Below are 55,931 nucleotides of genomic sequence, written 5' to 3' on the forward strand. Positions count from 1 at the left end.
CTCGTCGGCCCGCACCGCTTCCTCGCCCCCTTCACTCATCAGCCGTCTCCACCGGAAGACCAGGCTCGGGGAGAGCCCATGGCGACGAGCAACATAGCTAGCTGATCGACATGCCCGGTTGCAGCGTCTCGTTGACGACCAAGAGCTTCTGCTCCGTCGTAAACCGCCGCCGCCGGTGATGACTTCGACCGTCGAAAACGTGTCGGACATAGGCGTATGCCTAGGACTAGGCCTAGCTCCTCCGGCTAACGCCGGTGTCCGGGGGGCAGTTCAACATGCTACTTGAGGAGTTGCAGAAGTTGGGCGTGATCTTCATGCAGATGGTGAGCATCAAGAGTGCGGCAGCTGGGGATATATCGGCGTCAGGTGTTAGGAAGTCCATTGGAAGAGGAGCCAAAGATCATCGCGGCATGCGATGTTTGGCTAGAAGATAAAGGAAGTTCTGGAGGACAACTTGCCGGCACTGTTCAAGAGCGGAGTAAATCATTTGAAAGCTGCTTTTTCGGCACTGAAGCAGGCGGAATTGCAAGCTCACTTCCTACTCAGAGCGATAAACAAATGCGTGGTCCAGAATTAAGGCGGCTCGGTAGGAGCCTGCGGACGAAGTCATATGCAAAACTTCAAATTCGAAAGTATCTGTCTTCTCTCTCAAAACCAGCATTGAGCCAGAAAGGTGACGTTCCTCCTTTCGCGCGGGTTCGTGGGTTGGGCCGCTGGGACACTATTAGGACACTCAAACAGCAAGGCATTGAAGTAAATGGGAAGAATCTGCAACTGCCTTCTCCCCAGGGGGAGAAGCCGCCCGTCGACGTTAACAGAGCGGGGCGGGTCTTAGCGCTGCTCCACCCTTGCGCGCCAAAGGGCATCGAAAGTGTTTCGGTCAGCCGGCGCCCAGGCTTCTGCGTCCATCGGATCCCTAGACTTTTCGGTAAGGTCAAGTTCTCTATCGGATTGCGACTGGGTGGAAGCTAGAGCGGGCCACTCCAAGAATGACTTCGAAAGCATGGGTCTGCCTTCGTACCAGCATCTTCGTCCGTCGATGATGATGCGCCAAGACCAATACTCCCGCGCATTTGGCGGCACCTCGGCGCTGCATTGTTGTTTCGCCTGCACAGTCGGCAGTCGAATCAACAGGAGCGCGGCGATGCAAGTGGCAAAACGAATTGATGGAAGGTGTTTTGCCATCTGAGCGCTATTTGCTGCAGCCGAGCTATGGCGACCACCAGATCGGGGCGCTCAAGAACCTCCACCAGCTTGTCGAGGATCATGCGCTCATTGTCGCGGGGGCGAGGCTGAAGGTGTTCGTCCAGTATGCATTGGGCTTCGCTGATGGCGTGAATAGCCAATTGCTGATCTGTCATTGCGTCTTACCTATTTAGATCGCATTCAAATCGCAGGAGCGCCGGGAGAGCAAGATGGAAGATCAAGTCTTGATTTTGGCTTATCCCATCAAGTTTTATTTCACTGCGTGTTAAGGCGTTGTGGTTCCTCGGAGCAAGCGCTGACAGGCCACGCCGAAACAACCGTGGAGGACGATTAGGGGCGGGACGTAGGTGGTCCCGGCTCCCTGGGGTTAATGGGAAAACCGGCAGAACTGAGCGGAGACCAAAAACTCGGGTAAATGCTGTCGGGGGAACGTAGGTAGCGCTCCCCCGACAGCATTTACTAGCCGTCTTACAGCAGGTTAGCTGGGTTGAAGGCCGCAGCTCAATGCGCGAAGCCTCCACCGTAGCCAAACGGTAGCAACGCAGCTCTTGTTTTCACCGGAAAGCCTAAGCTTCGGCTTCGGGCAGCGGCCCTTGCAATGCTGCAGAATGATCCGGCGTTGCCTGAGCGCGATGTAGTTGTAAAGGTTAAACGTCTTTATGAGGCTCGATCGGCCGTTCACGCCGCTCTGGTGCGAAACCGGTGCAGTGCGCAATTTGGCACGGGTCTAGGCCCGATCTGATCCGCTCGTCCGGGTGCCGGACAACCGCGCGCGCTTAATGAGCGCTTAATGCTTTTGCGCAACATATGGATCACCAGCGCGGAATTAGTCCTAGTTGCGAGTGCGAGCCGAGCTCCCGAGGAGGGGAATCGGATGGGACTGCTTTTTGTTGGAGTGCTGGCAGGAATCCTGATCGGCTTTGGCGTGTTTGCGCCTTCCCGAGGGTATTTCCTTGGGTGTGAGGCAAGACCCTGTTTCGACAGGGTTGCAGTCCCCCGGCCCGCGGAGGCAACGCCGGCGGCAATGGCGCCAGCTCCTGCGATCGCCAAATCGAATTCTGCAGCCTCGGTAAAGTCCGGCAAGCGATCGTCCCCGAAGAAAGGCGGATCGGCCGACCTCGCCAAAGCAGCGTCCCCGCGGACGAGGATCAGCGTCCCGGCCTCCGAACGCCCTGCGGAAATATCAGATCCTGTCCTGGACAAGGCGAAGGTCACGATCTCGGCGACGATGGAGACTCCAGGATCGGCCGAATTCACCGATATGAAGCGCGCAGTTCGAAAGAACACGCTCGGACGCCCCGTGGATACGATTTGCGGGCGTGTAAAAAGAAAAAGCGTTTCAGGCGATGAGACCGCAGAGAGACAGTTTCTTTATCTCGTGAAGGAGGATGAGGCATATGTCGTCGACGGTAAGTCAGGGTCGGCGGCGTCAACGGCGTATCGAAATATCTGCAATTAGCGGATGCGTCGACTGCGCCGCCGCGCCGTACGCGCCCAGATGATTGAGCGGAAAGAATTTCCGTCCAGGCGCCAAGTGACCCCGCAGTGGATACGGCACTAACGGCGGAACTGCGACGCGCCCGTGATGATGCATTCAGGAAGAATGCATCATCACGGGAGACGCAATACGGAATAGGAATATCGCGGAAGTTCTTTTCATCTCGAGGAAATCATGCACGACATAACCAACACCACCGCAAAACGCCTCAATGAATCGCTTCACTTGCCCGTTCTGGTGATCATCGAGCCGCTACTATTACCTCGCACATGCATTCTGAGCGTCCTCAGGAGGGAATTGGATGAGCTTGAGATCCTTGACATGGCAACGGTCCAAAGCCTGGGCTGCGCGTCAGCCCGCGATGTTCGTCTGGTGGTGCTGAGTATCGCGGGCAAGTCCATCGGCGATCCCTCGGTTGAGGACGATCTCGCCTTCGTTGCGGAGTGTTGTCCCAACGCCGCCGTTGCAGTCCTGTCAAACCATGACGACGAGCCGACCGTGCAGGCCGCGATGCAGCGGGGCGTGCGCGGCTTTCTTTCCACCTCGCTACCGATCGAGATCGCCATAGCGGGGCTGCGCCTTGTTCTTGTCGGCGGCGTCTACAGGCCGCTGCCCGTGGCCGGGATGACCAGGGTACCGGATTTCGAGCCGCCGGATGCGCGAGGACTTGCGCCCGCATATCTGATGAGCGACGGAACCGGAAGGGCTATCGACAAGAGCGTGGCCGATTTCACGCCTCGTGAGCGGCAGATTCTGGCGGAACTGGAGCTCGGACTGCCCAACAAGCTGATCGCCGCCAAATTGAGCCTCTCGGAAAGCACAGTCAAAATGCACATCCAGCATATCATGAGGAAATGTGCTGCGCACAATCGCACGGAAGCCGTCCTCCGCTGGCGCGGCCGGTTACCCGCGCAGGGGCGCGATCACGACCCCGGCACAGCGCCAATGTCGGAGACCTAGTCCTCTCTGAATGCACCACGGAAGCTGTCGAGCAAAGGCCTGAGCGCGTAAAGAGCCACTGTACCGCGTCCTGTCGTGATGAATACTTGAACCGGCATGCCGGGGACGATCTGGATGTCGTTTGCAAGGATCTGCGCGTCGTCGATCCGGATTTTGGTCGCGTAGTATGGCTGGTCGGTACGCTTGTCGAGGAGCCGGTCTGCCGATACCTGGACGACGGTTCCCTTCAGGCGAGGCACGCGGCGTTGATTGTACGGTATGAGGTGAACCTCGGCATTGAGGCCGGGATGAACCACATCGATGTCGTCGGGCCGCAGGCGCGCGGTCACGATGAGGCGGTCTTGCCGGGGTACCAGGTCCATGAGCGGAGCACCCGCTCCGATGACGCCGCCGGCTGTATGAATCCGCAAATCGGTTATCACGCCGTCCTCGGGCGCCTTGACCTCCGTTCGCGATAGCTGATCCCTGGCCGCAAGCAACCGCTCGCGGAGCTGAAATGTCTGGCTCTGTGCTTCACGAAGCGACTGTGCGATCTCGCTCTGTCTCTCGCTTTCGAGCTTGAATAATGTGGCCTGCTGTTCGTTGATGACTTGCCCGGCGCGGGCAATCTGCCCGGCGATCTCGCCGCGGCGGCCCTCAACGTCGGCCAGTTCCCGCTGCAGGTTCAGAAGCCTCGGCCGCCGTTCCAGCCCCTTGTTGACGAGGGTCGTGACCATATCCAGTTCCTCCCGGACGATGTCGATCCGTTGCCCCGTGGCGCTCTCCTGAGCCTTGAGACCTTCGATCTCCTTCTCGACTTGACGCCTTCGTTCGCGAATGACCGCAAGCTGCGACTCGTGAACCTGAAGGCGCGCCTGAAAAATGAACAGCTGCGCGGACACCGCAGCGGCGGCCACCCCGTTCTGCTTGCTGTCCTGTTCCAGCTCGTCCGGGACTGCGATCCTGTCGGATCTCTGCTGCTCGGCTTGAAGCCGCGCGGCACGAGCAACTGCATCCCACAATTGGCCTTGAAGGCTTTGCATCTCCGAGCTGGCCCGGGTGTCATCCAGCGCGATCAGCGTTTGGCCGCTTCGCACGATATCGCCATCCGAAACCAGGATCTTTTTGACGATACCGCCTTCGAGATGCTGAATTGTCTTGCGGCTCGATTCCGATTCCACGACGCCGGACGCGATCGCGGCGCTCTCGAGAGGCGCGAGGCTCGCCCATGTACCAAGCCCCAGCATGAAGCAGAGCACCAGGAGATTGCCTGCGACGATGATTCCGCGAAGCCTTCCGCGCGGAGAGGTCGGCGTGGGCGTCGAGCACCATGGAAATTCCAGAGGCTCGAAATCGTCGATGGCGGTCACCACGGCGCCAAGTCGCTGGGGGGGCGGGGGGGACGCCGCTGCTCGCATGAGCTGGCCCCAGACCATGGGGAGTCTCGAGACAGCGGGAAGCTTCCAGATGGTGAGAGAACTCCAGATCATGGCGAACGCTGCGAAGTTACCTCGGGTCGGCTCAGGTGCCGCTCAAAGATGTCCTCGCTGTCGCCGACCGCGGCGACTGCACCGTCTTCCATGATGGCAATCTTGTCCGTGGCGGCGAGGAGACCCATCCGGTGAGTGACAACGACGAGAATGACGCCTGCGAGCTTCATGCGCTCGATGGCATCCAGGAGCATTCGCTCGCCCCCGTAGTCAAGGCTGGCGTTGGGTTCGTCGAGAACGATGAGGCGTGGCCTGCCGAAAAAGGCGCGGGCAAGGCCGAGGCGCTGCCGATACCCGCGCGACAAGGTTGTCTCACTCTGCACCACCGTGTCGTAACCCTGCGGCAGGCGCATGATGGCCCCATGGATTCCGACGAGCTTGGCCGCTTCGACGACCTCCCGGCGGTCGGCATCTTCAAGACGTGCGATGATGTCGCTGATCGTGTCGCCGAGCAGGTTGATGTCCTGGGGAAGATATCCGAGGTGGTCACCGTTTCGGCCGTCGCGAAGCAGCGAGACGTCGGTATTGTCGAGGAGGACACGGCCATGCGTTGGCATAGACAGGCCTGCGATCACCTGGCCGAGCAAGGACTTGCCTGATCCGGACGGACCGATAATGCCAAGGCATTCTCCGGGCATGAGGCTGAACGAGACGCCGTTCAGCAGAAGATGGTTGGTCCCCGCAAGCCTTACGCCAACGTTGTCGACGAGGAGGCCGCTTCGCGCCCGCAGCGGAGAAACCTCCGCGTTTTGCTGCGCCGGGACGGGGAATGCGGCGAGAAGTGCGCCGAGCCGCTGACAAGCACTCACGGCAGTCACCAGTGATTTCCAGCCTGCGACTGCACTTTCGACCGGCGCGAGCGCCCGGCTGAACATCAGCGTAGAAGCAAAGATGATTGCCGGGCTCTTCCCGTTATCGAGGACGAGCCACGCGGCAGCTCCCATGATCAAGACCTGCGACAGCGCGCGAACCGGTTTGGTGATCAGCATGACGACCTCGCCTCGCCGGAGTGCCGCATCGTGCTCACTGCGCGCACGCTGCGCGTCACGGTGGATCATGCGCGCAGCGCTATCGAACATTCCCATGGCCCGGATCATGTGGATGTTGGCCGCGGCAGTCTGGAGGCGGCCATAGCTCCCGGACAGCGCGGCGCCGGATCTGAGCAAAATCTCTTCCGTGACCAACTCTCCGGCAACCGTGAGCGCGAACAGCACGGTGACGCAGCAGGCGCCCACCACGCCAAGCAGGGGATGGATCAGAAAGAGAACGAGGAGGAACAACGGCGTCCAGAGCGCGTCGAACAGCATGGGACATGCGCCGGACTCGACGAACTGGCGCAGCACGGTGAGATCCCGATATGCACCCGACGCCTGCATCCAATCGGTGCGAAACGCCGATTCGAGGCTGGCCGAGAGCACGCAAGGACGAAGGCGATCGTCGAGCCAGGCGCCGAGGCGTCCCAGGACTGCGCGCCGCAATGCATCGAACACGCCGCCGACGACCACTGTGATTGCGACGATGAGCGTGAGCAGGAGCAACGTATCGCCGCTTCGGCTCGACAACACCCGGTCGTAGATTTGAAGAAGATAGATGGAGGGCGCAAACAGGAGCAGGTTGTAGCTGCAGCTATACGTGAATACGAGACCGAGCGGTCCTGCGCAGGACCAGAGGGCCGTGTGCAGTGGCGTCCGGGTCTGCGGCAGGATGCGCAACCGAATGGGCGGCATCAGCATGATCGTCACCGCCTGAAATCGAGGTCCGGCGCACTTGACCGATGGCCAAAGTCATCTGCCAACGGTATTGGCGGGGTATTGGCTCGAACTTCGGGACCGATGGCCGGTGGCCACCGGTCCTGCCAGTCGGATGAGCCGGTGATCAGAACATATTATCGAGATGGAAGCTCACTTCTCCACCCAGCGCGGCGTTGCCGTCTCCGCCATTGCCGCCGATGCCGGCCAGGACCTCCTGGTGCTGGTCGACCGCGAGCTTGTTGATCTGGGTGGCATCCGTATTGGCATATACCTTGGAGGTATCGTGGCCGCTGTAGGATTCCTGGCTTCCGTTCGACTCGGCGCTTCCGCCATGGGCCTTCGAAAACCACGAGGCTGTCCCGTTTGCACCGCCGGCATCCCAGTCTGCCTTCTGAGTGACGTGATCGCCGGTGTTCACGTGCACGTCGGCACCTTCTGCCTTGTTGGTTGGGTCGAAGCTGAGCGTCGGCTTGTTGATGATAGCTCCCTTGAAGGTGCCGTCGCCGCCATTCCCGACACTTTGACCGCCGGTGTTGATCGATTTGAATTCGATCGAATCCGAGATGTGAATCGCCTTGGGCAACATTTGAGCCTCCGTATCTCTGTTGGCTGTCGTGCATCATCCATCCCGATCAGGCGGACGCGCGCGGCAAGTCTGATCTGCTCACGAGCGATGACGATAGATGTCAAATCGGACACCATCCGGCTTGGTCGACCTACGCACGAAAGTATGACATTCGTCGCGCAACATCGGACTCGAAATGTCGGGAGAGGGCGCCGCTGCGCGAGCTTGTATGCGCAGGGCTTCGACGGGGCCCGCCGCCTCGCGATCGATCGTGCGAGCGGTGTGATGTTTCGCTAACCCAGCAGGTGAAGATCCGAGAGAAGATGGGCCGAAAGATCGCCACCCAGTGCGAGATTGCCCTGGCCGCCGTCCCCGCCAACTCCGGCGATCTGGACCGCACTCTGGTCGATGTGCACGTTGTTGACCTGATCGGCCATGGCCGTCGAATGAGGACCTGCGATTGCGACATTGATGGGTGCATAGATCGCGACGCTGACATCGATCATGCTGCCGGCAAAATAGCCGTTGCCGCCATTGCCCGCGCCGTTCGAACCGGTCGCGATCGTGTCGGAGCCGCCCCACAAGCCGTGGGAGAGAAGGCTTGCATGGCCGCCCGCCGCGGCGTTGTCGCTCCCGCCGTGCCCGCCAATGCCGGCGATCTGAACTATCGATTGATCCACGGAGGCGCCATTTGTCTGCACCGCGTGAACGTTGGAACCATAGCCCGCGACTGCGATGTTGATCGGGTCGTACAGCACGAAGGAAGTATGGACGAGTCCGCCGTAGAACGCGCCGTCACCGCCATTGCCGGCCTGGCTCCCGCCGGCCGGAACGTCCCAGGCGCTCCCTCCGTTGCTTGATCCCCAACTGGGGTCGAGCGTGATGACGCTGCCGCCGGCGGCCACATTGGCATTTCCGCCACTCCCGCCGACGCCCGCGATCTGAGTGGCCGATTGATCGATGTCGACCGTGTTCGATTGATTTGCATGCGCGGTGCCGCCCGCGCCGACTACCGCAATATTGATCGGATGATAGATCACCACGGGAGCGTCCACTATCGAGCCGGAGAAATAGCCGCTGCCGCCGTTTCCGGCGCTGTTGTCGCCGCTCGCGATCAGGCCGGAGCCTGAAGGCGTACTGATACTCCCTCCCGATGCAATGTTGCCATTGCCGCCATGGCCGCCGACGCCGGCCATCTGAAAAGCGGATTGATCGACATTCAGGGTGTTGAACTGGTTGGCCAAGGCGACCGAGCCGTATCCCAAGCTCACCGAGATGTTGATCGGCTCATACATCAGCAGGGCCGAGTGAATGATCCCTCCGTAAAAATAGCCATCTCCGCCGTTCCCGGCCGTGTTCGCTCCGCTCTCGACCGTAGCAATGTCCATCCGGGGATGTGATGCGCCGGAAGCGGGCGTTGTGGACGAAACATCGAGGCCCGCCGCAGCGTGGTTGCCGGCGTGGCCGTCCGTGTCGCCCCCCGATATGGGATGTTTGGATTGAACCGGGTCCGAGTCATTGCGTTGGGTATTCGCGCTCTCGGGGTACGCTCCAAGACCTGCAAACGGGCCGGGACCAGGGACCAGGGTGCCACTGCCGACCACGTGCGCCGCGAACGGGGTACTCGGCGTAGGGCCCGATTCGTCGTCCCCATCGTACCCAGGGTGGTGATGAGAGGCGTGATGCAGCCGGATTCCATCCGACATCCGCGAAAAATCCATCGTAAGCCTCCCTCATCGCAATCGCTCTGCGCAATCGGATGCACTCCGGACAGAATGTCATCCCAGGAAGGTCGAATGCCCAGTCGTCAGTTCGGATATAGCGCTTCGTGTGGCAGCCGCAACATCGGCTACATCCCTTCGGGTGTGGCGACAAGCGCCGACGCAGCACACACCTGTATTGGTGACTGTCCGCGGAAGCGATCTTGAATGTATTCTCCCAATTGCAGTTTTGCGCTCAGCCAGTTGCAGAACCGAGTCCGTTGTTTCGGTCAAAAATAAGCGCAACTTCCATTCGTCTGGTCATTGGAGGATGTCTAGCGGGCGCAGCCGCGCCTCACATTGTCTGGCGAATTGCGAGCGCTCACGAGTGCAGTTGTTGAGGGATCATTAATTTGTCGAATTGAAACTATCGCTACAGCGCGGGACTTTTGCCATTTTGGGAGTTCCATGAATTGCCAAGCATTCACAGATCTAATGCATCATGCCGCTCTAGGTGCACTGGCCGTCGACGACGAGCTAAGTAGACTGCATCAAGAACGAAGATTTAGAGTGCGCGAGACACCCGACTGGATCAAGCGGATTGCCGAGTTGGAGGCAGAAATGTGCAAGCGCGGCATAGGCTTTCATGCGAAACGGACCCCGGATCGGTTATCTCCGATGTTGCTCAACTTGCCGGCCGAGATGGCGCGCCAAAGGACCCGACGGCTTTGACCGGAGGCGAGCGAGTCGAGAGCGCAGCGGTGCTGCGGAATGCGATTGCCTGTATGCTCAGGAAGAGATTCAGGATCGTTAGCGACGACAATGTCTCGAACTGATCAAAAAGAGCTTCTTGTACAAACGAAAAGCCGAGCGCAGTCGTATTTTGGGGCGGTGATCCCGCTTCGCTGGAATAACTCCTGATAAGTTGTTGCAGCTGTCGGCTCAATCAAAAACGAGCCGGCAAACGCATTGATTTGTCTTGCGTCGCAAAAATCCCGAGTTGAAACAAAAGAATCCCGAGTCGATTTTCCCGCAAACAAAGAGCCGCCAGTCGATGGGACAAAAGCACGCTATCTTGGGTTCTACGCGTACTGTTTTCTCCTAAATGTCGTAGGTCGCTGTCTCGTCTATTCAGCGTTCGGAAGCTCGCCATGCACTGGCTTACGAAGAGTAGGACTTCGGAGCGGTGGATTGTTAAGCAGCGAAGAGTCCAACTGTGCTGCGCCCACCCTCCGAGGACGCAGCGGCAACTGCCGCTTGAGACGGGCGGTCCAAGCGAGGCTGCGGCTCAATCCGAAGCTCCATCAGTGTGGCTGTGCAGCCTTCCAAGCTGAATACGAGGATTCGATTCCCTTCACCCGCTCCAGAGCGTTTTCGTCATTACAACCAGGCATTTACCGGCTCGCGGTGCGCGGATTGAGCCGCTCCTTCCCGATTTTCATACAACTCCGGTACAACCGCGCTCCAAGCGGACCATCGGTCGTTATCGAATCCTTGGTGCAGCGATGGCGATTCATCCGCAGTCGAATCCCTGGCGAGCCGGGATATACGGGCGGCTTTGGATGGCCGCCACGCGCACGAATCCAGACCGGCTCTGTCTCGATCGAGTCGGTACGTTTTCCGACACAGGGACGTTCGATCATGGCGACGGTGAGAGCAGACGCCCGGTTATGATGCGAGGCTTGTCGGACGGCGTGTACGGTCAATCCACGCAGTAGAAGCGAGGAACTGCACTGGGCTAAACCGAAGATGTCTTTTCCGCTTACTACGTTCGGGGCGAGGCCGTCATTCGGAATCCTGCAGTCATTGCGGCACGGACACTTCTCGTTTTGGCGCAAAAGCAGACCTTCAGCGTGCATCATCTGAGGCCGGCTGCGGCCCTTAGAGGCCTTCGGATGCCGCCACCGAATACACGGCGCGCGTTCCGCAGGAGGCGGACAGACATCCGTAACCCGTTACACAAACGGACCAATCCAGCTTGAGCCTCCCTCAACACCGCAGCTACCCGCGTGCCCGCGTACCTTCTCGGCTACCCACTGTTTGACGAGAGCTATTTGGTCGCGACTCCCGTCGATCCGACGAGTTAGGGTCAGCTCCTCAAGCCAGAGCCCTTCAGCGTATTCCAAGTCGACTGATTGGCTTGATCGAAAGCCTTGCGGGATTCGGCAAGCGCGGCGCTCAGTACGGTCCATGACTCGCTGCCGGCCTGCTTCAGCTTCTGCAGACGCGCTTCCGCTTCTGACGCATCGGATTTCAGCTGCTTGAGTGCGGCATCGAAATCCCCGGTATGCGTTGCTGCAACCTTGCCCGCGGCCTCACGGAACTTGTCGGCGGCCTCGCGCCACGCCTTTGCCTGCGCGGCGGCGATGTCCTTGAAGGTCGCTTGCTGCTGCTCGACCTGCTTGCCGGCGCTTTCGAAATAGGTCTTCATCTGCGCTTCGAAGCCGTTCCATTGCTTCTCGAGTTCAGTCCTGCTGCGGGCCCAAGCCGCTTCGCCGGCTTCGGCTTGCGCCTTGAGCTGCACCTGGAATTCGTCGCGGCGCTTCTTCAGATCGGCGATGATCTGCTCGGCTTTGACCTTGGACTCGGCTTTCGCCTCGCCGGCCCTGACCTCGAACGAGGCGAGCACGGCGTCCATCTCGTCGATGCGCTCCTTGGCCCAATTCAGGTAGAAATGCATGCTGCTCTGCTCTGACATGACCGTCTCCATTGACTGTTCCTGTTGAATGATCCCCGAGTTCGGCTTTGCTGGCGTTGACTTGGGTCAACGGCCTCGCCGTCTGGTCGAGGTCCCTCAGGCCCGCGAGATAGGGAAAAAGCCCTGCCCTTTCGGCCCCGGGTTCTTGGCCGAGTGCGCGATGCTCCGAAAAACATCGCCGCATAGAAGTCGCTCGGAGCCATCAGCTCGGTATCGCGCGGCAACACATCCGCATTGTAGGTGGGTAGGTGGCCTTCGCAGAGGCGCAGGCCATCGCGCAGGCCGTTGTCCTCCGCAAGTTTGAGCGGGAAGCACCTGGTCTGGCGGAAGGTGCCGGATTCCTTGAGGGAAGACATGATCGAATGCTCCGTGAGTTGAACGGGCTAGGCTGCCGTCCAGCCCCCATCCATTGAGAGGTTGGCGCCTGTGATCTGGGCGGCGTCGTCGCTGCACAGGAACAGCGCGAGCGAGGCGACCTGCTCGACGGTGACGAACTCCTTGGTGGGCTGCGCGGCGAGCAGAACGTCGCTGATAACCTCGTCTCTGTGCATGCGCCGGGCCGCCATCGTGTTCGGAATTTGCTTCTCGACAAGCGGCGTCCAGACGTAGCCGGGGCTGATGCAGTTGCAGGTGATCTTCGAGCGGGCGAGTTCCAATGCCACCGTCTTCGTGAGGCCCGCGATGCCGTGCTTGGCCGCGACGTAGGCGGACTTGAAGGGGGAGGCGACCAGCGAATGGGCCGAAGCCGTGGTGATGATGCGGCCCCAGCCGCGCTTCTTCATGCCGGGTACCGCCGCGCGGATGGCATGGAATGCGGCGGACAGGTTGATGGCGATGATCGCATCCCACTTCTCGGGGGCGAACTCCTCGATTGGCGCAACGTGCTGGATGCCGGCGTTGTTGACGAGGATGTCGACGCTGCCGAAGGTGTCTTCGGTGTATGCGACGAGCCAGGTAATCTCGCGCGGCTTGGTCATGTCCGCAGGCGAGTAGATCGCCTTGATGGCGAATTCCCGCTCGATCGCAGCGCGCTCTCTTTCGATATCGTCGGGTGCGCCCATGCCGTTGATCACGACGTTGGCGCCGGCGCTGGCAAAGGCCCTTGCACAGGCCAGGCCAATGCCGCTGGTCGAGCCGGTGACGACCGCGGTCTTGCCGTTCAGAATTCCCATCGAAGACTTCCTCGTAACACATAGAACCGGCGCGTCGCATCGGATGCGACGCGCAATGAAGTTAGAAGACCAGAGCTTTGTCACGCGCTTGAATGGAGCCGCGCGCCGGCTGCTGCAGATAGTCGTGCACCACCGTCCCGAGGCCGAGGGTGAGGTCGGCGCGGATGTGGACGGCGGAGACGATCTCCAGCACCGGCAGTTCGGCAACCGGCGCCAGGGCGTGCGGCGTCAGGGCCAGCGCCGCAGGCCCGGTCCAGGCGCCCTTCAGCACGATGTCCTCGAGCCGGTATTGAACCAGCTCGCAGATCCGCGGGCTGCCGTCGACGTGCGGGATGATCTTGAGAAGGAAGGTCGGCTCGTTGAGAGCAGCCTTGACCTTCACCAGATCGGCCTCGCGGTGCTTGTAGCCCATCGTCCCCGTCGCGACGCGCAGCGGGCCGTAATCCAGCGTGCCGATCAAGGTATCGATCTCGGTTCTCAGCGTCGGCTGCGCAAGCTTCTTCGGAAAGCCCCAGAGCTCGCGGCCGCCTGCAATGGGGCCTTCGTCATTGAGGAACATGCAATGCGTGTAGCCGCCCTTGCGGCCGCGGAAGGACACGGGAATCACTTGTCCGCTTTCCGTATAGTCGCCAAAGCCATTGGAATCGGGCATGCGGATGAACTCGTACTTGACGAGAGCCTCTCGCTCGTCGACCTCCAGCGGCTCCGGAACAACTGCACGCAGCTTGGCCGGATCGGTGCGGTAGGTGATGATCAGGTATTCGCGATCGACGAACCGATAGGGCCCGGGCGGATAGGCCGGGTTGGTCAGCGGCATGGCAAAGGCGCGTCGTTTCACATCAGTCTCACGCATAAGCGTTCTCCGTGTCGTCAGGGGACCGCTACTCGCGGCCGTCATGTTCCAGGTCGAAGGTGAAGACGCCGTCGGGGCTCGTAGGCCGTGCGAGCACCTCCGGATGGCGCAGCGTGCGCAGCGCATCGTGATAGCCGGCGCGCCAATGGTCTTGCATGGAAAGCCGCGAGAACTCGTAGTCCTTCGAGTGTCCCTCGTGATTGCGCGCGCGATAGATCAGATGCACGATGTTGTAGACGTTCCGGGAGACTGCGGTGCTGAGCAGCTTCACGTCCTCATGCTGGGTGAGATCGTCGGGCAACCGGCCGAGCAGATGCGTGAGCGCGCGACGCAGCCGCTGCACGCGCTTGAATTGATCGGTGCTGGCGCGCGTGCGGCTCGAATACTGGATCTCCTTGTGCCGCGTGACCACCTCAGCCATGTTACGGGGAAGTTGACCGCGTGCGCTCCAGAGGTCGACCTGGAATGCGAGCATGTCCTGCGGCGCGTCCGACTCGATCACCCATTGTAACGGCGTGTTGGAGACGAGGCCGCCGTCCCAGTAATGCTCGCCCTCGATTTCGACGGCCGGAAAGCCGGGTGGCAGCGCGCCGCTGGCCATGATGTGCTCCGGCTGGATGGTATGGGTCGTGTTGTCGAAGTAGACGAAATTTCCGGTTCGAACGTTGACTGCGCCGGCACTGAAGCGCGTCAGCCCGGCGTTGAGACGATCGAAGTCGAGCAAGCGCTCCAGCGTGGTCCTGAGCGCGCGCGTGTCATAGATGCTGGTCGCATCGCTGGCTCCGCCGGGCTGCATCCAGGGCAGGACGGGACGGGCGGAGAAAAAACCGGTTGCGCCACACGTGGCCGCCAGACCGGCGCTCATCTGATTGATGAGGTTACGCGTGCTGTCGGTCTTCGCCCAATCGCTGAAAGCGGACCATTCCCACGGCGCTGTCGAGGTGACCTGCGTCCAGAAATCGCGCAAACGGTCGACGCGGGACTCCGGTGGATTGCCGGCGATGATGGCGGCATTGATCGCGCCGATCGAAATGCCGGCGACCCAATCGGGATGAATGCCGGCTTCGGCCAGGGCTTCATAGACGCCGGCTTGATAGGCACCGAGCGCACCCCCGCCCTGCAACAGCAGAGCGATGCAATCGAAGGGCAGGCGCCGTGAGGCGGACGAGATCTGTGATCGAGGCTGGAAGTTCATCGTGAGTGCTTTCTTTCATTCTTGCGGGCGTAGTTCGCCGGCCTAGCGATGGATCGGGCCTTGCTTTGCGACCTTGGGCGGCTCGAGCATGACTTCCTTCAAATCGTCACCGGCGGCGACGACCACGACGAAGTTGAGCCTGCCGTCCTGCCTGACCAGCCCACCGGCAAGCGCGCTGCCGGCCGCGGCTCGCTCTGCGACCTGCACGGCGTCAGACAACTCCTGCTTGATCCATTTGAGTGCGATCATGTTGGCGAGGTCTTCGCGGCCGAGCTCCCGCAGCGAAGACGCCACTTCCTTTCCCGCGATGCCGCCGGAGTTCGCGTCGACGGTGTTCTCCCATACCTGTTCATTCCGGATCGTACGGACGCGGTAGACCGGGGCGCCGGCAGACTCGAAGCTGATGTCGGCCGTCTTCGAGCCCTCATGCAGACGTTCGGCGATCGCCATGGCGCGGCTGAGTGGGACGCGGACCGTGCGGAACTCCGTGAGTACGCGGCGGATTGTGGCGTCCTCGGCGCCGCCTGGCGCGGTCGTGCTTCTGGTATCGGTATCCGCACGACTCTGGACATCCGCGACGGCGCCGCTCGCTGTCAGCATGGCGGTCCAAACGATCAGGGCTAACAGATGTAGCTTCGGCATCGGATCAATCTCGGTCAGGTCGGTCGATGGCCTGCGCGGCCGCGTGGGCGAGGACGATCTCCTTGGCGGAGGGCGCGGGCAGCGACTGGTTGGTGTCGATCACCACGAGCTCCGGTCCCTTCATGGCAGAGTGGATGCGGATCGGAGGCCGCGCGGGATCCGGCTCGGTCAAGCGGCCGGGCGATGGCGCCGGCAGTATCGCGCCCGCCGCCCAAAGCAAGCAGAGAAGCGCGCCGCCGACCGACAGAAAGTAGCCGCGCAGGGGGAGGGAGGCTTCAGTTTCTCGGCACGCGCGCATGGCCAGGATGGAATGTCGGCTCACGGCATGCGGCTCCCGGCAATGACATCATTCCGTCGCATCATCAGATGCTCCACGGGCGCGGATGCTTGCGCGCAAGCTCGGCGTCGAGATAGCCGCGCTCGTCGAGCCAATCGGTCGGACAATAGGCCGCGATGTGCGGATCAATAGTGAATCCGTCACGCCTGAGCGCCCTCCGCGTACCGGTGACGCCCGTCCACACGGTTTTTCCGCTGTCGGGATCGACTTCCATCACGTCGAAGACTTCGATGAAGTTCAGCATGTCAGTTCCAGTCTTTCCCTTACGCCGTGTGCGTGAGGCGGTCGATTTCGTCAGGCGCGACGCCTCTGCGTTCGAGCTCGGAATCGATCATGTCGAACACGTATTCGACCGGCGCGATCCAGGCGTTGACCCAGTGGATGATGCAGCCGCGCGCGATGAGCAGGGCCGGCGTCATGCGATCGTCCTCCGCTTCAGCCGGACAGGGCTCGGCCGGCGTTCACTGAGCGAATGAGCCCAGGCCATCATCGCGATCGTGATCCCCAGCAACAGGCTCAACGCCACAAGGCACAGGGCGACGACGACATTGAGCGATGCGACGGCGAGCCCCGGTATCGGGTTTTCGCGCATCAAGGCGAACAACAGGCTTGACACTCCGCGTCTCCTTAATAAAATACACCGTATAGTTCATATAAATCACGCGCTGCGACCGAAGTCAAGGCAAAGGCCTCACAAGCGCGTGTGCAGATCGGGCGGGCAACGTCCGCTCACAAACCAGAGTCTCACGCAGAGAAGGGAAATGACATGACGAGATTGATGACGGCGCTGTTCGCAGCTGTCGCGGTTGCGCTCAGCAGCGCAGCCGCATCCGCGCAGGAAAACCAGGGCACGGCAGAGCAGAGGGCTGCGTGTACGCCCGACGCCTTCCGCCTGTGCAGTGCCTACATTCCCGACCCGTCGGGAGTCGAAGCCTGTTTGCGCCAGCGCAAATCGGACCTGAGCGAAGGGTGCAAGGCGGTGTTCGAGCATGCCGCCGCCGTCTCGGTCAGGGGCAGATAAGGATTGATGTTGCGACCGATGTGACGGGGTTCTTGCCCTGAATTGCATCCGCACCGCGACAAGACAGGAGCGATCTTATGAGCACGGTGTACATCCCGGCCCTGGCTGCCTTCGGCGGCTCTGCGTTCGGCGCACTCTCGACCATCGTCAGTGGATGGTTCAGCGGACGTCGAAGGCGGCGCGACCTTCATCATGCCCGCTCGTTCTCGAAGCGCGAACAATTGTACCACTGCTTCATCGAGGAGGCATCACGGCTCTATGCCGAGGCCCTGGTCAATGATCAGGCCGAAATTCCGCAGCTGGTCAGCCTCTATACGCTCATCGGACGCATGCGGATCTTGTCGAGCAACGAGGTCGTTCAGGCCGCCGAGAGAGCCGGGCACCTGATCATCGAGACGTATCTCTCGCCCAATCGCACATTCGTCGATCTCCCCAAATTCATCGAGGAGATGGATCCCTTGCGCGATTTCGGAGAGGCCTGTCGCCGTGAGCTGATGAACTTTCCGGCGGAGTGAGCGACGTTATGCGCGAGCAGATAGACGACCGAGCGAGGAGGGCGCGCCGCACGATCATCCAGGCCGCGGCCGACCTCTATCGCGAGATCGGTCACAACAAGACCACCGTCGCGGACATTGCACGGCGCCTGTCGATGTCCTCGGCCAATATCTACCGCTTCTTTCCTTCGAAGCGCGCGATCGAGGAAGCCGTGGTTGAGCGCATGCTCGACGAAATAATCGGCGCGGTATCCGAAGCGGCGGCCGGCACCGGGCCGGTGTTGCGGCGGTCGCGGCAGCCGGTCGAGATGACATCGCAGCTGCATTTCAAGGCCGCCGGCTGACGCTGACGTCTCCAGCCGTCCGTCCAAAGCGGACAGGCCCATGCTCCTACGACCAGTCCGTCTCGCAGGCTGCCAGGAAAAAACCGACGCGCTCGCGAACGAAGCCGGGAAGCTCCTTTTTCAAATCCCTCGGTGTCTCGCCGACGAGCGAGCGGAACAGCATCGGGAGCAGGATCAGGTCGAGGAAGATCTGGGCAGTGGCGCGGCTTCGCTTGGCACTGAAAGGTCCCTTTGCGCTGCGCGCGAGCTTCTGCGTGGCTTCGTCCAGCAGCTGCGATACCGCGTTCAGGGATCGATCACGCGCAGCGTCATGAACGTTGCGGCTCAATTCGGGAAACCGCTGCGATTCCGCGATCGTCGCGCGCACCATGCCTAGTGATTCTTCGATGACCCTGTCGACGATAGCTGTGCCGAGACTCATCAACTTGTCCTCGATGGTGCGGCCTTCAGGCGAAAACCCCTCGAAGTCAGTCAGGCCGTCGATGGTGCGGGCCACCACCGCCGCGAACAGCGCTTCCTTGCCGGGGAAGTGGGCATAGATCGTCGGCTTGCTCGCAGGCGCGAGCTCGGAAATGTCGTCGATGCTGGCGCTGCGGAAGCCCTTCTCGAGAAACAGCTGCTGTGCCGCATCGAGAATGCGCGCCTGCGCGTCGCCGGCCAGATCCTTGGGCGGTCTGCCTCGCTTCGTCTTCTTCATTCTTGCGCCTCCGAGTTCACGAGTCTGTGCGTTTCGCTTTCCCGCTTGACACGGCTCGCGAAGAAAGGCAAGGAAAAGAAAATATACGGTATAGTTTATTAATGGTTCAGGCCCTCGCGTTTCGCGAGCCTGGCGGGCGCCCCCAACGATCGGGGTCGCAAAGGTGAACGCTCGACGCCGATCGTCCGAGCCGAATGAGGAGAACCGTCGTGACTGTTTTGAGCCCAGCCCCGTCCGGCTTGCAGGAAGGCGTGCTGCTGCACGAGCTGAATCGCCGAGTCAGCAATGGTGTCGCTTTCGCCATCGACTTGGTCTCCGCCGCGGCCATCCGGGTCGAGGCGACGGAAGCCAAACGCGCGCTGAGCGATGTCGTCGAGCTGCTGCATGGCTACGCCGATGTGCATCGCGCGCTGGCCATGCCCGCGGGCGACACGCTGATCCACGCCGCCACCTCCATTCGCAAGCTCGGCGGCGGGATGCGCCGGGCCGTCCTGGACCGGATGAACATTCAACTGGCCTTCGCGACGCAGTCCATCGCGCTTCAGCCGGAGCGCTGCTGGCATCTGGCGCTGATCGTCCATGAGCTCGTGATGCATGCGGCAAGGCACGCTTGCTTTGATGCGCGGCCCGGGCAGATCAAGATCAAGCTGACGCGCAACGGGGCGCTGGTGAACTGCGTGATCCTGGACAACGGCTCGCGTCCTGCGCGGGACGTTTCCGATCGTGAGCTGCGGATTGCCAGGGATATTGCCCGGGCGCTCGGCGGCCGGATCGAGCAGGGTTTTGGCACCGAATTCACCTCGATCGTCCTGTCATTCCCGCTGACCAAGCGCGAGCGGGACGCAAACTGGACCATCGCAACGCGCCGAATCAAGGCGCCGCGCCGCACGAGAGCCATCGCACCAAATGCCGCAGCGCTGGTGTCCCGCCAAACCGCCGATGCGCTTGGCGGGCTGTTGACGCTTTCCCATCCGACGGACGCCCCATGATCAACCGATCTTCCTATCCGAGCAGGCCGCCGCGTGCGGCGAAGGTTCTCGCGGCAGCCGCCGCGCTCGTCAGCACGGTCCTGAGCGGCTGCAACGATCGAGCGGCGCAGATAGCCACGCGGGCGCCGCTGGTCCGGACCACGATCGTGCAGCCGCGCGACCGGCAAGGCGCCATCACCTTGACGGGAGAGGTCCAGGCGCGCTTCGTTGCCGATCTTTCCTTCCGCGTCAGTGGACGCGTAGTCGCCCGCAATGTCGAGGTCGGCGCTCACGTCAACAAGGGCGAGGTCCTGGCCCGCCTGGATCCGGCCGAGCAGGCGGCCGACGTGGATGCTGCCACCGCGGCAGTGGCCTCCGCCGAAGCTCAGCTGCGCGTGGCGAAGGCAACGTTCGAGCGCCAGAGAGCGCTGATCGCAAGCGGCTTCACCACCCGCACCGTTTACGATCAGGCCCAGGAGGGCCTGCGAACGGCGGAGGGCGCGCTGCAAGCAGCCCGGGCGCAGCTCGGCACCTCGCAGGATGCGCTGGGTTATACTGTCCTTCGCGCCGAAGCCGATGGCGTCGTGACCGCGCGAAACCTCGAGGTCGGCCAGGTCGTGCCGGCCGCGCAACCCGTCTTCTCGCTCGCGCAGGACGGCGAGCGTGATGCCGCCTTCGAGGTCTATGAATCCGTCTTCCTTGGCCAGACCGACAGCCGCCGCGTCACGCTGGCGCTCATCTCCGATCCCGGCGTGACCGCAACGGGCGAGGTGAGAGAAATTTCACCTGTTGTCGACGCGAAGAGCTCCACGGTCCGCGTCAAGGTGTCCATCGAAAATCCACCCGCCGCGATGACGCTGGGTAGTGCCCTCGCCGGAACGGTCAAGGCGAAGTCTCAGAACGAGATCGCGTTGCCCTGGAGCGCATTGATGGCTGCGGGCAGGAAAGCCGCCGTCTGGACAGTGGATCCGAAAACGCAGACGGCCTCGCTGAAGCCGGTCACGGTCGGCGCATACGAGGCCGGACAGGTGCTGATCAAGGCCGGACTCGAGCCCGGCGAGCGCGTCGTCATTGACGGCGGCAAGCTGCTGAGTGTCGGGCAGTCAGTCACTGAAGTGGGAAGCCAGTCATGAAGCGACCGATCATGATGATCGCCGGCACGTTCGCTGCAGCGTCGATGCTCGTCGGCTGCCAACAGGAAACGAAAGTGCCAGAGCCGGTTCGCCCTGTGCTCTCGATACTGGCCAAGCCGAACAGCGCAGACAACGCGGTTGCGGTCGGCTTCGTCGAGCCGCGCTACAAAACTAACCTTGGCTTTCGCGTGCTCGGACGGCTGACTTCGCGTCCGGTCTACGTTGGCGACATCGTCAGCGAAGGACAAATCATCGGCACGATCGATCCGGTCGCGCTGGATCTCGCCGTTCGCGCGGCCAAAGCCCAACTTGCGAAGGCCGAGGCGCAGCTTGCAACGGCCAGGGCGACGGAGGACCGGCAACGCACCCTGATCACCAGCGATGCGACGACGAAGCAAACGGTCGATAATGCCGAACAGGCGCGCGCCGGTGCCGAAGCGACCGTCGCGCAAGATCAGGCGAGCCTGACCAAGGCGGTCGAGCAGCTCGGCTATGCCCAGATCAAGGCCGATTTCGGCGGCATCGTCACCGCCGTTGGCGCGGAAGTGGGCCAAGTGGTCTCGCCCGGCCAGACCGTGGTGACGGTCGCGCGGCCAGACATTCGCGAGGCGGTCGTCGATATCGGGGAAGACTTTCCCGTGCCGCTCGAGGTCGGTCTTGCCTTCACCGTGAGCCTGCAGCTTCTTCCCGATGTTCAGGTCGAGGGCCGGATCCGCGAAATCGCGCCGCAAGCAGATCCGATGACACGGCTGCGACGCATCCGGATTGCGCTCGACGACCCGCCCGAAAGCTTCCGTCTCGGCGCGACCGTCACGGTCAAGCTCGGCAAGGACCAAGGGAAGGACCAGCGCAAGAACCTGCGCCTGCCCACATCAGCGGTGCTCGCCAAAGACGGCACCGATTTCGTCTGGGTGGTCGATCAATCCACCGGCACCGTCTCGCTGCAGAAGATCGATGGTGTTGTCGAACCGGCGGGCATCCGCGTCACCGGCGGACTTGCCGAGGGCACCCGCATCGTCACCGCCGGAATTCACAGCCTCAAGCCGGGACAGCACGTCCGCATCCAAGAGGATCAAGAACCATGAAGTCGTTCAACCTTTCCGATTGGGCGCTCGGCCACCGTTCGCTCGTCTGGTATTTCATGATCGCCTTCATGGCGGCCGGGCTGTTTGCCTATCTTCAGCTTGGGCGACAGGAGGATCCCGACTTCACCATCAAGACCATGGTGATTCAAGCGCAGTGGCCGGGCGCCTCGCCCGAGGAGATGACGCGTCAGGTCACCGACCGGATTGAGAAGAAGCTGGAGGAGCTCGAATCGCTCGACTACACCAAGAGCGTGACGGTCGCGGGCCAGACCACCGTCTTCGTCTACTTGCGCGATTCGACCAAGGCGGCCGACGTCAAGCCGACCTGGGTGCGCGTCCGCAACATGATCGCTGACATCAGGGGCGACTTTCCGCAAGGCGTGATCGGCCCCGGCTTCAACGACCGCTTCGGTGACGTCTTCGGCAATGTCTATGCGTTTACCAGCGATGGCCTCAGCCAGCGGCAGCTCCGCGACGAGGTCGAGGACATCCGCGCCAAGGTACTCACCGTACCAAATGTCGGCAAGGTCGACATTCTTGGCGCGCAGGACGAGGTGATCTACCTCGAATTCTCCACCCGCAAGATCGCGGCGCTCGGCCTCGATGTCCACGCCATCATGAGTTCGCTCCAGGGCCAGAACGCCGTGGCCCCCTCAGGCGTATTCCAGGAAGGGCCTGAGCGGATCAGCGTTCGCGTCAACGGTCAGTTCACATCAGAAGCGAGCTTGAAGGCGGTCAATCTGCGCATCAACGATCGCTTCTTTCCGCTGATCGACGTTGCGACCATCACGCGCGGCTACGCCGATCCGCCCTCGACTCTGTTCCGATACAACGGTCAGCCCGCCATCGCGCTCGCGATCGGCATGAAGTCCGGGGCCAATTTGCTCCAGTTCGGCGAAGCGCTGAAGGAGCAGATGACGAAGATCATCGCCGACCTGCCGATCGGCGTCGGGGTGCACCTCGTCGCCGACCAGCCCGTGGTAGTCGAACACGCCGTTTCGGGCTTCACCGAAGCACTGTTCGAGGCCGTGATCATCGTGCTCGGCATCAGCTTCCTGAGCCTGGGTGTGCGGGCGGGGCTCGTGGTCGCCATCGCCATTCCGCTGGTGCTTGCGATCACTTTCGTCGTAATGGCCTATTGCGGTATTTCGCTGCAACGCATTTCGCTGGGCGCCCTGATCATCGCGCTTGGCCTGTTGGTGGATGATGCCATGATCGCGGTCGAAATGATGGTGGCGCGGCTAGAGATCGGCGATCCCCTGGAGAAGGCGGCGACCCACGTTTATACCTCGACCGCGTTTCCGATGCTGACTGGAACGCTCGTCACGGTGGCTGGCTTCATCCCGATCGGGCTCAACAGCAGCAACGCCGGCGAGTTCACCTTCACTCTGTTCGTGGTGATTGCGGTCTCGCTGATCGTCTCGTGGATCGTCGCCGTCTTGTTTACCCCGCTGCTCGGCGTCACCATCCTGCCCGCGAAGATGAAGGGACACCACGAGGAGAAGGGGCGGGTCGCGCAGATGTTCGAGCGCCTGCTGCTGTTCTGCATGCATCACCGCTGGAGCACCGTCGCGGTAACGGCCGGCGCCTTCCTGCTCGCCCTGATCGGCTTGCAGTTCGTGCAGCAGCAGTTCTTTCCGTCCTCGGACCGAGCCGAACTCGTGATCGACTGGAACTTGCCGCAGAACGCTTCGATCACCGACACCAACACGCAGATGGTGCGCTTCGAGCGCGAGCAGCTGCAAGGCAACGGTTCAGTTGACCACTGGTCCACCTATGTCGGCACGGGTGCGCCGCGCTTCGTGCTGTCGTTCGATCTTCAGACCGCCAATACCTGGTTCGGCCAGCAGGTGATCGTGACCAAAGGGGGCATCGCTGAGCGTGACAAGCTCAAATCGCAGTTTGAGGACTATTTGAGGCAAACATTCCCGGGCACGGACACCTACGTCAAGCTGCTCGAGGTCGGCCCTCCCGTAGGACGGCCGGTGCAATATCGCCTGAGTGGCCCCGATATCGCAGAGGTTCGCGAGCTCTCACAGAAACTTGCCGGCATCATTCGCAACAATCCTGACCTCGGCAATGTAGTGTTCGACTGGATGGAGCCCGCACGCGTCGTCAAGGTCGACGTGCTCCAGGACAAGGCGCGCCAGCTCGGCGTCAGCTCAGAAGACATCGCCACTACGCTGAACTCCGTGCTCCAGGGCTCGCCGATCACGCAGGTGCGCGACAGCATCTATCTCGTCAATGTCACGGGGCGTGCGACCGCGCCGGAGCGCGCCTCGATCGACACGCTGCGCGATCTGCAACTAACGGGGCTCGGCGGCCAATCCGTGCCGCTCGGCGCCGTCGCCAATCTGCGCTATGAGCTGGAGCAGCCCACGATCTGGCGCCGCGCGCGAATTCCGACCATCACGCTGAAGGCCGCCGTCGTCAGCAACGTTCAGCCGAAGACGGTCGTCGACCAGCTCGCGCCGAAAGTGGCGGAGTTCACCAAGCAGCTGCCCGCGGGTTACTCGATCACGATCGGCGGCTCGGTGGAGGAGAGTGCGAAGAGCCAGGGCCCGATTATCGCGGTCGTGCCGCTGATGCTGTTCGTCATGGCGACAGTGCTGATGGTGCAGCTACAGAGCTTTTCGCGCCTGTTCCTGGTGTTCGCGGTCGCGCCGCTCGCGTTGATCGGCGTTGTCATGGCTCTGCTGCCGAGCGGCGCGCCGCTGGGCTTTGTGGCGATCCTCGGCGTGCTCGCCCTCATCGGGATCCTGGTCCGAAACTCCGTGATCCTGATCGTGCAGATCGAGGATCTGAAGAAGGAGGGTAGGCCGGCCTGGGATGCCGTGGTGGAAGCAACCGAGCACCGCATGCGCCCGATCCTGCTTACGGCTGCCGCGGCAAGTCTCGCGCTGATTCCCATCGCGCGCGAGATTTTCTGGGGCCCGATGGCCTACGCCATGATGGGCGGCATTATCGTCGGCACGCTGCTAACGCTGCTGTTCCTGCCGGCGCTGTATGTGGCCTGGTTCCGCATCGATCCGGATCATGCGGATGAATCACCTTCACACGATTCCGAAGTCGCTGCGAACGACGCGCCGGCCGAAGAGAGGCCCGCTCATGACGCCCCGGAGCCTGTGCTCGAAGCCCAAGTCTAGAATGGAGACGACGATGCTCTCGAGGAAGCTATCAATCCTTGCTGTCACTGTGACGGTCGCGGCAAGTTCGCTTGCCCCCTCCATTGCGTTTGCGCAGTTTCCGCCGCCACCGATGGCGCCCGTCGCTCCTTCGTCGATCGCGCCAGCAGGGCCCCCACCACTCGCAGCTCTCGGTTCTGCCGCTACTCTCTCTGGTCCCGGCCTTCGCCTGGGTCCAGCAGCCGGGCCGCGCGTTGATCTCGCCGCGCGAGGTGCTGGCGCCGGGCCGGCTTTCGTCGGCGCCGCGCGGACGTCGGTCAAAATTGGTGGTGCCGGCTATCGCTACGGCGGCGAGCACGGCTACGGCTATGGCGCGCGCGCCGCGACTTATGTCGGCGCATACGCAGCCGGCGCCTACGCTGGGTACGCCTATGGGGGGACGCGCTCGAGCGACACCTCCAGTAGCGAATGCCGTTACGTTTACAGCCGCCATCGCAGGTATCTTGTCTGCGATTAGCCTTTGAGCACGGCCCATCTGAATAGATGCGGCCTCGCCGATGGCATAGTGAGTCTCAGCATCAACCAGATTGCGGAAGCAAATATGAACTGATGTTTGTCATGCTCCGAAGCTGCGTGCTCGTCACCGCCATTGACCTGCCGGCCGACGGTGCTCGGCCGATAGCGATGTCAACCTGGCGTCAGCGTCATTCAACGCAAGGCGACCAACTAGCATGCTGCTGGACAACATTCCCAACTTTGATCACTTTGCAGCATTTTGAGAGCAAGAATGTTGGACCTCTTGAAGAGAGGCACCGAAGAAAGCTTCGGCCTGATCGAGCGTGAACTGCGATGCGGACTGTGGAGCTGGAATCTGCGTACCAATGAAATGCACTGGTCGCGCGGGTATTATGATCTTCTGGGCATCGAGCCGGGAAGGGTAACGCCATCCTTTGCGGCCATCCTCCAGGTCACCCATCCCGACGATCGCAGCGCGCAGGCGGAGGTTGAGCGGGTCATCCAAAAGGCCTCAACCATCAGGCGGAAATTCCGCGTCATTCGCCCGGGCGGCAGCATCGCCTGGATCTACTGTCAGCTCATCGTCTTCGTGGACTCGGAGGGGGCGGCAGAGAAGGCAATCGGCGTCTGCACGGATATCACGGCTCGCGAGGATCAGCTGAACCGGCTGCGGATTGCCGACGAGCGGTATCGTGCCCTCATCAAGGCTGCCGGAGCCGTGGTATGGATCGCCAAATTGGACGGTCGAATCCACGAACTCGTAAATTGCGATCATGGCAGCCAGCTCGTTGCGTCCGAATCTGGTTGGCTCCAGCTCGTCCATCCAGACGACCAGGAGAAGATGCTCAGAGTATGTGCGGCGGCAAGCCGGGAGAAACGCGGCTATGACGTGGTGCACCGCTTTCTCCAAGCCGACGGCACTTTCAGGTGGATGCGTTCCACTGGTCAACCGATGCTGGATGACGCTGGGAATATCAAGGAGTGGCTCGGCATCAGCGTTGATCTCGACCGCAATACGGCGCGTTCCGGCGCCCACCGCATCACCGGGGCGCAAATTAGGGCTGCGCGCGGCCTGCTGCGATGGTCGGTGTTGGATCTGGCGCAGGCTGCGGGCAGCACGCGTGCGACCATCCGTCGCCTCGAGGAGCTGGACGGCGCTCCATCGCACAACGACCCGGCGCTTCCTTTGATCGAAGCGGCTCTTGCAAGAGCGGGTGTCGAATTCCTGTTTCCAGAAGCAGGCAAGCCTGGCGTGCGTCCCCGCTAAATTGGCGTCTGACCTGCACCGATCATGCAAAATTGGTCGAGTTGTCGATCGCCAACGCGCCATCTCGCAAATCTGGCGTTCGGTTGCCCAGAATCGTGCATCGCCAATCCTGGATTGCCGCATAAGCCGAACCGCACGCGCCAATTTTGCCTAACAGAAGGTTAGCAGGGCCGGTATTATTGTTCGGCACGTTGGGCTCCGGCAAGGCGTGCGGGCATGATGACACAGATCATTCGGTACCTCAGAATCGACACGCGCACTCAGCTCCTTGCGGAGCAGCTGTGGAATTTGGCCGAGGGCCCAAGTAGCCAAATCATCGCTGAGTTCTACAGGCGAACGCGGCAGTCGCATCCCGGCGTTCTTCTGGATGAGCACACCGTCAGCCGGCTCATGATCAAGCAGAGGGAACACTGGCATTCGCTGTTCAACAGCAGAGTCGATCAGGCCTATCTGCGCAGGGCGACCAAGGTGGGGATCATGCACCATGAAGTCGGGCTCGATCCCAAGTGGTATGTCGCCGGTTACGCCCTGATGAAGGCGGGCCTCGCCGAACAATTGCTGTTCGACGCCTCGATTCCGCTGCGCTCAAACCAGCTCTCGTCGTCACGTCCGAACAATATATGGCCGTCGACATGGCGCTTACTCTCTCAAGCTATTCCGACTGGCTCGTCGACTAGCTGTTTCGGTGCCGAACTCCCAGCCATTTTTCGCAATCAGATTTGAAAGGACTTAACGATGACCAACCTAGCTGTGTGCCTCGCATCCGGCGAGGATCGCCAGGCCAGAATGCGGTTCATGGGAATCACATCTCGCAGCGGCGAGCTGTTGCGGGAATTCTGGGTTATCGCCGAACCTGCTGTGCCGTGCATTCTTGACGGCTTCTACCGGCACGTCACGAGCGAACCCCAGCTTGCCGCACTGATTGGGAGCGATATTCCCAGACTGAAGACGGCCCAGGGCACGCACTGGGCGCGGCTGTTCAATGGTCGGTTCGACGACGAATACTTGAAAGGGGTTCGTGCCATCGGCATGGTCCACAACAAGATCGGCCTTGAGCCGCGCTGGTACATTGGCGGATACAACTTTGTCCTGAACCAACTCGTCTCGCTTGCGGTCCGGCGATATCGCTGGCGTCCGGCGCACCTGTCCGAGTTGTTGAATGCTGTTAATTGCGCCGTGATGCTCGACATGGAGATCGCCATCTCCGTCTATCAGGAGGCCATGCTTGCCGAGCGGGAAAGTCGTCAAGAGGCGATCCGCGCCGCCATCAGAAGCTTCGATGCCCGGATGAAAACGGTCGTGGGTACGATCGGCGGCGCGGCCGGCAATCTTCAGAGCGCCGCCAATGCCCTCGCTGCGAGCGCTTCGCGGTCGACCCAGCAGTCCAGCGTGGTAGCCGCCGCCTCGGAAGAAGCATCGACGAATGTGCAGGCCGTTGCCGCATCGACCGAGCAACTGACCTCGTCAATTCAGGAGATTGGGCGTCAGGTGTCTGAATCGACGAAGATCGTCCAGACCGCGGTGGAGCAGTCGGCCCGCTCCGGCGACACGGTCCAGAACCTTGCGAGAGCGGCCCAGCGAATTGGCGACGTGGTGGAACTGATCAGCACCATCGCGGGGCAGACCAATCTGCTCGCCCTCAATGCCACGATCGAAGCAGCGCGCGCCGGCGAGGCCGGCCGCGGCTTCGCCGTCGTTGCTTCCGAGGTCAAAGCCCTGGCGGAGCAGACGGCAAAGGCCACAGGCGAGATTGGTGAGCAGATCCTCTCGATTCAAGGCGCAACGAAGGACTCGGTGGGGGCTATCCAGGACATCGGCCGCACGATCGGGTCCGTCAGCGAGATCGCTACCGTCATAGCGGCAGCCGTGGAAGAGCAGGGCGTGGCTACCGCGGAGATCGCGCGTAACGTGCAGCAGGCGGCCCTGGGCACGCACGAGGTGTCAAGCAACATCACCGGCGTGAGCCAGGCGGCCGCTCAAACCCGGCAGACCGCGGAAAAGCTTCTGGGCGCGTCTGAAGAGCTGTCCATTCAAGCTGCGGCCCTTCGCTCGGAAGTGGAGACATTCTTTGCCGAGATCCGGGCGGCCTAGCGTGTCATCAGAGCTTGACGACACAATGATTGGACCGACTATGGATGTGGAGATCGCGACAGTTGACATGGACAATGCGCTTTCAGCGTCGTGCGATCCACGTCGATTTGGTCAGCTTGCGAGGCGGAGCGTGCCTAAGGCAGAAGTAAACTGGGAGCAACTGCTCCACACCGCCATCGAAAGCAGCTCTCATGGCCTGTGTGTCTTCGACGGCCAATCCAGGCTGGTGATAGGTAATGAACAGCACCGCAGCCTCTATTCGCTGACATCTTCCGAGGTCTCGCCGGGCCGCTCAGTGGAGGATGTTCTGAAGGGCCGTCATGCCCGCGTTCTCGCAGCGATGAAAAATGTCCAGTTAGCCGACTACCTGGCGGCGATTCAGCGGGGCGAAGACTTCCAGACGACGTATGAATTGCAGATGGGTCGTTCATCGAGCTCGATATGCATCCCATGTCTGACGGTGGCTTCGTCGAAAGGCACCGAGATGTCACCGAGCTTCGTCTCGCAGAGCTCCGAGCCGAGGCGGCAAGGCAGGAGCTGATCGAGAAGCAATATGCGATCGATCAGGCCGTCATCGTCGCGATCACTGACGTCCGGGGTACGATCACTTACGCCAACGATCGATTTTGCGAGGTCAGTGGATACAACCGGGAGGAGCTGGTTGGAAACAACCACCGCCTCCTGAAATCGGGGCTTCATGCCCCAGAAATTTTTCGGCAGATGTACCGTCGCCTCGCCAAAGGGGGCGTCTGGCGGGGCGAGCTTTGCAACAGGGCGAAAAGCGGGGAGCTCTACTGGGTCGACACCGTGATCACACCCCAGCTTGGTTCAAACGGCAAGCCGGTCGCGTACATGGCGATCCGGGTCGACATTACTGCTCGAAAGAAGGCCGAAGCCCAAGTGTACTATGCGGCCCGTCACGATGCGTTAACTGACCTGTTGAACAGAGCCGCCTTGCTCGAAGATCTGTTGAACCGGCTCGCACACGCAAAGGCAAGCGAACAGGAGCTGATCGTCTACTTGCTGGATCTCGACGGCTTCAAGTCGGTGAATGATACGCTGGGGCATGCTGCCGGCGACGCCTTGCTCAAGCAACTGAGCAGGCGCCTGAAATCGGCTTCCTCCGATGGTGATCTGATTGCCCGCCTGGGAGGCGACGAGTTCGCAATCGTACAGTTCAGCTCTGGAGAGTGTCGCGAACAGGCGGAAAGACTTGCGATCACCCTCCTCGAAACCGTGGCGATACCGTTCTCGATCGAGGCACAGGACGTGTCGATCGGGGTGAGTATCGGATTGGCGTTCGCTCCGCTGCACGGCTCTACGGCTTCAGAACTGCTCTATAAGGCGGATCTGGCCCTCTACCGCGTTAAGGCCGAGGGACGAAACGGATATCGGTTCTTCGAAGAAGAGATGCACAGGAACGCTCAATCCCGCAATCGGCTCGTCAACGAACTTCGCGAGTCCGTGGCCCGGGGCGATTTCGAATTGCACTATCAACCCATCTTTGATGCGAAGACGCTGCAGCCAAGTGTGATGGAGGCCTTGGTGCGATGGCGTCACCCATCTCAAGGCCTGCTTTACCCGGACCAATTCATTGGAATCGCTGAAGAGACCGGCCTAATAGAGCCCTTGGGCCGGTGGATTCTTCGGCAGGCGTGCGCAGACGCCGCGTCTTGGCGTAAGGGGGTCAAAGTTGCCGTCAACTTGTCTCCTGAACAGTTCCGCGGTCCGGCGTTGTTCGACGTTGTCCTAAGAACGCTGCTGGAAACAGGTATGTCACCTGATCGGCTTGAGTTCGAAGTCACAGAATCCATGCTGCTGCAGGAGAAGGAGGAGAATCTTCTTCTCTTTCGTCAGCTCAAGAACATCGGGATATCAATAGCGCTGGACGATTTCGGTGTGGGATACGCTTCGATCCGTTCGGTCGTCTCATTTCCTTTTGACAAGGTGAAGATCGACCGTTCGTTCACGAGAGACGTGGTCAATCAACCGGCGAGCAGGACGGTTGTGGCGTCAATCATGACCTTGGCCCGAGGCTTAGGCGTCCAGGTCACTGCAGAGGGCATTGAGACGCCGGATCAGCTGGAATACCTGCGAAGCCAAGGAGTAGATCTGTTCCAGGGTTATTTGCTGGGTAGACCAGCACCGGCTCATCTGAGTGAGTGGATTAGCGCCAATCCCGTTAGGCCACCTGAGTGCGGCCATCCTCTGGCTCCGATACAAAGGGCGCACGCAATTTAAGCAAGCAGCGGGCCTCTCCACGGAAGCTGGCCCGTGCGTGAGAAGAGCAGGTCGAATTGCTGCGAGGCGCTAGGTGCTCTCTCCGGATTTCCGAATGACTCACATCCTGATTGCGTCGTTGCTGACAAAGCGCAGAAGGCTTTGCATCTTCACTTGCGGTCCGATCGTGGCCTGTATACTCTAACCATTCTCAGGTCTGGGGGCAGGCCAAGTGTAAACAGCCAACCCTTCCATTTCAGTTTGGCATAGTTTCAGCGCCTGCACCACGCGGCCGAAGAACGAAGCCGCCCTGCCGGAGTGACAACAGCGATCGAGACGTTGACGCTGCTCGGCGTATTCGGCGCTTCAACGATAGGCGTAGTGCTGGTGCTGAACCGCGGCAGCGTTCGGCAACTGGACCCCAGTGGAAGGATCCGCATCGGGGTCGACGCAAGCTCTAGAGGGACCCGAAACGTTGCTATCGAGCCAAAGCTCCCGAGGCGGGAGTTTTGGCATCACAGTGTAAAGTTTCTTAGCCGGTCGATTTGCGGGCGCCTGCTCATGTTAGAACGCGTCCGACGACGCTCGTGGCGTGTCGCAAAGCGGGCTTGCATCGCAGGGAAATACCTGGCGTCGCTGCCGGCCTGTCTTAATTCAAAAGATGAGGCGCAGGTGTCCTGAACTCGGTGGGCGGACATCATTCGAAGCTGCAACCAAACCATTATGAGCGGCGGGACATCGGCGAGCTTCATTGATTTTGCTGCGGTTTCGTTTGATTTCAATGGCGTTCGTCCCGTTTCGATCAGGCTGTTTCTGGTGCGAAACTGGCGCGGCCAGTCCGAGCTTTCAGCTTTTGTTCCCTTATCTTCCGCCTCCGAATTGAGCCGCGGGCAGAGCAAGGCGCCAACCTCCGATTGGCGCTATCGACCGCTGCGGCGCGTTGCGCGCCGCTTCTTGCGGGAGTCGGGCGGACTCGCTGTGGAGGCCCGCTGATCCTCCTGCAAACTGAGCATAGCCTGCACATGTACGGCCAGCTTCAACGCACTATCAGCGTTTGACGCGAGCCGGGACAGGAGCTGGGCCAGCATTTTGAACTCCTCGCGCGTCAGCAATCCAAACAGCGCGTCGTTGACCGGTCGCTGCAAAGTGGCAAGGCGGATCAACAGGCTCATTCCTCGCTGGGTGAGAGCAAGTTGCACCCGACGTCCGTCCTCGGGATGGGGGGTTTTCTCGAGAAAGCCATCGGACACCAGTTTGTTGATCTCGTTGGTGACGAAGGCGCCGCTCAGGTACAGCCGTTCGGCGACCTGATTCACGCCCATCGGTTCTTCCGCGCTCGAATTCTTGATCGCGATCAGGATCAAATATTGGGTCGGCGACAGGTCTACGAAGCCTGCGAATATTTCCCGGCAGGCTTCTAGACCGCGTCCGAACGCGAAATAGTCGTAGAGCAGGCCGCGAAGCGTGCGGTCTCCTTCCTTATCGAGCAGCTCGGGTTTCGACGCCGTCAAAAGCGCATCGGTCACGCGGTCAATCTCCTCACCAAATCATGGCGTTGCGGCTTGCTTAACAAGCACGCATGCGCCGGCCCAGCAAGTGGGCTTGACATTCCACACTAGCTTTGCGAGAAAGCTATCTGAGAATTATACGTCAGAACCAGGCGACGAGGCAGTGTCCATGGAGGATCGTGCATTCAGGCGTGCTCTCGGGGAATTCGCCACCGGCGTTGCGGTGGTGACCGCACGGGGGAAGGGCGAAGAGCTCATCGGCATGACCATGAGCTCGTTCAACTCCGTTTCACTCGATCCGCCGCTGGTCCTGTTCAGCGTCGACCGCAAGGCAAAAAGCCTGCCTGCGATGCTCGAAGCCAAGGGCTTTGCCGTCAACATTCTCGCGCGCGATCAGGAGCAGATCTCCAACCAATTCGCGCGCGCTCTCTCCGACAAATGGGACCAGGTGAAGACGTCGGTCGGCCATACCGAGGCGCCCCTGATCTCGGGCGCGATGGCGCATTTCGAATGTGCACCGTACGCGGTCTACGAGGGCGGCGACCACGTGATCTTCGTGGTCCGTGTCATCAGGCACGCGAGCCGCGCCGAAGCGGCCGCTCCTCTGATTTTCTTCCGCGGCCGCTACCGCGATCTCGTCGATGAAACCGAGCGCGAGCCGACCTGGCCGCTTCCCATTCACTACTAGCTTTGAACCGGAGATCTGCGATGCGCAGCGCAAAGGAATATCTGTCAGGCCTGAAGGACGGCCGCACCATCTACATCAACGGCGCCTCGGTCGGCGATGTCACGACGCACCATGCCTTCCGCAACCTCGCCACCTCCATGGCGGGCCTGTTCGACTTCGCGAGCGCGTCCGACAACACGGAGCTGATGACCTTCGATACGGGCGCAGGTCGCGCCAACCGCATCTGGCAGCTTCCGACCTCCTATGCTGAGCTCGTGATGCGGCGCAAGGCGCTGGAGGCATGGGCCTCGCTGCATGCCGGCTTCATGGGCCGTGCCCCGGACCACGTCGCGTCCTGCATTTCCGGGCTCTACATGGGGCTCGACGTCTTCAAGGCCTATGATCCCGCCCGCGCCGGCGCGCTCGAGAGCTACTACCGCTACGCCCGCGACAAGGACCTCTACCTCACTTACGTCATCATCAATCCGCAGGCCGACCGTTCGAAGAGTGCGGCCGAACAGGCCGATCCGTTCCTCACCGCCGGCGTCGTCGACCGCGACGCGGAAGGGATCACGATCCGCGGCGCCAAGATGCTCGCCACCGGCGGTGTGGTCGCCGACGAGGTGTTCGTCACGACGATCCAGCCGATGCGACCCGGCGAAGAGCGCTATGCGATGTCCTTCGCGATTCCGATGAACACGAAGGGCCTCAAGATGCTGTCGCGGAAATCCTATGAGGATGCGGCCGGCGCAGTGTTCGACAATCCGTTGTCGAGTCGTTTCGACGAGAACGACTCGGTTCTCTACTTCGATGACGTGAAGGTGCCGTGGGACCGAGTCTTCATCGAAGGCAATGTCGACATGTGCCAGAAGCAGTTTCACGCCACGCCCTGCCACGTCTACCAGAACTATCAGGCGATGGTCCGCCTGAGCGTGAAGCTCAAGTTCCTGACCGGCCTTGCCCATCGGACTGCCGACATGAACGGCGTCACCCAGTTCCCGCAGGTGCGCGAGATGCTCGGCCAGCTCGCGGCCGAGACCGGCATGGTCGACGCGCTGGTGGCTGCGATGGAGGCCAAAGGCACGCAGGTCGGTCCCTACTTCATCCCGGACCGGCATACGCTCTACTCCGCGCAGGTGCTGACGCAGCAACTCTACGGCAACGTCATCAACACGCTCCGCGAGCTCGCCGGCGGTGGCATGATCATGCTGCCTTCGTCGGTCGCGGATTTCGACAATCCCGAGATCGCGGCCCTGATCGGCAAGACCCAGCAGTCGCCTAAGGCTAACTCGCATGACCGCGTGAAGTTCTACAAGCTCGCCTGGGACGCGGTCGGCTCCGAGTTCGGCTCGCGTCACCAGCAATACGAGATGTTCTACGCCGGCGCGACTTTCGTCACCAAGGGTCACTCCTACCGCACCTACGATTGGGCCGGCGCCGACCGGTTGGTCCAGGCCATGCTCGATTCCTACGACCTCAACGGCGTCTCGACCGCCAGCAAAGCCGCCTGATCCGAAGGAGACAATCCATGCCCGTCAACAAGAAGCACGACGAATTCTACACTCTCGATATGGCTACTGGTTGGGAAGTGCCGGCGGGCTATCCGGCCGGCATCCAGCAAAAGATCATCTCTGGCGGATTGGACGAGGCGAACCGGCGCGGCACGCGAACGCGGCTGCTCCGCTTTGCGCCCGGCGTCTACACAACTGCGCCGTTCTCCCACGAATATTGGGAGGAGGTTTATCTGGTCTCGGGCGATTTGATCGTCGGCAACAATGCGAACGGCGAAGGCGGCAAGAGCTTCCCGCCGAACACCTATGCCTGCCGCCCGCCGCACGCGCCGCATGGCCCGTTCAAGTCGGTGAACGGCTGCCTGCTGCTGGAGATGCACTATTTCGATCCGGTGTGATCCGGATTCGCTGCTGCTCAACATCATTCGACCAGCATAGGGGGAAGAGAAGTCATGACGTCTAGAGGTATATCTATCGGAGTTGCACGTTGCCTATCGTCGCTTGAATGGCTCTTCGGGCTGAATCGCGGCGTGCCGCAGGGCAAAGTCCGATGGGTGGTGGACGGGCTTGCCGGGGCGCTCGCGCTCGGCGTCATAGCCGCCACGCCCGCCGCTGCGCAGGAGAAGCCGAGCGCATTGGGGCTCGGCATCTTCACGTTCACATCCGGTCCTGCCGCAGCCTACGGCGTGCCGGGCAAGAACGCGGCCGACCTCATGATCGACGAGATCAATGCAAAGGGGGGTATCCGAGGCGTGCCGGTCAGCGCGACCTATGTCGACGAGGCGCAGGGCGCGCAAGGCGTCATCGCGGAATATCGCCGGCTCACCGGCGACGCCAAAAACCAGGTCGTGATCGCAGCCTTGTCGAGCGCGAACTGCCTCGCGCTGGCGCCGCTCGCCGAGCAGCTCGAGGTCCCCACCGTCGGCTGGAACTGCGATACGCACCAGCTGCTGATGGACGGCAAGAGCAAATATGTGTTCCGCCCTAACGGCAACACCGTGCCGGAATTCATCGCCTACGCGATCTACCTGCTGGACCGCAAACCCGACGTGAAGACGGTAGCGATCATCAACCCGGACTATGCCTTCGGTCATGACGCGGCCAAGATATTCACCGCGGCGTTGAAGGCCCTCAAGCCGGACGTCGAGATCGTCGCCGAACTCTATCCGAAGCTTGGTTCGCCGAACTACCAGACCGAGATCTCGCGCCTTGCGACCGCGCGCCCGGACGTGGTCTTCTCAAATCTCTGGGGCGCCGACCTCGAGAACTTCGTTCGCCAGGCCGCACCGCGTGGGATCTTCACCTCCAGTCAGGTCATCCTGGCACTCGGCGAGACAGTGCTGCAGCGCGTGCCCTTGCCTGACGGTGTGATCGTTGGTGTTCTCGGCGACGGCTGGTGGATGTCGCCCGACGCCAAGGCCAAGCCGGAGACGGTGAGGTTTGCCGAAGCCTACAAGGCGCGCTTCGGTGAGTATCCGGTGTTCCCGTCGATCAAGATGGCCAATACGCTGATCTACGTGAAGGCGGCCTATGAGGCCGCGATACAGAAGAACGGCGGCAAATGGCCGACGCGTGCCGAGCTCGCCGCCGCCATGAAGGGCAGCCAGGTCGAAACCCTGACCGGCACCGCGCAGACGCGCGCCGACAATGACGGCCTCGTCGACCAGATCGTCGGCGTCACCACGAAGACACCGGCGCAGCAGTTTCCCGTGATCGGCGACATGGTCCGCTACAAGGGCGACAGCCTGATGCCGCAGGCCGGCCAGGACCCGCTCGCGTGGATTGCGACGCTCAAGCCCGAGTTCGCGAAAAGCCTGCCGAAGCCCGGCAGTTACAAATAGGGCGGATGACGTTCATCTGATTCCAGTCACGGAAGGGCCGATGTCGAATACAATCATACCCCTGCTGCTGGACAGTCTGGCCAGCGCGGCGTTGATCTTCTTCGCGGCGGTCGGCCTGACGCTGGTGTTCAGCGTCCTGCGCGTCCTCAACGTCGCCCATGGCAGCCTCTATTCGATCGGCGGTTATGTCGCGGCTTCGATCTGCCTGTTCATCGCGAGCCGGCAGCTCAATCCATATTTGTCGTTCCTTGCGCTGGTGTTCAGCGCGCTCTTCGTCGCGGCGATTTTCGGTCCGCTGATCGAGCGCGGCCTGGTCCGCTGGACCTACGGCAAATCGGAGGCGGTGCAGATTCTGATCACATTCGGGCTGTTCCTCATCTTGGAGGACCTCCAGCGCGTGATCTTCGGCGTCCAGTCCTTCTACGAAGACGCACCGATGCGATTGCTCGGCACCACGAGCATCGGTGGGGTCGTCTATCTCAACTACCAGATCCTCCTGATTGCCATGGCGCTCCTCGTCGTCATCGGTCTGCGGCTCCTGATCAATCACACCCGGCTGGGCCGCCTGATCACGGCTGTCGTCACCGACCGCGAGATGGCGCAGTCGATCGGCATCGACACCAACCGGATCTTCATCCTGGCGTTTTCGCTCGGCGTGTTCCTGGCAGCATTGGGCGGTGCGCTGGCGACGCCGACGTCAGGCATCGCACCAGGTCTCGGCGCCGACACCATGGTGCTCGCCTTTGCGGTGGCGGCGATCGGCGGCCTCGGACAGATCGAGGGAGCCGCGTTGGCCTCGTTGATCGTCGGCCTGGCACGTGTGCTCGCGATCTATCTGGCGCCGTCGCTGGATGCGGTTGCGCCCTATGGGGCGATGCTGGTCGTTCTCCTGATCCGCCCCTACGGCCTGTTCGGATCGGTGACGGCGCGGAGGATATGATGCCAACGATTATCGCCGCTGCGGCGGTCCTTGTCATTGCGCTGCTGCCTCAGGTCGCGCCCTGGCTTCAATTCGTCTTGACGCTTGCGATCGCCAAGGGCTTTGCGGCACTCGGCGTCGCCGTGCTGCTCCGCGCCGGGCTGATCTCGATCGGCCATGCCATGTTCTTCGCCGCGAGCGCCTATGCGGTCGCGTTCCTGGCGCGCGCCGGCGTCAACGACCTTGGCCTGCTGCTGATCCTGTCGGTGCTGGGAGGCGCGTTCGTCGGTGCCGTCGCCGGAGCGTTTCTCGTCCGCTATCGCGCGATCTTCTTCGCCATGTTGAATCTTGCGGTCTCCATGGTGTTCTACGCGCTGTGCGCAAAACTGTACGGCGTCACCGGCGGGACTGACGGCTTGCCGGTGCCGGTCCCGGCGGTCTTCGGCCTCGTGCTTGGCGAACCGGCCTTCAAGAGTGTGCTGTTCTATCTCAGTCTGGGGCTGATGGTGCTCGTCGGTCTTGCCGTGCGGCGCTACCTGAACAGTCCGCTCGGCCATGCTCTCTCGGCCGTCCATACCAACGAGATTCGGCTCGAATATCTGGGCATTCCGGTCTGGGCGGTTCTGCTGATCGCTTATGTCGTCTCGGCGGCGCTCGCCGGCCTTGGCGGCGCGATCGCCGGCTTTGCGATCGGCCGCGTGGTCCCGGATTTCGCGTTCTGGACCGCATCCGGCCACCTCGTGCTGATCGCCGTGCTCGGCGGCATCGGTGGCGTGCCGGGCGCGTTCATCGGTGCTCTGTTCCTGGAATTGCTGCATAGCGCCGCGGTCACCGTCACCGATTCCTGGAATTTGATCGTGGGCATGACGCTGATCATCGTGATCATGTTCATGCCGCAAGGGGTCTATGGGTTGTTCGCGCGCAAGGAGGCGACGAGCCTATGACGCCTCCCATCCTGGAAGCAAGAAACCTCCACGTCGCATTCAACGGCGTCAAGGCTGCCGACGATGTCAGCATCGCGATCGGTGACGGCGAATTCCTCGCGATCATCGGTCCGAACGGGTCGGGCAAGACGACGCTGCTCAACATCTGCACGGGCTACATCCGCCCCAGATCTGGTAGCGTCTTGCTCGACGGCCACGACATCACCCGTTTGTCGCCGCGCGCCATCGCGCGCCGAGGCGTCGCCCGCGCATTTCAGATTCCGCAGCTCTTCTCCGCACAGCGCGTGATCGACAACATGATGCTGGCCCTAGCCGCAACCGATGGTCTGTGGAGCGCGGTGCAGCCGCTCGAAACGGCGAGCCGGCGCGACGAGGCGAGGGCGTTGCTCGACCTCGTCGGGCTTGCCGACGATGCCGACCGGATCAGCAGCACGCTTCCTGAAGGACATCGCAAGCTGCTGGATATCGCGGTTGCGCTGGCCCTGAAGCCTCGGTTGCTGCTGCTCGACGAGCCGACCAGCGGGGTGAGCGCCCTCGAACGCTTTCCGCTGATGGAGGCACTGATGGCGGCGCTGCGCCAGCGCCGCATCACGGCGCTGTTCGTGGAGCATGACATGGACGTGGTCGCGCGTTACGCGAGCCGAGTCCTGGTGTGGAACGCCGGCAACATCATGGCCGAGGGACGGCCCGACGAGGTGTTCAGCAACGCGCAAGTGCGCCAACGAGTCGTAGGGGTGGCCTGATGCTGAGGCTCGACAAGGTCAGCGTCTCGATCGAGGGCGTTCGCGTGCTGCGCGCCGTCAGTTGCGAGATCATCGCGCGCAAGACGACGGTGTTAATCGGGCGCAACGGCGCCGGCAAAACCACGACCCTGCGCGCAATCATGGGCCTCATCGCGATGGACGAAGGCTCAGTTCGACTCGATGCCGAAGATCTCGGCAACAGGCCTGCCCACACCCGCGCCCGCGCCGGGATTGGCTATGCGCCGGAGGACCGGCGCCTGATTCCCGAGCTCAGCGTGGAGGAGAACATCCGCCTCCCGGCCCTGGCGCTGAAGCTCGACCGTGTCGAGATCGCGCGCAGGCTCGACGAGATCTACCAGCTGTTGCCCGAATTGCACGTGATGCGGTCCCGGCCGGCCGGAGGCGTTTCCGGAGGGCAGGGCAAGATGGTCGCGCTGGGGCGCGCACTGACGGTAGCACGCAAGGTTCTGCTGCTCGACGAGCCTTTTCAGGGGCTGGCGCCGGCCCTCGCGCTCGACTATGCGCGGACTCTTGGCGAATTGCGCAAGCATCGGCCGGAACTCGCCATGCTGATTACGGAATCGTCGCCCGCGCTGCTCGACCGGGTCGCCGACAGGACGCTGCAGATCGAGCGCGGCGAAATCCTGACCACATCGATCAAGGATAGGGAATTCCACGTTGCTGCAATTTGAACGCATCGCGAATGACCGGACCGACCGCATTGCTGTCGAGATCGGGTCCCTTGTCATCGCGGGCTGGGCGGGCAGGGATGCAGCGGCGATCGAGCATCATGTCAAGGAACTCGCCGCGCTCGGCATTCCACGCCCCTCGACGACGCCGCTCTACTACCGCGTCGCGGCGCAAACATTGACCCAGGACAGCCGCCTGACCGTCCTGGGGCCCGACAGTTCCGGTGAGGTCGAGCCTGTCATTGTCGCCATGGCTGACGGACTCTGGGTCGGCATCGGATCCGACCATACCGACCGCAAGGCCGAGGCGTCGGGCATCGCACTTTCGAAGCAGCTGTGCGGCAAGCCGGTCGGCCCGCAGCTCTGGTCTTATGCCGATGTCGAGGGTCATTGGGATGAACTGGTCCTTCGCTCGTGGTCGACGATCGACGGGAAACGGGTGCTCTACCAGGACAGCCCGGTCTCCTCGCTCAGGACCCCGCGCGATCTCATTCGTCGCTACACGCGCACGGACACGATGCCAGCCGGCACACTGATGCTCTGCGGAACGCCGGGCGCGATCGGCGGCATTCGGCCGGGGACGCGTTTTGAGATGGAGCTGAAGGATCCGGTGCTCAACCGGTCCCTGACCCATGGCTACGACATTGACGTTCTTCCGGTCGTCTCCTGATCTTTCCGTCTTGGGTACCGGCCATGTCAGCAATGCAGGATCGATCAATACCTTCTGCGGTCGCACGGCTCGAGGCGGCACTTATGCGCATCCATGCGCCGGAGGCAAAGAACGTCTTCACGACGGTCTTCGCAGACGCTGCCCGGTGGGAAGCCGAGGCGGCGGATCGGCGCGGAGCTGCCGGAGCATCTCGCGGCCCGCTCGACGGTCGTATCGTTTCTGTGAAGGCGTTGTTCGACGTGGCCGGCACCGTCACGAGCTCAGGATCGGCCGTGCTGCGTGCTCTGGCGCCGGCCGTCGAGGATGCTGAGATCGTCAAGCGGCTGCGAGCGGCAGGTGCGATTGTCATTGGCAAAACCCAGATGACCGAGTTCGCCTTTTCCGCGCTGGGCACGAATCCGCATGACGGGATGCCGGGCAATCCGCGAGATCGTACCCGCGTTCCTGGAGGATCGTCGTCGGGCGCTGCCGTGTCCGTCGTCGAGCGGATGGTCGACATCGCCATCGGCAGCGACACCGGCGGTTCTCTCCGAATCCCGGCTGCGTTGTCGGGCGCGGTCGGTTTCAAGCCGACCAGCGGTTTCGTGCCGACCGCAGGCGCATTCTCGCTGTCATCCACGCTCGATACGATCGGTCCGATCGCCGCCAGCGTCGAGGACTGCTTCGTGGCCGATCAGGTGCTTTCAGGTGAGGTCGCGCCATCGCGGCTGCGGCCAGCATCCCCCGGCACGTTCCGCCTTGTCGTGGCCCGCGGGCGCTTGTTCGATCGATGCGAGCCCGAGGTGCTCGCTGCGTTCGAAAACGCCATGGAGCGGCTTCGATCAGGGGGCTCGCAGATCAAGGATGGATCCATCGAGGCTGCTCTCGATGATGTCGCACGGATCGATAGGATCGGCACGTTTCCATCGATTGAGGTCGGCGCAACCTTGCGCAGTTTGGGGATCTCCGAGCTGGACGGGATCGATCCTCGAACGCGCGTACGCATCGAGGCCGGGGCCCGCATTCTCGGCACGGACTATGTGCGCATGGTGCGGCTCCGGCAGGCTGCGATCCGGTCCTTCGAACGGTGTTTCGGCAACAATGAAGCGTTCGTCGTGCCGACCACGCCGATCCGTGCGCCGCTGATCTCTTCCCTTGTGGAGGATGCGGCGTTCCATGAGCTGAACGGTCTCGTACTGCGCAATCCACGCGTCGCTAACGTGCTCGACTGCCCGTCGATTTCGCTGCCGTTGCCGATCGAAGGTCTTCCCGTAGGTCTGATGCTGATTGGCCGCAGGAATGCCGACCGGCATCTGTTGGAAATCGCCTCAAGCATAGAAATGATCCTGCGTGGCAATTTGCGCGGTACCTAACAATAATTTTGCCGTAGGTCAGTTGGTGCATTTTTGGCCTAGGAAGGTCGAAAATGCCTTATTTTTCAACGAGGTTTGACTCCCACTCTCTCCGCCATCTGCGCGATTTCGTGCGCCAAGCTACGATTTCGCGGGCTGGGGGACGCTAACTGGGCCGAATGCAGGCCAAAGCGTACGGAGAAGACCAATAGTAGCCTTCCTGCATCGGTTCGTCTTGAACCGAATGGCAGGGCTGTCTTCCACTCTGCAATGGTTTCGCAACGACCAGCCGCGAGATGGACGTGCGTTCCTACGGGAGCATTGCCGAAAGCTCGCCAGCCATCCCCCTTAGTTTGGAGACAAATTCTCCAGCCAATCTTTCCCCCGTTGGCGCGTGCGGAGCTGGTGCTGGCATTGAGCGTCGCGACGACAAGACCGGAACCGATTGAACACCGGAACCGAGACGCTGACCAGGCCGTCCTCCAACTCTTCGTAGTTGATGCACTAGCCTTTCGCCTTGCTATTGGCGATCAGGGAAAGGATCTCGCGTTTGAGCATGATCGTGTGCCGCGTATATCGAACGATCCTGGTTCGCGACAATACGTCGGCGTGCCGGTCGCGCGATGTCGCGCGGCAATAGGTTGCGCGCCGCGGCGTTGCCGCTGATGAAGTGATCGAGTGAAGCCTTGCGTTCACGCCGGCGCGAAATAAACCGCATCGCGCCGTCGCTTCTGCGCCGCGCGATGGTTGCATAACCCTGGGCGAAAGTTCCCTGGCCGTAGGTTCAGTGATGCGCCGAAACGCTCCTGACGGTCTCGGTGAGCATATCACCCGAGGTGGAATGACTGACGTCTCCCAGGCTGATGATGCCGACCATCCGCTTGCTCTTGTTGATCACCGGCAGCCTGCGGACCTGCAGCTTCTCCATGTGATGCATCGCCTTGGCGAGGTCATCGTCCTCGCGGCAGCAATGGATGCCCTCGGTCATCACGTCGCGCGCCTTCGTGCGGCCGGCATCGAAGCTGTGGCTCGCGAGTCCTTTGCAGACGATGTCGCGGTCGGTCACCATTCCGACCAGCTTGTCATCCTCGCCAATCGGAATGCAACCGATGTCATGCGCCCGCATCAGTTTGGCAATCTCCGTGATTGGGGTATCGGGGCTGACCCAATCGACCCCCTTGTGCATCACGTCTTTCACCTTCATGGCGGAGCCTCCATTCGTGGGTTTCAAGTGCATCGATCAATGCGGTCCCCGTTCCCTGAATTTGTACTTTGATCTGGCGCGTCGTCTTCTGCAGCCATTCAACAACCGCTTCGCGACCCGTGTTACTGCCCGGGATCGCCGAGCCAATGTGCGCCGTTTACAAAATCCTTAGTCGTGCGCGCTGAAGCGGCCGTGCGGCGCGTTGGCTGTCAGGCGCGAAAACTGAGCGCGACCCATGTGCAGCAGCGTCTCGTGATCGCCGGCTTCCATGTAGATGTCCGGCTGTGCGTCGATGCTGTTGTCGACGATGATATCCAGCCCGTAGCATTTGCCGACGGCAGGAACCGCACCGTGTTTACAGTCGGTGAATAGCCGACCGACCTCGGTTTCATCAGCCATGTGGACATTGTCGCCGAGGTTTGTCCTCAGGTCCGACAGGCGGAGATGATGCGACGCAGGCAGGACGGCCAGCAGATATCCGCCGTCGCGACGCAACACGATGGCCTTGGCGAGACGGTCGCCCGAGATGTGGCATGCCTCAGCCGTGCGAGCCGACGTCATGCTGAGTTCGTGCGGGATCACCTCGTATTGGATGTTTTCAGCGGCGAGGTATTTCTGGAGCGTGGGAGCAATGGCCATGACATGACCTCCGGTCCAAGATGCAAACCATCCACCGCAGGGCTTCCCGGCAGGCTATCGCCATACGGTGGGGCAGCTGTCCCGACTATAGACCCAACAGGGGTCTTGCGCTCGCAATTCTATGCGAGTTCGCGACTTTATTCGGCACGGCGCGCCAGGTTGCGTTGTTCCGCGATCGCGGCGATGCCGGTTCTGGAACGCGTGTCCTCACCTCGAGGTGCTAATCCCGAATCGAGCGGGCGATCGCCCGCCATTTCTGCTATAATGAAGCCATGACGATCCGGATTGCCGGACCCAAACTAAAGGTACCAAGGCGAAGTGCCTTGGGCAGCCTGATCGTTGCGGCCGTCGTCATCGGGGCTTGCCTCATCCCGCTCGCGCTCGCGAGCGACCTCCTGGTCGATTGGCTCTGGTTTGCCTCGATCGGTTATCTGCAAGTTTTCTGGACGACAATTGGCGCCGAAGGCGTCGTCTTCCTTGCGGTCTGGACCGGAACCGCGGCCATCCTTTGGGTGAACGGATGGCTCGCACTTCGCTTTGCCCGACCGCGGTCGGCGCAGCCCGTCGCCGCTCCGCCGTGGAGTCCTGCGGCCAACGCGCCGCCGGATCTGCTTGCGCTCGTGCGCGATCGACTGCCAGTGCCGCGGCTGGTCGCAGGCAGTGCAGTTGTGCTCGCGCTTCTTGTTGCGGCGGCCGAAGCCAGCAACTGGAGCGTCTTCTTGCAATTTGGCCCGTACGGCGCAGCCGATCCGCTCTTCAACAAGGACATCGGCTTCTATCTGTTCTCGCTGCCCGCCTATATTCTGATCAAGAACTGGATGATGCTGGTGCTCGTTCTGAGCGGGCTTTTCGCTGCAGCAATCTATTGGGTGCACGGCGACATCGAATACGACCTTCACGGCCGATCAATGTCGCCGGCGGTGATCGCGCACGGATCCGCTCTGCTTGGGTTTCTCTTCGCGATAAAAGCCTGGTCCTATGTTCTCGATCGCTATCTGCTGCTCTACGGCGACAACAGCGTCGTCGTCGGCGCAAGTTACACCGACTTGCATTTAGGGCTGCCGGCGTTGTGGCTGGGAGCGGGTGAGCGCGATCGCTCCGTTCCTCAGGCTCGATCATGATCCCTATCTGGTCGTCAGCAATGGGCGCTTGTTCTGGATACAGAACGCCTACACGACAAACGCCTATTTCCCCTATGCAGAGCCCGCACCGGGGCTCGATCTCAACTACATTCGCAATTCAGTGAAGGTCGTCGTCGACGCCTATAACGGGACTGTCGACTTCTACCTGATTGATTCCCGCGATCCGATTGCTGCGACCTACCAGCGCGTCTTGCCGAGCTTGTTCAAGCCTTTCACGGCGATGCCGCCGGACTTGCGGACGCACGTTCGCTATCCGGAAGACCTGTTCCTGATTCAGGCCCGGCTGTACCAGGCCTACCACATGGAGGCGGCCGACGTTTTCTACAACCGCGAGGATCTCTGGCAATTCCCGCGTCAGCCGGGCGGCGACGGCATCTCGACCATGAGCCCCTATTACATCATCATGAGGTTGCCCGGCGAACCGCAGGCTGAGTTCTTCCTCATGCTTCCATGGTTCCGAGCCACCGCGACAACATGATCGCGTGGCTCGCCGCGCGCTGCGACGCGCCCGATTACAGCAAATTGATCGTCTACGAGGACAAGCTCGTCTACGGGCCGTTCCAGATCGAGGCGCGGATCAATCAGACCACCGAGATCTCGCAACAGCTCACGCTATGGAATCAGATGGGCTCGCGGGTGATCCGCGGCGCGAATTTGCTTGCGATTCCGATCGACAATTCGATCCTTTATGTATCGCCGCTTTATTTGCGGGCGGAGCACGGACACTTGCCGGAGCTGAAGCGCGTGATCGCAGCTTATGGTGAGCGCGTCGTGATGAAGGAAACGCTCGCCAAGGCGTTGTCGGCTCTGTTCACGGAATCCGGTTCGACGCCGGTCGCCTCGAGCAGGACGGAGGAGAGGCCCCTGGCCAGCCCTACCGAAAATCAGTCCAGGGAGGCGCTTGATCGCTACAACGAGGCAATGGAGCGATTGAAGGCAGGGGATTGGAAAGGCTTCGGCACGCAATTCGATGCGATGCGCGAGCTCCTGGAGGACATGAACCGACGCCCAGTAGGCCAATAACGCCCGCGGCTATCCGCATCCTGACGCAGCACTCGGCCGCACACGCTATTTTGAGCGGTGCGGCAAGCCTCGCCTGAAGTAGGAGTGTAGGTGAAGTTTCTGAAAGTTTCGCGCGCGTTCGGATCTTTTCTCGGCGGCACGCAGAGGCGGTGCGGATCCATGCGATGCCGCCGCTCATTATGCCCCCTCGGAAAATTCAGTCTTGCTCACGCTCAGCCGAACACGGACTTGCTCAGAGCGAGAAGTGCTCGGGCATTCTCCCCGGCCTCAACCGCGAAAAATTCTCCCTGAGAATGTTCGGCAGGCATGTCGGCTTTGCCGTCAGGCGTGCCGAAGGTCTACTTGCCGTCGACAAAGTTCCCCCATGGCAATCGAACGCGCAGAAGTTGGCGACGCTGGCGCGTACCGCCCCTAAGTTCGACAAGGCGCCAGGAATGGCGGATTTTCGCAGCTATGTATCCGTCAGCAAGTACCCCGCTGCCCTTCGCAATCAAGGTTTGCCCAAGTTTCCTAGAGCGCCAGGCTTGATTAATTGCGACACGTGACGTATATTAAGCGACACGTGACGCGAGGACTACTATGACTGCTGCAGCCGAGAAACCGGCTCCAAAGGGGCCAGGCAATGATCTGCAGAAGGTGGCCGATTTGCTCGGCGGCCCGCGCATCCTGTCGCGCCGGATCACAAGCGCCCTCGACGCCCACGAACTGCTGCTGGACGGACTGCCAGGCTCTGCGTTGACCCACTTCGTCCGTCACCTCCTCATCATTCAGACGGACTCGCTGGAAAAAGCCTTCGGAATGAGCCTTCGCACCTTTCAGCGACGCAAGGACGCTCCGGACAAGCCGCTCAGCCAGGAGCAAAGTGGGCGGACCTGGAAGTTTGCCGAAATCCTCGCCAAGGCCACGGACGTGTTCGGTTCGCAGGAAGAAGCCGAGCAGTGGCTCGAGCGTCCGGCCATCGGTCTTGACCAGCGTCGCCCGATCGACCTGCTTGCCACTCCGGCGGGCATCGAGCTCGTTGAACAGTACCTCACACGCCTCGCATATGGCGTCTATGCATGACGCTTTCTGTAGAGCCATTGGGAGGCGGCAAGCTCATCGCTTGGCGCCTCGATCAGGCGCGCTTTGCGTCGACCTGGGATAGTGGCGAAGGCGCATTCCAGGTCGGCGGCCGGTGGAACGCCAAAGGCGTTCGCGTTGTGTATTGCGCGCTTGATCCAGCGACCGCGATACTCGAAGTGGCGGTTCACAAAGGCTTCAAAGCGCTCGACACTCTGCCTCACGTACTGACCGCGCTTTATATCTCCCACGTGTCTGACGTTCATATTGTTCGCCCTGTCGACGTTCCGAACGCCAATTGGCTGCGACCGGGAATCCCAGGCGCAGGCCAGCAGGCGTTCGGGGATGCGCTCTTGGCCAAGCACAAATTCGTCGTGATCCCAAGTGTAGTGTCCAATCACAGCTGGAATCTGATCTTCGACCCGACGAGGGCGAAAGGCGCGTACCAGCAGCACCTTCAGGAAGCTTTCGCGCTCGATACGCGCCTTCATCCTTCGACATCACCGCCCTAATTCGGCCCCGTAGCGGCGACTGACTGTCAATCGGCTTGCAAATTTGACCCCTCATTGGAGTGCACCCCTCTAGCCGGACAGGATCAAGCCGCGGATAGGACCCCTTGGCGGGCGTGATCATCCTCGAACTCTGCGGGACTCCGATATCCGAGTGCGGGGTGGAGCCGTCTTTCTGACCTTGGAAGGCCGGCGCTCTTCAGCCCAAGTTGTCTGGCGGCAAGACATGCGTATGGGCATCGCATTCGAATCGAGCATGTAGCTCCCGCGCATTGGCGGTTGGTTCAGGGCCGATGCCGACATCCTCAGCTCCGAACCGTGGCTTGCTGGTATCCGGTGAAGGCCGCCTTGCCGAATGAGGCGTGTTGTTGAGAACTGTCCTTATGGACAGTGATAGGCGCAGTGCCCAAGTCGAACGGCTTGAGGTGGTGGACACGGGTCGGCGGCGGCGCTGGTCCGAGGACGAGAAGCTCAAGATCGTCCTGGAGAGCTTACAGGCACCGCGCCAAGTCGCGGCAACGGCGCGGCGGTATGGCGTTTCGCGATCATTGCTACTGCGATGGCGACGCTCGTTTCGGCCGGAACCGAAGGATGCCGTCGATCAACCTGGCTTCGTACCGGCGATGGTGGTCGCGGAATCGGGGTCGACGCCTTGTCCAGCCACGCCGGCCAGCAGCGGCGGGGCGATCGAGATCGAGTTTGCGACCGGAGCTCGGATGCGGATCACGGGTGCGGTCGACGCGGCGACGCTGAAGGCCGCCGTGGCGGCGCTGGCAGATGGACGCCTCCGGTGATCCCCATTGCATCGGGCGTGCGGGTGTGGATTGCGACAGGCCACACCGATATGCGTCGCGGCATGAACTCGCTGGGCTTGCTGGTGCAGGAAGCCCTCAAGCGAGACCCGCACGGCGGCGATCTCTATGTGTTCCGTGGCAAGAGCGGCAAGCTGATCAAGATCCTCTGGCACGATGGGCTCGGGATGTCGCTCTACGCCAACTAATTGGCTTCATACTACAGCCCTTTCTTTGGGATCGACGCATTTTGAAGAGTTGAGCTGACGAATGATCTCAGCGCGGTGGGCAAGCTGATTCCATCGGCTGCATTGCTTGGCCGGAACGTGCGGTCCTGGCGGTTCATAGAGGCCGATATAGCCATTGTAGGCATGTCTTTTCACGATGCAGTATTTCGCCCATCTGACCAGGGTACTTTCGGTGATGCCGAGTTTGGCGCAGGCCTCCGCTTTTGTCAGCATCCCCCGTTCGCGCAGCCGATCATAGCGAGAGCGCAGACCATATTGTTTAACAAGATAGATGACCCGCAAATCAGTGAACTTCGCGTCGGCTTTACCACGGCGTGCTGAGCCGCCTGGGCGGATCCCTCGGTCATTCAGGATGTCCGCGATTTCGGCGCAGATATGATCGTCGAGAAGCTTGTCGACTAGTTCGACCACCTCGGGCCGGGTCTTTACCTGTTGCGCGGAGGATTGTGGGTTCTGAGTAGTCAATGTTTCGGTCTTTCCGCCTTTGAAGCGGATGTGGATCCGGGTCTCTCGCTCGGCCGGGAACTTGAGCAAGGTGACGTCTTCGACGAGATAGGCAAGGAGCCGCTTGCGTTCGCGGTTCGGCAAGGTCCGATCACACCAGACTGTTTTGAAGTCGGCCGTCATGGCGATCAATCGATCCCGGATCGCATCGTCGAGCGTCACCCGATCTTCGCACAGAGCACGTTCTCTTTCTTCTCGCGCATCAGCCAGGATGCGCAGTTTGTCGTTCCATTCGCCTTCAAGAGTGTCGGCAACCAGGCGGTTGTTCGGATCAACCAGCATGAACCGCCGTTGTGCAAGATCGGCGTCGATCTGGGCGCGTTCGACGGCACGGAGCCGGAGTTTGTCCGCTTCATCATGACGCGCTTCGATCTCTTTTCGGATCTCCAATGCCAACTCCACGGCGGCAGGCGTCATTTCGGCGGCGATCAATTCGCCGACCGCTTCGTCGATAGGCCAGCCTGCGATCGACTGACAGTGGGGTTCGCCGCGAGCGGCGTAAGCGCGGTGACAGACATACCAGGTGTCCACCTGGCCGCGTCGGGCCGCGTAACGGGCGCTCATATGACTGCCGCAACGCCCGCATATGACACGCCCTTGCAGTAAAGCCGCGCCTTCGCGCGGTGGCGAAGCGCGGACGGCTTGATAACCTTGGCCATTGGCCTCGAGTACCTTGAGGTTGTGCTGGAACTGCTCCCAGCTGATATAGCCGGGATGGGCGTCCGGAATGCAGGCGAGCCATTCCTTGGGATCCCGTTTGCGGAGCTGTTTCTTTCCATCGACGGTCCGGCGGTAAAGGCGCTGGCCATAGGCATAGACACCCGCGTAACGAGGATTGTGCAGCATGCGCATGGCGGTCGATGTGGTCAGCTGTTGGAAGACCACTTGCTTGCCGTTGCGCAGACGTGAGGGGAAGAGCAGACCTTCCCTGGTGAACGTCTTGACGGTCTGCGTAGCCGACCCGACCCGCGAGAACGTCTCGAAGAAGTGGGAGATCATCTCCCGGATTTGAGCGTCCGGATCGAGAACGACATCGCCAATCTCATCATAGATAAAGCCGGTCGGCAGAGGGCAACGATACTCACCGCGACGCACTTGTTGAGGATGCCGCCGCGTAATCGGGCCTTGATAACATGCAGCTCAGCTTCGCTCATCGTGCCCTTGAGCCCGAGCAACAGACGGTCATTGAAGTTGGCCGGGTCGTACACGCCGTCTTCATCGAGGATAAGCGTGTCAGCCAAGGCGCATATCTCTAGCAGTCGGTGCCAGTCTGCATTGTTTCTGGCGAGGCGGGATACCTCCAGCCCCATGACGATCCCCGCGCGCCCCATGCCGACATCGGACACCAAGTGCTGGAAGCCTTCGCGCCATGACGCAGATGCGCCGGATTCGCCCTGGTCGCTGTCGATGACGATGATCTGGTCGTCGCGCCATCCAAGTCCGATCGCGCGACCGCGAAGATCGTATTGACGCTTGGTGCTTTCGACGTTCTCCATGACCTGTCGCATCGACGACTGCCGGATGTAGAGATAGGCGCTCCGCTCGAGATGATGCGATTGGACCTTGAGCTTTTCATTCATGCTGTTTTCCGTTCAGGGGTCGCCATCACGATGGTGGCGAGCAAGTGGATGATTGTGTGTCGCTCGGAAGTTTCGTCCGCGATGGGCCGGCCAGCCCTCAGCGGCACGGCAATGGGTTGGCGCCGGCAAGGCTCACGCAAAATCGCACGCGTCCACGCCCACATGCCGCGGTGTAGAAAGATGGTAAGGCCGCTGCGCGCCTCCGGCGGCAAAACGGCGCCGAGCGCGGCTGCGCGCAGTATTTCGTATTGTTCGGTGGCGCTGGACTGCATCGCGCAATGCAGTCCAGCGCCATCGTTGGTCACACTGTTTTTTTTACGCCGAGCGCACGCTCGATCGTTCTGGGGTGGATATCGAGGCCGAACTCGGCCCGAAGTCGGTTCGCCAGTTCGCGCGCCCGAATGGGTCCGTCGGGCTCCACCTGTGCCTTGAGGAAGGCCAGTACTTCGCCTTGGATCTTGTGAGGTCCGCGCGGTCCGCGTTTCCTGGGCACCAAACCGACCAGGCCCGCGTCCTCGAAGTCCGCCTTGGCCTGGTAGAAAGTCGGCCGAGAGACGCCATATTCGTCGGACACCTCCGTTACCGACATTTTGTCGACGGATACGCGCCGCAGCATTTCGTACTTCACTTGCACGATGTCGCGCCGATCGAAGAAGCCGTTCTCCTGGAATTTCGGGTCGCCGACTTTCTCCGGAGCCGGATTGAGCACCCCATCCGCGGCCAGAGCGCTGACCTTCGATCGCTTGTGTTTGACGCCGTCCGACACCTGCGCCGCCGCTCTCCAAGCTCGACTCAATTAACGTAATTATTATTATGCCGCGAACGACCAAACCGTCAAGCACCGCATCGTCGCTTACTGGCGCATCTGAGCTGCAAATAAGCTGCATTTAGCGAAGTGTCCATGGGCTTTGCGGCGTTATTTCTCTTACAGCAGCGGCAGATTTTCCCTTACAGCCTTTCGGCGTCACGGACCTGCCTTGCAACGTGAGGCGCTCTACAAGATCGCTGAGCGCCAGTAGATCGGCGAGACCGCACAGTGCGCGCCCATCTCCCACCACACCCTCGAGACTGGGGCCTGCTGCATCGGTCCATTGCGGCGGAACAGAGCAAATTCGGCCATCGTCAAAGCGCAGCAGCAACAGCTTGCCCGCTCGGTTGCCGCGCCTCCCGACGCAGGCACCCCTCTGACCGGAATACGGATGAAAGGGATGGGTCACCGTCACAAGCTGCAACGGGACTGATGAACCGCTCGCATTTCCAACTGAGTTACAAGCGGCTGGAGCGCGGCCGCTTCCTGTGGCCGTCGTCGGCTGATGGCGTGGTGACGATCACACCAGCCCAGCTTGGCTACCTGCTTGAGGGCATTGACTGGCAGATGCCGCAACATACCTGGCGACCGCAGGCGGCGGGCTGATCGCTGGGATTTGAATCGGTGGCACGATCGGCGGCTCGGACAGAGACCGCTTCTTGTGATTCTCTGGTCGGCGATGGGCGCTGATGATTCTCTTCCCGACGATGTGACCACGCTGCAGGCGATGCTGCGCGCCGAGCGAGTGGCCCGGTTGGCCGCGGAGGCGGAAGCCCAGGCGGGGACATTGCTGATCGAGAAGCTCAAGCTCACGATCAAGAAGCTCCGGCACGAGCAGTTCGGACAGTCCTCCGAGCGAGGCGCATTGCTGGACCAGCTCGAGCTGCAGCTCGCCGACCTGGAGGAGAACGCGGCGCAAGCCGAGACCGCGGCGCAGATGGCAGCCAAGAAGATTGCGGTGCCATCGTTCGAGCGCCGCAAACCAGCTCGCCGGCCGCTGCCGGAGCATTTGCTGCGGGAGCGCCTTGTCTATCCGGTGCCTGCGACCTGCCCGTGCTGCGGCGACAGCCGGTTGCGCAAGATTGGCGAGGACGTGACCGAGACGCTGGAGCTCGTTCCGCGCCAGTGGAAGGTGATCTAGCACGTGCGCGAGAAGCTCGTCTGCCGGGCGTGCGAAGCGATCACCCAGCCGCCGGCTCCCTCGTATCCGATTGCGCGCGGGCGTGCAGGGCCCAAGCTGCTGGCCCATGTCCTGTTCGCCAAGTACGGCCTGCACCTGCCGCTTCATCGTCAGAGCGATGTCTACCAGCGTGAAGGCATCGATCTCGACGTATCGACGCTCGCGGACTGGGTAGGCGCCTCCGCGGCAACCCTGATGCCTCTGGTCGATGCGATCCGGGGCCACGTCTTCGCAGCCGAGCGCATCCACGCCGATGATACCACGGTGCCGGTCCTGGCCAAGGGTAAGACCCGGACCGGCCGGCTCTGGACCTATGTGCGCGACGACTGTCCGTTTGCCGGCCCAGCCCCGCCGGCGGCCGTGTTCTTCTACTCGCCCGATCGGGGCGGTGCGCATCCGGAGCAGCATCTGGCGGGCTATGCCGGACTGATGCAGGCCGACGCCTACGCCGGCTTTGGCAGGCTCTATGAGGCCAATCGCAAGGGCGGCCCGATCATCGAGGCCGCGTGCTGGGCGCACGGCAGACGCAAGTTCTTTGATCTCGCGCGGCTCAACAAGGCGCCGATCGCGGCCGAAGCGGTCAAGCGCATCGATGTTCTGTTCGCCATCGAGCGCGAGATCAACGGTCTTTGTGCCACAAGAGCGCCAGCGCGTACGCCAAGAGCGTAGTCGCCCATTGATCGGCGAGCTGGAGGCATGGCTGCGCGAGCAGCGCGCCAAGCTCTCCAGGAACAACGATACGACCAAGGCAATCAATTACTGCCTCAGCCGCTGGGACGCATTTACCCGCTTCCTTGATAACGGACGGCTTTGCATGTCGAACAATGCCGCCGAGCGCGAGCTTCGGGCTGTCGCCGTGGGCAGAAGAAATTGGACCTTCGCCGGCTCCGATGAGGGCGGCCGGCGTGCGGCTGCGATCTACACCCTCATCGCCACCGCCAAGCTCAACGACATCGATCCACAGGCTTGGCTCGCCGACGTGCTGGCCCGCCTGCCGGATCATCCCGCCAAGCGCATCCACGAACTCATGCCCTGGAATTGGCGACCTCAGAACGTCGCTCACGCCGCTTAAGCGAGGTCAGCCATCCGCTCAAGATGACCTAACCAGGGGCCGTCACCGGACGCGTACGCTTGCTGTGGCGTCGTTCAGTTGCTTCTTGCTCCAGCTACCGACGGTGCATGCATGCCTGCACGTACTCTTTGAGGGCGGGATCCCCCTTAGTTGCGTGGAGACCCATTGATCCCGCCTCCTCTTTGCACCGCTCTAGCTTTGCACCTAACTGCGGACGGTTTGCTTCGGCGCACTGCAAGCGGGCAGGGCCGGGCGGTAATTGCTTACAAATTTGTGCTTGGGCGGTTGTGCTGCCTAGAAGCGCAGAGACAATAATCAGCTTTCGGATCATATCATCTCTCTCCTCGCCCGATCTCGAAGGTGCCATAATGCTGGAGCAACCCCAGGGCGAGCGCAAGCGGCCCCACGAGGGCCTACGGTTGCGTCTCGGAGAGACTAGCTGCTCTGGATGCAAGCCCGAACGATTTCGACGACGGCAATCGTCAAGAGAACGAATAAGAACTGTGAGCCCATTGCTTCCGGCCAGCGGAGTCTCCGCTTGGTGTGGATCCATTTGTGAAATCGCTGAAGGGAGCGCAGGGGTTCTTTCGGGTAGAACTTGTGCGCAAGTTGCAGGGGGTCTGGCAGCATGCCGCCGATCGCGCCCAGCAGCACCGCAAGCGCGGCCGTCGGGGTCGCGTAGAGCCACATTGCAACAGTAAGTCCGACTACCGCATCAAGTGAGATCACAATAAGATCTCGGAAGAGAGATCGATTTACCGCGATCGTAGCACCACTGCGCGGGCGCAGCGAGATCGAGCGAAGCGGGTAGTCGGCGTGAGGAATCGCGTCAATGGCGAAGTGACTTCCTATCCCGCACACGAGGGCGAGGACAGGATGGCTCGGCATGAGGCTAGCGATCGCCCCGCCGACTACGGCGTGAGTGCTTAAGATCATGAAAGGCCTATTTGAACCTTTGGTTGGAGCTAACCTTCCGGCCACCGCTTAGTTTGACGCTCTGATGGGGAGGCCCGCCGGTTCACGCTGGCCGGCTTTTTTCTGCATTTGTGAACTGCTTCACAACCTGCGAACCGCGGCGGTTCTTCTATACTTCCCGCGGCCTCTGAGGTCGCGATCGATAAATGGGGGCAGGTGGATGAAGCTCATTCTTTCAATCTTCATTGATTTTTCCAGCGAGCGCTTTCGCCAACGATTGTCCCGGATTTTTAAACTACGTGAAGGCCAATTCGCAATTAATGCAGCGTAATGACAGCCAGATTCAATGCTTTATGACCAGGCCGTTCGAGCAGAAGACTAAGGTACACACTTTTTCGTCCGGCAACGTGACCGTCTCTACCGTCTCGCGATCTTATCCCTACCGACAGTTGTGACGGCGGCCGAAGCTTCGGGAAAGCGCTCAAGAACTAAGAGGCTCGCAAATCGTCAATCGGTACGGAACGCGCGCGAGCTACCGCGCGTCGTGGGTGTGGAAAAGAGGCCACCTCCTTGCACCCCTGGGAGGCTGCACTCCGTTTGATCACGTGTATCAAACATAAATACACGCTGATGAGGTTTCTCTCCAAGCTGGCTTGCGGGGCTTTGGTCGATTTTAGCCCGCCGCTTCACGCTGGCGGGCCATTTCGCTACCCCTCCTGGATAGCTTGCGGACCATCTCCGACGAGCTATACGATGCAATTTATTTAGAGCTCTGTGTCGGAGCAACCGATTGCCAACCCCCATGGAATCGATCGTTTCCGCTCATGTACGTTTGAACAACCGGAAAGCGCTGGAGGATATGCGAGACCTTCGCCGCCAGTTGCTAGAAACATCACAGAGCGCATCGAGCATTAACCCGGCTGTGTCGCGAGATTCCATACTTGAGGACCTTCGAGTGATCGAGAATGGACTGGAGCAACTCCGCCAGCCAGGCCATGACTGAAGGCGGTGACAAGAGGGGTCCGGCGGTTCACGCTGGCGGGCCTGGTTCGTTTGACAATCGAGTGCCCAAGCACGAAGCTTGCTTTCATTAAAACGGTGAAGTCTTTGAACTCTCTATTGTCCCATCGAATAGATTTCTGTCATTCATACGGAGGCCCCATGACCGACGAGATAATCGCCCGTCTTCGCGCCCACGACAACAATATCAGCCGATACCGACGCCTGCTCAAAACCAATCTGTCAGATCTGGAGCGCCGATTTTTGGAACGGCGCCTGAGCGAGGAAACGTCGGCGGTCGAGAGCTTGCCGCATCCTGGCTCGAATGGCTTCCAGCATGATCAAGCTCCGGCCAAAGCAGTGGCAGCGTTACTGCGTCCTAATCAAGGGATTTGATCCAACCGAACACCTGGCGAACGCGAACGGGC

General features: G+C 61.3%; 57 protein-coding genes and 4 pseudogenes (1 of these 61 cut by a window edge). 35 read left to right on the plus strand and 26 right to left on the minus strand.

Features of this window, described 5'->3' with window-relative positions:
- The 3 genes and pseudogenes from BM222_RS43380 to BM222_RS26185 all read right to left on the minus strand — a co-directional run.
- A pseudogene (locus BM222_RS43380) lies at positions 1–84 on the minus strand (hypothetical protein); its annotated part reaches 69 nt to the left of the window's first position; the annotation flags it as partial.
- A gap of 13 nt (positions 85–97) precedes the next feature.
- Positions 98–166, minus strand: a pseudogene (locus BM222_RS43385) (hypothetical protein); the annotation flags it as partial.
- Between the two features lie 961 nt (positions 167–1,127).
- Positions 1,128–1,361: a hypothetical protein gene (locus BM222_RS26185; protein WP_092234281.1), complete on the minus strand. Its 234-nt coding sequence runs from the start codon at positions 1,359–1,361 to the stop codon at positions 1,128–1,130.
- A gap of 719 nt (positions 1,362–2,080) precedes the next feature.
- Here BM222_RS26185 and BM222_RS42265 point away from each other — a divergent pair.
- Together BM222_RS42265 and BM222_RS26195 are read left to right on the plus strand one after the other, a co-directional pair.
- Complete coding sequence (locus tag BM222_RS42265) at positions 2,081–2,665, plus strand: hypothetical protein (protein ID WP_244547251.1); 585 nt, start codon at positions 2,081–2,083, stop codon at positions 2,663–2,665.
- Positions 2,666–2,878: 213 nt separating this feature from the next.
- Complete coding sequence (locus tag BM222_RS26195) at positions 2,879–3,664, plus strand: response regulator transcription factor (protein WP_092234284.1); 786 nt, start codon at positions 2,879–2,881, stop codon at positions 3,662–3,664.
- Here BM222_RS26195 and BM222_RS26200 read toward each other — a convergent pair.
- The 13 genes from BM222_RS26200 to BM222_RS26260 form a co-directional block, all read right to left on the minus strand.
- The gene (locus tag BM222_RS26200; RefSeq protein ID WP_244547252.1) at positions 3,661–5,013 is read right to left on the minus strand and encodes an HlyD family type I secretion periplasmic adaptor subunit; all 1,353 of its coding nucleotides are present in this window, start codon (positions 5,011–5,013) and stop codon (positions 3,661–3,663) included. The genes BM222_RS26195 and BM222_RS26200 overlap by 4 nt on opposite strands.
- Before the next feature lie 116 nt (positions 5,014–5,129).
- Entirely contained in the window at positions 5,130–6,866 is a 1,737-nt protein-coding gene (locus BM222_RS26205; RefSeq protein WP_092234469.1) for a type I secretion system permease/ATPase, read from the minus strand.
- 142 nt (positions 6,867–7,008) lie between these two features.
- Entirely contained in the window at positions 7,009–7,470 is a 462-nt protein-coding gene (locus BM222_RS26210; protein ID WP_092234290.1) for a hypothetical protein, read from the minus strand.
- Positions 7,471–7,742: 272 nt separating this feature from the next.
- Positions 7,743–9,170, minus strand: a complete 1,428-nt coding sequence (locus tag BM222_RS26215) for a hypothetical protein (RefSeq protein ID WP_092234293.1) — start codon at positions 9,168–9,170, stop codon at positions 7,743–7,745.
- A gap of 2,068 nt (positions 9,171–11,238) precedes the next feature.
- Positions 11,239–11,847, minus strand: a complete 609-nt coding sequence (locus BM222_RS26225) for a sll1863 family stress response protein (protein ID WP_143106043.1) — start codon at positions 11,845–11,847, stop codon at positions 11,239–11,241.
- A 383-nt stretch (positions 11,848–12,230) separates the two neighbouring features.
- Complete coding sequence (locus BM222_RS26230; RefSeq protein ID WP_092234299.1) at positions 12,231–13,019, minus strand: 3-hydroxybutyrate dehydrogenase; 789 nt, start codon at positions 13,017–13,019, stop codon at positions 12,231–12,233.
- Positions 13,020–13,080: 61 nt separating this feature from the next.
- A complete protein-coding gene (locus BM222_RS26235; RefSeq protein ID WP_092234302.1) occupies positions 13,081–13,872 on the minus strand; it encodes an acetoacetate decarboxylase in 792 nt (263 codons plus the stop codon).
- A 28-nt stretch (positions 13,873–13,900) separates the two neighbouring features.
- A complete protein-coding gene (locus tag BM222_RS26240; protein ID WP_092234305.1) occupies positions 13,901–15,067 on the minus strand; it encodes a DUF3734 domain-containing protein in 1,167 nt (388 codons plus the stop codon).
- A gap of 42 nt (positions 15,068–15,109) precedes the next feature.
- Complete coding sequence (locus tag BM222_RS26245) at positions 15,110–15,709, minus strand: PepSY domain-containing protein (RefSeq protein ID WP_092234308.1); 600 nt, start codon at positions 15,707–15,709, stop codon at positions 15,110–15,112.
- Positions 15,710–15,713: 4 nt separating this feature from the next.
- Positions 15,714–16,031: a hypothetical protein gene (locus tag BM222_RS26250; protein ID WP_143106044.1), complete on the minus strand. Its 318-nt coding sequence runs from the start codon at positions 16,029–16,031 to the stop codon at positions 15,714–15,716.
- A 40-nt stretch (positions 16,032–16,071) separates the two neighbouring features.
- A complete protein-coding gene (locus BM222_RS26255) occupies positions 16,072–16,290 on the minus strand; it encodes a hypothetical protein (RefSeq protein ID WP_244547253.1) in 219 nt (72 codons plus the stop codon).
- A gap of 19 nt (positions 16,291–16,309) precedes the next feature.
- Positions 16,310–16,465 (minus strand): hypothetical protein, encoded by a 156-nt coding sequence (locus BM222_RS41305; protein WP_177243470.1) that lies wholly within the window; start codon positions 16,463–16,465, stop codon positions 16,310–16,312.
- Complete coding sequence (locus BM222_RS26260) at positions 16,462–16,662, minus strand: hypothetical protein (RefSeq protein ID WP_092234314.1); 201 nt, start codon at positions 16,660–16,662, stop codon at positions 16,462–16,464. Before BM222_RS26260 ends, BM222_RS41305 begins: the two co-directional genes overlap by 4 nt.
- Positions 16,663–16,812: 150 nt before the next feature.
- On the opposite strand from BM222_RS26260, the gene BM222_RS26265 reads away from it, so the two are divergent.
- The 3 genes from BM222_RS26265 to BM222_RS26275 all read left to right on the plus strand — a co-directional run bounded on the left by BM222_RS26265 (position 16,813) and on the right by BM222_RS26275 (position 17,905).
- Positions 16,813–17,067, plus strand: a complete 255-nt coding sequence (locus BM222_RS26265; protein ID WP_092234317.1) for a hypothetical protein — start codon at positions 16,813–16,815, stop codon at positions 17,065–17,067.
- A 77-nt stretch (positions 17,068–17,144) separates the two neighbouring features.
- A complete protein-coding gene (locus tag BM222_RS26270) occupies positions 17,145–17,582 on the plus strand; it encodes a hypothetical protein (RefSeq protein WP_244547254.1) in 438 nt (145 codons plus the stop codon).
- A gap of 8 nt (positions 17,583–17,590) precedes the next feature.
- Positions 17,591–17,905: a TetR/AcrR family transcriptional regulator gene (locus BM222_RS26275; RefSeq protein WP_092234323.1), complete on the plus strand. Its 315-nt coding sequence runs from the start codon at positions 17,591–17,593 to the stop codon at positions 17,903–17,905.
- Between the two features lie 46 nt (positions 17,906–17,951).
- Here BM222_RS26275 and BM222_RS26280 read toward each other — a convergent pair whose 3' ends face one another.
- Positions 17,952–18,602, minus strand: a complete 651-nt coding sequence (locus tag BM222_RS26280) for a TetR/AcrR family transcriptional regulator (protein WP_092234326.1) — start codon at positions 18,600–18,602, stop codon at positions 17,952–17,954.
- A gap of 251 nt (positions 18,603–18,853) precedes the next feature.
- On the opposite strand from BM222_RS26280, the gene BM222_RS26285 reads away from it, so the two are divergent.
- The 10 genes from BM222_RS26285 (at position 18,854) to BM222_RS26330 (ending at position 31,028) form a co-directional block, all read left to right on the plus strand.
- Complete coding sequence (locus tag BM222_RS26285; RefSeq protein WP_244547255.1) at positions 18,854–19,591, plus strand: sensor histidine kinase family protein; 738 nt, start codon at positions 18,854–18,856, stop codon at positions 19,589–19,591.
- On the plus strand, positions 19,588–20,703 hold the full coding sequence (locus BM222_RS26290) for an efflux RND transporter periplasmic adaptor subunit (RefSeq protein ID WP_092234333.1): 1,116 nt from the start codon (positions 19,588–19,590) through the stop codon (positions 20,701–20,703). The genes BM222_RS26285 and BM222_RS26290 overlap by 4 nt, the downstream gene beginning before the upstream one ends.
- A complete protein-coding gene (locus BM222_RS26295) occupies positions 20,700–21,788 on the plus strand; it encodes an efflux RND transporter periplasmic adaptor subunit (RefSeq protein ID WP_092234336.1) in 1,089 nt (362 codons plus the stop codon). Before BM222_RS26290 ends, BM222_RS26295 begins: the two co-directional genes overlap by 4 nt.
- Entirely contained in the window at positions 21,785–24,934 is a 3,150-nt protein-coding gene (locus BM222_RS26300; RefSeq protein ID WP_092234339.1) for an efflux RND transporter permease subunit, read from the plus strand. Before BM222_RS26295 ends, BM222_RS26300 begins: the two co-directional genes overlap by 4 nt.
- Before the next feature lie 13 nt (positions 24,935–24,947).
- A complete protein-coding gene (locus tag BM222_RS26305; RefSeq protein WP_092234475.1) occupies positions 24,948–25,430 on the plus strand; it encodes a hypothetical protein in 483 nt (160 codons plus the stop codon).
- A 270-nt stretch (positions 25,431–25,700) separates the two neighbouring features.
- Positions 25,701–26,696 (plus strand): PAS domain-containing protein, encoded by a 996-nt coding sequence (locus tag BM222_RS26310; protein ID WP_092234341.1) that lies wholly within the window; start codon positions 25,701–25,703, stop codon positions 26,694–26,696.
- Between the two features lie 216 nt (positions 26,697–26,912).
- Complete coding sequence (locus BM222_RS26315) at positions 26,913–27,419, plus strand: protoglobin domain-containing protein (RefSeq protein WP_092234344.1); 507 nt, start codon at positions 26,913–26,915, stop codon at positions 27,417–27,419.
- Between the two features lie 12 nt (positions 27,420–27,431).
- Positions 27,432–28,787: a globin-coupled sensor protein gene (locus tag BM222_RS26320; RefSeq protein WP_092234347.1), complete on the plus strand. Its 1,356-nt coding sequence runs from the start codon at positions 27,432–27,434 to the stop codon at positions 28,785–28,787.
- 40 nt (positions 28,788–28,827) lie between these two features.
- Positions 28,828–29,328 carry a PAS-domain containing protein gene (locus tag BM222_RS26325; protein WP_177243471.1) on the plus strand — a complete coding sequence of 167 codons (501 nt, stop codon included), beginning with the start codon at positions 28,828–28,830 and terminating at the stop codon, positions 29,326–29,328.
- Complete coding sequence (locus BM222_RS26330) at positions 29,238–31,028, plus strand: putative bifunctional diguanylate cyclase/phosphodiesterase (protein ID WP_177243472.1); 1,791 nt, start codon at positions 29,238–29,240, stop codon at positions 31,026–31,028. The genes BM222_RS26325 and BM222_RS26330 overlap by 91 nt, the downstream gene beginning before the upstream one ends.
- An 899-nt stretch (positions 31,029–31,927) precedes the next feature.
- Here BM222_RS26330 and BM222_RS26335 read toward each other — a convergent pair.
- Positions 31,928–32,533 (minus strand): MarR family winged helix-turn-helix transcriptional regulator, encoded by a 606-nt coding sequence (locus BM222_RS26335; protein WP_092234355.1) that lies wholly within the window; start codon positions 32,531–32,533, stop codon positions 31,928–31,930.
- A 151-nt stretch (positions 32,534–32,684) separates the two neighbouring features.
- On the opposite strand from BM222_RS26335, the gene BM222_RS26340 reads away from it, so the two are divergent.
- From BM222_RS26340 to BM222_RS26385, 10 genes are all read left to right on the plus strand, one after another.
- The gene (locus tag BM222_RS26340) at positions 32,685–33,203 is read left to right on the plus strand and encodes a flavin reductase family protein (RefSeq protein ID WP_092234357.1); all 519 of its coding nucleotides are present in this window, start codon (positions 32,685–32,687) and stop codon (positions 33,201–33,203) included.
- Positions 33,204–33,223: 20 nt separating this feature from the next.
- Positions 33,224–34,693, plus strand: coding sequence for a 4-hydroxyphenylacetate 3-hydroxylase family protein (locus BM222_RS26345; RefSeq protein ID WP_092234360.1), 1,470 nt, complete (start codon positions 33,224–33,226; stop codon positions 34,691–34,693).
- Between the two features lie 17 nt (positions 34,694–34,710).
- On the plus strand, positions 34,711–35,091 hold the full coding sequence (locus BM222_RS26350; RefSeq protein ID WP_092234363.1) for a cupin: 381 nt from the start codon (positions 34,711–34,713) through the stop codon (positions 35,089–35,091).
- Positions 35,092–35,223: 132 nt separating this feature from the next.
- Positions 35,224–36,534: an ABC transporter substrate-binding protein gene (locus tag BM222_RS26355; protein WP_244547256.1), complete on the plus strand. Its 1,311-nt coding sequence runs from the start codon at positions 35,224–35,226 to the stop codon at positions 36,532–36,534.
- 40 nt (positions 36,535–36,574) lie between these two features.
- Positions 36,575–37,474, plus strand: a complete 900-nt coding sequence (locus BM222_RS26360) for a branched-chain amino acid ABC transporter permease (RefSeq protein ID WP_092234371.1) — start codon at positions 36,575–36,577, stop codon at positions 37,472–37,474.
- Positions 37,471–38,397 (plus strand): branched-chain amino acid ABC transporter permease, encoded by a 927-nt coding sequence (locus BM222_RS26365; RefSeq protein WP_244547257.1) that lies wholly within the window; start codon positions 37,471–37,473, stop codon positions 38,395–38,397. Before BM222_RS26360 ends, BM222_RS26365 begins: the two co-directional genes overlap by 4 nt.
- A complete protein-coding gene (locus BM222_RS26370) occupies positions 38,394–39,140 on the plus strand; it encodes an ABC transporter ATP-binding protein (RefSeq protein ID WP_092234374.1) in 747 nt (248 codons plus the stop codon). The genes BM222_RS26365 and BM222_RS26370 overlap by 4 nt, the downstream gene beginning before the upstream one ends.
- A complete protein-coding gene (locus BM222_RS26375) occupies positions 39,140–39,832 on the plus strand; it encodes an ABC transporter ATP-binding protein (protein WP_092234377.1) in 693 nt (230 codons plus the stop codon). The genes BM222_RS26370 and BM222_RS26375 overlap by 1 nt, the downstream gene beginning before the upstream one ends.
- Positions 39,819–40,499 (plus strand): DUF2848 domain-containing protein, encoded by a 681-nt coding sequence (locus BM222_RS26380; RefSeq protein ID WP_092234381.1) that lies wholly within the window; start codon positions 39,819–39,821, stop codon positions 40,497–40,499. The genes BM222_RS26375 and BM222_RS26380 overlap by 14 nt, the downstream gene beginning before the upstream one ends.
- Positions 40,500–40,522: 23 nt before the next feature.
- Complete coding sequence (locus BM222_RS26385) at positions 40,523–41,851, plus strand: amidase family protein (protein WP_092234384.1); 1,329 nt, start codon at positions 40,523–40,525, stop codon at positions 41,849–41,851.
- Positions 41,852–42,614: 763 nt separating this feature from the next.
- Here BM222_RS26385 and BM222_RS26395 read toward each other — a convergent pair.
- Together BM222_RS26395 and BM222_RS26400 are read right to left on the minus strand one after the other, a co-directional pair.
- The gene (locus tag BM222_RS26395) at positions 42,615–43,034 is read right to left on the minus strand and encodes a CBS domain-containing protein (protein ID WP_092234390.1); all 420 of its coding nucleotides are present in this window, start codon (positions 43,032–43,034) and stop codon (positions 42,615–42,617) included.
- A gap of 168 nt (positions 43,035–43,202) precedes the next feature.
- Positions 43,203–43,673 (minus strand): aminoacyl-tRNA deacylase, encoded by a 471-nt coding sequence (locus BM222_RS26400; RefSeq protein ID WP_092234392.1) that lies wholly within the window; start codon positions 43,671–43,673, stop codon positions 43,203–43,205.
- Positions 43,674–43,996: 323 nt separating this feature from the next.
- Between BM222_RS26400 and BM222_RS43390 the strand changes: the two genes are divergently transcribed.
- The 7 genes and pseudogenes from BM222_RS43390 (at position 43,997) to tnpB (BM222_RS26430) (ending at position 48,406) form a co-directional block, all read left to right on the plus strand.
- Positions 43,997–44,794 (plus strand): UPF0182 family protein, encoded by a 798-nt coding sequence (locus tag BM222_RS43390; RefSeq protein WP_502690920.1) that lies wholly within the window; start codon positions 43,997–43,999, stop codon positions 44,792–44,794.
- A pseudogene (locus BM222_RS43395) lies at positions 44,757–45,838 on the plus strand (UPF0182 family protein). The gene BM222_RS43390 and the pseudogene BM222_RS43395 overlap by 38 nt, the downstream one beginning before the upstream one ends.
- A 164-nt stretch (positions 45,839–46,002) precedes the next feature.
- On the plus strand, positions 46,003–46,383 hold the full coding sequence (locus BM222_RS26410) for a hypothetical protein (protein WP_092234395.1): 381 nt from the start codon (positions 46,003–46,005) through the stop codon (positions 46,381–46,383).
- 34 nt (positions 46,384–46,417) lie between these two features.
- Positions 46,418–46,900 carry an Xre family toxin-antitoxin system antitoxin gene (locus tag BM222_RS26415; protein WP_092234398.1) on the plus strand — a complete coding sequence of 161 codons (483 nt, stop codon included), beginning with the start codon at positions 46,418–46,420 and terminating at the stop codon, positions 46,898–46,900.
- A complete protein-coding gene (locus BM222_RS26420) occupies positions 46,897–47,409 on the plus strand; it encodes an RES family NAD+ phosphorylase (RefSeq protein ID WP_092234401.1) in 513 nt (170 codons plus the stop codon). Before BM222_RS26415 ends, BM222_RS26420 begins: the two co-directional genes overlap by 4 nt.
- 362 nt (positions 47,410–47,771) lie before the next feature.
- Complete coding sequence (gene tnpA, locus BM222_RS26425) at positions 47,772–48,200, plus strand: IS66-like element accessory protein TnpA (protein WP_502690921.1); 429 nt, start codon at positions 47,772–47,774, stop codon at positions 48,198–48,200.
- On the plus strand, positions 48,197–48,406 hold the full coding sequence (gene tnpB / locus BM222_RS26430) for an IS66 family insertion sequence element accessory protein TnpB (RefSeq protein ID WP_143106045.1): 210 nt from the start codon (positions 48,197–48,199) through the stop codon (positions 48,404–48,406). The genes tnpA and tnpB (BM222_RS26430) overlap by 4 nt, the downstream gene beginning before the upstream one ends.
- A gap of 6 nt (positions 48,407–48,412) precedes the next feature.
- Here the strand turns inward: tnpB (BM222_RS26430) and BM222_RS26435 are convergent, their stop codons facing one another.
- The 5 genes from BM222_RS26435 to BM222_RS43400 all read right to left on the minus strand — a co-directional run bounded on the left by BM222_RS26435 (position 48,413) and on the right by BM222_RS43400 (position 51,752).
- Entirely contained in the window at positions 48,413–49,948 is a 1,536-nt protein-coding gene (locus BM222_RS26435; RefSeq protein WP_244547258.1) for a recombinase family protein, read from the minus strand.
- Positions 49,945–50,529, minus strand: coding sequence for a recombinase family protein (locus BM222_RS42270; RefSeq protein WP_244547259.1), 585 nt, complete (start codon positions 50,527–50,529; stop codon positions 49,945–49,947). Before BM222_RS42270 ends, BM222_RS26435 begins: the two co-directional genes overlap by 4 nt.
- Positions 50,526–50,834 carry a hypothetical protein gene (locus tag BM222_RS26440; RefSeq protein ID WP_143106046.1) on the minus strand — a complete coding sequence of 103 codons (309 nt, stop codon included), beginning with the start codon at positions 50,832–50,834 and terminating at the stop codon, positions 50,526–50,528. The genes BM222_RS42270 and BM222_RS26440 overlap by 4 nt, the downstream gene beginning before the upstream one ends.
- Positions 50,831–51,295 (minus strand): helix-turn-helix domain-containing protein, encoded by a 465-nt coding sequence (locus BM222_RS26445; RefSeq protein ID WP_092234412.1) that lies wholly within the window; start codon positions 51,293–51,295, stop codon positions 50,831–50,833. Before BM222_RS26445 ends, BM222_RS26440 begins: the two co-directional genes overlap by 4 nt.
- A 121-nt stretch (positions 51,296–51,416) precedes the next feature.
- A complete protein-coding gene (locus BM222_RS43400; protein ID WP_502690926.1) occupies positions 51,417–51,752 on the minus strand; it encodes a DUF5372 family protein in 336 nt (111 codons plus the stop codon).
- Positions 51,753–51,769: 17 nt separating this feature from the next.
- Here BM222_RS43400 and tnpB (BM222_RS26450) point away from each other — a divergent pair, with 17 nt between their 5' ends.
- Both tnpB (BM222_RS26450) and tnpC read left to right on the plus strand, forming a co-directional pair.
- The gene (tnpB, locus tag BM222_RS26450; protein WP_092234414.1) at positions 51,770–51,943 is read left to right on the plus strand and encodes an IS66 family insertion sequence element accessory protein TnpB; all 174 of its coding nucleotides are present in this window, start codon (positions 51,770–51,772) and stop codon (positions 51,941–51,943) included.
- A 73-nt stretch (positions 51,944–52,016) separates the two neighbouring features.
- Positions 52,017–53,589 (plus strand): annotated as a pseudogene (gene tnpC / locus BM222_RS26455) (IS66 family transposase).
- 435 nt (positions 53,590–54,024) lie between these two features.
- Here tnpC and BM222_RS26460 read toward each other — a convergent pair.
- Positions 54,025–54,477, minus strand: coding sequence for a hypothetical protein (locus BM222_RS26460; protein ID WP_143106047.1), 453 nt, complete (start codon positions 54,475–54,477; stop codon positions 54,025–54,027).
- A 1,188-nt stretch (positions 54,478–55,665) separates the two neighbouring features.
- On the opposite strand from BM222_RS26460, the gene BM222_RS40260 reads away from it, so the two are divergent.
- Positions 55,666–55,899: a hypothetical protein gene (locus BM222_RS40260; protein WP_143106048.1), complete on the plus strand. Its 234-nt coding sequence runs from the start codon at positions 55,666–55,668 to the stop codon at positions 55,897–55,899.
- Positions 55,900–55,931 lie beyond the last annotated feature (32 nt).

The sequence above is a fragment of the Bradyrhizobium sp. Gha genome (genome assembly GCF_900113735.1).
Lineage (GTDB): Bacteria > Pseudomonadota > Alphaproteobacteria > Rhizobiales > Xanthobacteraceae > Bradyrhizobium.

Excerpts from the sequence above, each read along its gene's own strand:
- BM222_RS26185 (WP_092234281.1), bottom strand. The coding sequence starts at position 1,361 with ATGACAGATCAGCAATTGGCTATTCACGCCATCAGCGAAGCCCAATGC.
- BM222_RS42265 (WP_244547251.1), top strand. The coding sequence starts at position 2,081 with ATGGGACTGCTTTTTGTTGGAGTGCTGGCAGGAATCCTGATCGGCTTT.
- BM222_RS26195 (WP_092234284.1), top strand. The coding sequence starts at position 2,879 with ATGCACGACATAACCAACACCACCGCAAAACGCCTCAATGAATCGCTT.
- BM222_RS26205 (WP_092234469.1), bottom strand. The coding sequence starts at position 6,866 with ATGCTGATGCCGCCCATTCGGTTGCGCATCCTGCCGCAGACCCGGACG.
- BM222_RS26210 (WP_092234290.1), bottom strand. The coding sequence starts at position 7,470 with ATGTTGCCCAAGGCGATTCACATCTCGGATTCGATCGAATTCAAATCG.
- BM222_RS26215 (WP_092234293.1), bottom strand. The coding sequence starts at position 9,170 with ATGGATTTTTCGCGGATGTCGGATGGAATCCGGCTGCATCACGCCTCT.
- BM222_RS26225 (WP_143106043.1), bottom strand. The coding sequence starts at position 11,847 with ATGTCAGAGCAGAGCAGCATGCATTTCTACCTGAATTGGGCCAAGGAG.
- BM222_RS26230 (WP_092234299.1), bottom strand. The coding sequence starts at position 13,019 with ATGGGAATTCTGAACGGCAAGACCGCGGTCGTCACCGGCTCGACCAGC.
- BM222_RS26235 (WP_092234302.1), bottom strand. The coding sequence starts at position 13,872 with ATGCGTGAGACTGATGTGAAACGACGCGCCTTTGCCATGCCGCTGACC.
- BM222_RS26240 (WP_092234305.1), bottom strand. The coding sequence starts at position 15,067 with ATGAACTTCCAGCCTCGATCACAGATCTCGTCCGCCTCACGGCGCCTG.
- BM222_RS26245 (WP_092234308.1), bottom strand. The coding sequence starts at position 15,709 with ATGCCGAAGCTACATCTGTTAGCCCTGATCGTTTGGACCGCCATGCTG.
- BM222_RS26255 (WP_244547253.1), bottom strand. The coding sequence starts at position 16,290 with ATGCTGAACTTCATCGAAGTCTTCGACGTGATGGAAGTCGATCCCGAC.
- BM222_RS41305 (WP_177243470.1), bottom strand. The coding sequence starts at position 16,465 with ATGACGCCGGCCCTGCTCATCGCGCGCGGCTGCATCATCCACTGGGTC.
- BM222_RS26265 (WP_092234317.1), top strand. The coding sequence starts at position 16,813 with ATGACGAGATTGATGACGGCGCTGTTCGCAGCTGTCGCGGTTGCGCTC.
- BM222_RS26270 (WP_244547254.1), top strand. The coding sequence starts at position 17,145 with ATGAGCACGGTGTACATCCCGGCCCTGGCTGCCTTCGGCGGCTCTGCG.
- BM222_RS26275 (WP_092234323.1), top strand. The coding sequence starts at position 17,591 with ATGCGCGAGCAGATAGACGACCGAGCGAGGAGGGCGCGCCGCACGATC.
- BM222_RS26280 (WP_092234326.1), bottom strand. The coding sequence starts at position 18,602 with ATGAAGAAGACGAAGCGAGGCAGACCGCCCAAGGATCTGGCCGGCGAC.
- BM222_RS26290 (WP_092234333.1), top strand. The coding sequence starts at position 19,588 with ATGATCAACCGATCTTCCTATCCGAGCAGGCCGCCGCGTGCGGCGAAG.
- BM222_RS26295 (WP_092234336.1), top strand. The coding sequence starts at position 20,700 with ATGAAGCGACCGATCATGATGATCGCCGGCACGTTCGCTGCAGCGTCG.
- BM222_RS26300 (WP_092234339.1), top strand. The coding sequence starts at position 21,785 with ATGAAGTCGTTCAACCTTTCCGATTGGGCGCTCGGCCACCGTTCGCTC.
- BM222_RS26305 (WP_092234475.1), top strand. The coding sequence starts at position 24,948 with ATGCTCTCGAGGAAGCTATCAATCCTTGCTGTCACTGTGACGGTCGCG.
- BM222_RS26310 (WP_092234341.1), top strand. The coding sequence starts at position 25,701 with ATGTTGGACCTCTTGAAGAGAGGCACCGAAGAAAGCTTCGGCCTGATC.
- BM222_RS26315 (WP_092234344.1), top strand. The coding sequence starts at position 26,913 with ATGATGACACAGATCATTCGGTACCTCAGAATCGACACGCGCACTCAG.
- BM222_RS26320 (WP_092234347.1), top strand. The coding sequence starts at position 27,432 with ATGACCAACCTAGCTGTGTGCCTCGCATCCGGCGAGGATCGCCAGGCC.
- BM222_RS26325 (WP_177243471.1), top strand. The coding sequence starts at position 28,828 with ATGGATGTGGAGATCGCGACAGTTGACATGGACAATGCGCTTTCAGCG.
- BM222_RS26330 (WP_177243472.1), top strand. The coding sequence starts at position 29,238 with ATGTCTGACGGTGGCTTCGTCGAAAGGCACCGAGATGTCACCGAGCTT.
- BM222_RS26340 (WP_092234357.1), top strand. The coding sequence starts at position 32,685 with ATGGAGGATCGTGCATTCAGGCGTGCTCTCGGGGAATTCGCCACCGGC.
- BM222_RS26345 (WP_092234360.1), top strand. The coding sequence starts at position 33,224 with ATGCGCAGCGCAAAGGAATATCTGTCAGGCCTGAAGGACGGCCGCACC.
- BM222_RS26350 (WP_092234363.1), top strand. The coding sequence starts at position 34,711 with ATGCCCGTCAACAAGAAGCACGACGAATTCTACACTCTCGATATGGCT.
- BM222_RS26360 (WP_092234371.1), top strand. The coding sequence starts at position 36,575 with ATGTCGAATACAATCATACCCCTGCTGCTGGACAGTCTGGCCAGCGCG.
- BM222_RS26365 (WP_244547257.1), top strand. The coding sequence starts at position 37,471 with ATGATGCCAACGATTATCGCCGCTGCGGCGGTCCTTGTCATTGCGCTG.
- BM222_RS26370 (WP_092234374.1), top strand. The coding sequence starts at position 38,394 with ATGACGCCTCCCATCCTGGAAGCAAGAAACCTCCACGTCGCATTCAAC.
- BM222_RS26375 (WP_092234377.1), top strand. The coding sequence starts at position 39,140 with ATGCTGAGGCTCGACAAGGTCAGCGTCTCGATCGAGGGCGTTCGCGTG.
- BM222_RS26385 (WP_092234384.1), top strand. The coding sequence starts at position 40,523 with ATGTCAGCAATGCAGGATCGATCAATACCTTCTGCGGTCGCACGGCTC.
- BM222_RS26395 (WP_092234390.1), bottom strand. The coding sequence starts at position 43,034 with ATGAAGGTGAAAGACGTGATGCACAAGGGGGTCGATTGGGTCAGCCCC.
- BM222_RS26400 (WP_092234392.1), bottom strand. The coding sequence starts at position 43,673 with ATGGCCATTGCTCCCACGCTCCAGAAATACCTCGCCGCTGAAAACATC.
- BM222_RS26410 (WP_092234395.1), top strand. The coding sequence starts at position 46,003 with ATGCCGCCGCTCATTATGCCCCCTCGGAAAATTCAGTCTTGCTCACGC.
- BM222_RS26415 (WP_092234398.1), top strand. The coding sequence starts at position 46,418 with ATGACTGCTGCAGCCGAGAAACCGGCTCCAAAGGGGCCAGGCAATGAT.
- BM222_RS26420 (WP_092234401.1), top strand. The coding sequence starts at position 46,897 with ATGACGCTTTCTGTAGAGCCATTGGGAGGCGGCAAGCTCATCGCTTGG.
- BM222_RS26435 (WP_244547258.1), bottom strand. The coding sequence starts at position 49,948 with ATGATCTCCCACTTCTTCGAGACGTTCTCGCGGGTCGGGTCGGCTACG.
- BM222_RS42270 (WP_244547259.1), bottom strand. The coding sequence starts at position 50,529 with ATGAATGAAAAGCTCAAGGTCCAATCGCATCATCTCGAGCGGAGCGCC.
- tnpB (WP_092234414.1), top strand. The coding sequence starts at position 51,770 with ATGAACCGCTCGCATTTCCAACTGAGTTACAAGCGGCTGGAGCGCGGC.
- BM222_RS26460 (WP_143106047.1), bottom strand. The coding sequence starts at position 54,477 with ATGCCGAGCCATCCTGTCCTCGCCCTCGTGTGCGGGATAGGAAGTCAC.
- BM222_RS40260 (WP_143106048.1), top strand. The coding sequence starts at position 55,666 with ATGACCGACGAGATAATCGCCCGTCTTCGCGCCCACGACAACAATATC.